45 protein-coding genes (1 of these 45 running past the window's edge) are annotated in these 57,671 nt (G+C 45.1%); 5 read left to right on the forward strand and 40 right to left on the reverse strand.

Translation table 11 applies throughout. The features are described from left to right. Nucleotides 1–71: 71 nt before the first annotated feature. From hisF to hisH, 3 genes are read right to left on the reverse strand one after another with little or no spacing between them, the layout of a single operon-like run. A complete protein-coding gene (gene hisF / locus ABS362_RS11335) occupies nt 72–830 on the reverse strand; it encodes an imidazole glycerol phosphate synthase subunit HisF (protein WP_350412596.1) in 759 nt (252 codons plus the stop codon). Beyond that, entirely contained in the window at nt 824–1,546 is a 723-nt protein-coding gene (gene hisA, locus ABS362_RS11340; protein WP_350412597.1) for a 1-(5-phosphoribosyl)-5-[(5-phosphoribosylamino)methylideneamino]imidazole-4-carboxamide isomerase, read from the reverse strand. Before hisA ends, hisF begins: the two co-directional genes overlap by 7 nt. Beyond that, nucleotides 1,543–2,124, reverse strand: a complete 582-nt coding sequence (gene hisH, locus ABS362_RS11345) for an imidazole glycerol phosphate synthase subunit HisH (protein WP_350412598.1) — start codon at nt 2,122–2,124, stop codon at nt 1,543–1,545. The genes hisA and hisH overlap by 4 nt, the downstream gene beginning before the upstream one ends. Before the next feature lie 572 nt (nt 2,125–2,696). On the opposite strand from hisH, the gene ABS362_RS11350 reads away from it, so the two are divergent. Further along, entirely contained in the window at nt 2,697–4,742 is a 2,046-nt protein-coding gene (locus ABS362_RS11350; RefSeq protein WP_350412599.1) for a S9 family peptidase, read from the forward strand. A gap of 334 nt (nt 4,743–5,076) precedes the next feature. Here ABS362_RS11350 and ABS362_RS11355 read toward each other — a convergent pair whose 3' ends face one another. From ABS362_RS11355 to ABS362_RS11415, 13 genes are all read right to left on the reverse strand, one after another. Beyond that, nucleotides 5,077–6,087 (reverse strand): bifunctional 3-deoxy-7-phosphoheptulonate synthase/chorismate mutase, encoded by a 1,011-nt coding sequence (locus ABS362_RS11355; protein WP_350412600.1) that lies wholly within the window; start codon nt 6,085–6,087, stop codon nt 5,077–5,079. Next, the gene (trpA, locus tag ABS362_RS11360) at nt 6,084–6,866 is read right to left on the reverse strand and encodes a tryptophan synthase subunit alpha (RefSeq protein WP_350412601.1); all 783 of its coding nucleotides are present in this window, start codon (nt 6,864–6,866) and stop codon (nt 6,084–6,086) included. Before trpA ends, ABS362_RS11355 begins: the two co-directional genes overlap by 4 nt. Beyond that, complete coding sequence (trpB, locus tag ABS362_RS11365) at nt 6,856–8,046, reverse strand: tryptophan synthase subunit beta (protein WP_350412602.1); 1,191 nt, start codon at nt 8,044–8,046, stop codon at nt 6,856–6,858. Before trpB ends, trpA begins: the two co-directional genes overlap by 11 nt. Before the next feature lie 142 nt (nt 8,047–8,188). Next, nucleotides 8,189–8,821 (reverse strand): phosphoribosylanthranilate isomerase, encoded by a 633-nt coding sequence (locus tag ABS362_RS11370; RefSeq protein ID WP_350412603.1) that lies wholly within the window; start codon nt 8,819–8,821, stop codon nt 8,189–8,191. After that, on the reverse strand, nt 8,818–9,633 hold the full coding sequence (gene trpC, locus ABS362_RS11375) for an indole-3-glycerol phosphate synthase TrpC (protein ID WP_350412604.1): 816 nt from the start codon (nt 9,631–9,633) through the stop codon (nt 8,818–8,820). The genes ABS362_RS11370 and trpC overlap by 4 nt, the downstream gene beginning before the upstream one ends. Nucleotides 9,634–9,674: 41 nt before the next feature. Then, complete coding sequence (gene trpD / locus ABS362_RS11380; RefSeq protein ID WP_350412605.1) at nt 9,675–10,685, reverse strand: anthranilate phosphoribosyltransferase; 1,011 nt, start codon at nt 10,683–10,685, stop codon at nt 9,675–9,677. A gap of 7 nt (nt 10,686–10,692) precedes the next feature. Next, nucleotides 10,693–11,256 carry an anthranilate synthase component II gene (locus tag ABS362_RS11385; protein WP_350412606.1) on the reverse strand — a complete coding sequence of 188 codons (564 nt, stop codon included), beginning with the start codon at nt 11,254–11,256 and terminating at the stop codon, nt 10,693–10,695. Nucleotide 11,257: 1 nt separating this feature from the next. Further along, nucleotides 11,258–12,667 (reverse strand): anthranilate synthase component I family protein, encoded by a 1,410-nt coding sequence (locus ABS362_RS11390; protein ID WP_350412607.1) that lies wholly within the window; start codon nt 12,665–12,667, stop codon nt 11,258–11,260. A gap of 321 nt (nt 12,668–12,988) precedes the next feature. Beyond that, on the reverse strand, nt 12,989–14,083 hold the full coding sequence (gene hisB, locus ABS362_RS11395; RefSeq protein ID WP_350412608.1) for a bifunctional histidinol-phosphatase/imidazoleglycerol-phosphate dehydratase HisB: 1,095 nt from the start codon (nt 14,081–14,083) through the stop codon (nt 12,989–12,991). Between the two features lie 240 nt (nt 14,084–14,323). After that, nucleotides 14,324–15,373, reverse strand: a complete 1,050-nt coding sequence (hisC, locus tag ABS362_RS11400; RefSeq protein WP_350412609.1) for a histidinol-phosphate transaminase — start codon at nt 15,371–15,373, stop codon at nt 14,324–14,326. Next, nucleotides 15,374–16,654 carry a histidinol dehydrogenase gene (gene hisD / locus ABS362_RS11405; RefSeq protein WP_350412610.1) on the reverse strand — a complete coding sequence of 427 codons (1,281 nt, stop codon included), beginning with the start codon at nt 16,652–16,654 and terminating at the stop codon, nt 15,374–15,376. Then, nucleotides 16,654–17,505 carry an ATP phosphoribosyltransferase gene (gene hisG / locus ABS362_RS11410; protein ID WP_350412611.1) on the reverse strand — a complete coding sequence of 284 codons (852 nt, stop codon included), beginning with the start codon at nt 17,503–17,505 and terminating at the stop codon, nt 16,654–16,656. Before hisG ends, hisD begins: the two co-directional genes overlap by 1 nt. A gap of 334 nt (nt 17,506–17,839) precedes the next feature. Continuing rightward, complete coding sequence (locus tag ABS362_RS11415) at nt 17,840–23,824, reverse strand: MBG domain-containing protein (protein WP_350412612.1); 5,985 nt, start codon at nt 23,822–23,824, stop codon at nt 17,840–17,842. A gap of 483 nt (nt 23,825–24,307) precedes the next feature. Between ABS362_RS11415 and ABS362_RS11420 the strand changes: the two genes are divergently transcribed. Continuing rightward, on the forward strand, nt 24,308–25,177 hold the full coding sequence (locus ABS362_RS11420) for a DUF2911 domain-containing protein (RefSeq protein WP_350412613.1): 870 nt from the start codon (nt 24,308–24,310) through the stop codon (nt 25,175–25,177). 55 nt (nt 25,178–25,232) lie between these two features. Here the strand turns inward: ABS362_RS11420 and ABS362_RS11425 are convergent, their stop codons facing one another. The 5 genes from ABS362_RS11425 to mnmA are packed head-to-tail and all read right to left on the reverse strand — an operon-like array spanning nt 25,233 to nt 31,891. Further along, on the reverse strand, nt 25,233–27,665 hold the full coding sequence (locus tag ABS362_RS11425; protein ID WP_434086523.1) for a TonB-dependent receptor: 2,433 nt from the start codon (nt 27,663–27,665) through the stop codon (nt 25,233–25,235). Between the two features lie 10 nt (nt 27,666–27,675). Next, entirely contained in the window at nt 27,676–28,332 is a 657-nt protein-coding gene (rpe, locus tag ABS362_RS11440) for a ribulose-phosphate 3-epimerase (RefSeq protein ID WP_350412614.1), read from the reverse strand. Between the two features lie 58 nt (nt 28,333–28,390). Next, nucleotides 28,391–30,040, reverse strand: coding sequence for a S8 family serine peptidase (locus ABS362_RS11445; protein ID WP_350412615.1), 1,650 nt, complete (start codon nt 30,038–30,040; stop codon nt 28,391–28,393). A gap of 4 nt (nt 30,041–30,044) precedes the next feature. Then, complete coding sequence (locus ABS362_RS11450) at nt 30,045–30,764, reverse strand: hypothetical protein (RefSeq protein WP_350412616.1); 720 nt, start codon at nt 30,762–30,764, stop codon at nt 30,045–30,047. Next, nucleotides 30,761–31,891, reverse strand: coding sequence for a tRNA 2-thiouridine(34) synthase MnmA (gene mnmA / locus ABS362_RS11455; RefSeq protein ID WP_350412617.1), 1,131 nt, complete (start codon nt 31,889–31,891; stop codon nt 30,761–30,763). Before mnmA ends, ABS362_RS11450 begins: the two co-directional genes overlap by 4 nt. A 219-nt stretch (nt 31,892–32,110) precedes the next feature. On the opposite strand from mnmA, the gene trpF reads away from it, so the two are divergent. Further along, the gene (trpF, locus tag ABS362_RS11460; protein ID WP_350412618.1) at nt 32,111–32,731 is read left to right on the forward strand and encodes a phosphoribosylanthranilate isomerase; all 621 of its coding nucleotides are present in this window, start codon (nt 32,111–32,113) and stop codon (nt 32,729–32,731) included. A 174-nt stretch (nt 32,732–32,905) separates the two neighbouring features. Here the strand turns inward: trpF and trmB are convergent, their stop codons facing one another. The 10 genes from trmB to ABS362_RS11510 form a co-directional block, all read right to left on the reverse strand. Next, nucleotides 32,906–33,571 carry a tRNA (guanosine(46)-N7)-methyltransferase TrmB gene (gene trmB, locus ABS362_RS11465; RefSeq protein ID WP_350412619.1) on the reverse strand — a complete coding sequence of 222 codons (666 nt, stop codon included), beginning with the start codon at nt 33,569–33,571 and terminating at the stop codon, nt 32,906–32,908. A 3-nt stretch (nt 33,572–33,574) separates the two neighbouring features. Then, nucleotides 33,575–34,867: a bifunctional folylpolyglutamate synthase/dihydrofolate synthase gene (locus ABS362_RS11470; protein WP_350412620.1), complete on the reverse strand. Its 1,293-nt coding sequence runs from the start codon at nt 34,865–34,867 to the stop codon at nt 33,575–33,577. Nucleotides 34,868–34,875: 8 nt separating this feature from the next. Continuing rightward, nucleotides 34,876–35,745, reverse strand: coding sequence for a hypothetical protein (locus ABS362_RS11475; protein WP_350412621.1), 870 nt, complete (start codon nt 35,743–35,745; stop codon nt 34,876–34,878). Nucleotides 35,746–35,760: 15 nt separating this feature from the next. After that, nucleotides 35,761–36,159: an ExbD/TolR family protein gene (locus tag ABS362_RS11480; protein ID WP_350412622.1), complete on the reverse strand. Its 399-nt coding sequence runs from the start codon at nt 36,157–36,159 to the stop codon at nt 35,761–35,763. 2 nt (nt 36,160–36,161) lie between these two features. Continuing rightward, entirely contained in the window at nt 36,162–36,869 is a 708-nt protein-coding gene (locus ABS362_RS11485; RefSeq protein WP_350412623.1) for a MotA/TolQ/ExbB proton channel family protein, read from the reverse strand. 1 nt (nt 36,870) lies between these two features. Then, nucleotides 36,871–38,001: an HU domain-containing protein gene (locus ABS362_RS11490; protein ID WP_350412624.1), complete on the reverse strand. Its 1,131-nt coding sequence runs from the start codon at nt 37,999–38,001 to the stop codon at nt 36,871–36,873. 7 nt (nt 38,002–38,008) lie between these two features. Continuing rightward, nucleotides 38,009–39,697, reverse strand: coding sequence for a TonB-dependent receptor (locus ABS362_RS11495; protein WP_350412625.1), 1,689 nt, complete (start codon nt 39,695–39,697; stop codon nt 38,009–38,011). Between the two features lie 29 nt (nt 39,698–39,726). Beyond that, the gene (locus ABS362_RS11500) at nt 39,727–42,783 is read right to left on the reverse strand and encodes a tetratricopeptide repeat protein (protein ID WP_350412626.1); all 3,057 of its coding nucleotides are present in this window, start codon (nt 42,781–42,783) and stop codon (nt 39,727–39,729) included. A gap of 218 nt (nt 42,784–43,001) precedes the next feature. Continuing rightward, complete coding sequence (gene holA / locus ABS362_RS11505) at nt 43,002–44,048, reverse strand: DNA polymerase III subunit delta (RefSeq protein ID WP_350412627.1); 1,047 nt, start codon at nt 44,046–44,048, stop codon at nt 43,002–43,004. A gap of 72 nt (nt 44,049–44,120) precedes the next feature. After that, nucleotides 44,121–44,810: a hypothetical protein gene (locus tag ABS362_RS11510; protein ID WP_350412628.1), complete on the reverse strand. Its 690-nt coding sequence runs from the start codon at nt 44,808–44,810 to the stop codon at nt 44,121–44,123. A 216-nt stretch (nt 44,811–45,026) separates the two neighbouring features. On the opposite strand from ABS362_RS11510, the gene tyrS reads away from it, so the two are divergent. After that, a complete protein-coding gene (gene tyrS, locus ABS362_RS11515) occupies nt 45,027–46,331 on the forward strand; it encodes a tyrosine--tRNA ligase (protein ID WP_350412629.1) in 1,305 nt (434 codons plus the stop codon). Between the two features lie 78 nt (nt 46,332–46,409). Here the strand turns inward: tyrS and ABS362_RS11520 are convergent, their stop codons facing one another. Then, the gene (locus ABS362_RS11520; RefSeq protein ID WP_162426269.1) at nt 46,410–46,601 is read right to left on the reverse strand and encodes a histone H1; all 192 of its coding nucleotides are present in this window, start codon (nt 46,599–46,601) and stop codon (nt 46,410–46,412) included. A gap of 106 nt (nt 46,602–46,707) precedes the next feature. After that, on the reverse strand, nt 46,708–47,946 hold the full coding sequence (locus tag ABS362_RS11525) for an aminotransferase class I/II-fold pyridoxal phosphate-dependent enzyme (protein WP_350412630.1): 1,239 nt from the start codon (nt 47,944–47,946) through the stop codon (nt 46,708–46,710). Between the two features lie 210 nt (nt 47,947–48,156). Here ABS362_RS11525 and accC point away from each other — a divergent pair, with 210 nt between their 5' ends. Further along, complete coding sequence (gene accC / locus ABS362_RS11530) at nt 48,157–49,656, forward strand: acetyl-CoA carboxylase biotin carboxylase subunit (RefSeq protein WP_350412631.1); 1,500 nt, start codon at nt 48,157–48,159, stop codon at nt 49,654–49,656. Between the two features lie 83 nt (nt 49,657–49,739). On the opposite strand, the gene bshB1 is transcribed toward accC, so the two are convergent. From bshB1 to ABS362_RS11565, 7 genes are all read right to left on the reverse strand, one after another. After that, a complete protein-coding gene (bshB1, locus tag ABS362_RS11535) occupies nt 49,740–50,459 on the reverse strand; it encodes a bacillithiol biosynthesis deacetylase BshB1 (RefSeq protein WP_350412632.1) in 720 nt (239 codons plus the stop codon). Between the two features lie 14 nt (nt 50,460–50,473). Next, nucleotides 50,474–51,523, reverse strand: a complete 1,050-nt coding sequence (locus tag ABS362_RS11540; protein ID WP_350412633.1) for a peptidoglycan DD-metalloendopeptidase family protein — start codon at nt 51,521–51,523, stop codon at nt 50,474–50,476. A 139-nt stretch (nt 51,524–51,662) separates the two neighbouring features. After that, a complete protein-coding gene (gene trxB / locus ABS362_RS11545) occupies nt 51,663–52,601 on the reverse strand; it encodes a thioredoxin-disulfide reductase (protein WP_350412634.1) in 939 nt (312 codons plus the stop codon). Between the two features lie 150 nt (nt 52,602–52,751). Then, complete coding sequence (locus ABS362_RS11550; RefSeq protein WP_025605096.1) at nt 52,752–53,615, reverse strand: sigma-70 family RNA polymerase sigma factor; 864 nt, start codon at nt 53,613–53,615, stop codon at nt 52,752–52,754. A gap of 185 nt (nt 53,616–53,800) precedes the next feature. Then, complete coding sequence (gene pnp, locus ABS362_RS11555; RefSeq protein ID WP_350412635.1) at nt 53,801–55,942, reverse strand: polyribonucleotide nucleotidyltransferase; 2,142 nt, start codon at nt 55,940–55,942, stop codon at nt 53,801–53,803. Between the two features lie 132 nt (nt 55,943–56,074). Continuing rightward, nucleotides 56,075–56,350, reverse strand: a complete 276-nt coding sequence (gene rpsO / locus ABS362_RS11560; RefSeq protein WP_350412636.1) for a 30S ribosomal protein S15 — start codon at nt 56,348–56,350, stop codon at nt 56,075–56,077. Nucleotides 56,351–56,459: 109 nt separating this feature from the next. Further along, nucleotides 56,460–57,671, reverse strand: the 3' portion of a protein-coding gene (locus tag ABS362_RS11565) for an LptF/LptG family permease (RefSeq protein ID WP_350412637.1). The gene runs 207 nt beyond the window's last position; only the last 1,212 of its 1,419 coding nucleotides appear in the window; its start codon lies off the right edge, out of view; the stop codon is at nt 56,460–56,462.

A 57,671-nucleotide genomic window follows, 5' to 3' on the forward strand; every position in this document is an offset into this window, starting at 1 on the left:
CTATAGTTTGCAACAGTGAGTCTGGAGACTCACGCACACGCTTAGGCACCGGAAAGATTCCGGCGCTAGAATTATATTCTTACGTCTACGCCCTGCTCTTTCAGGAAATTTTTCAGATCCGGAATCTCCAGTTCGCGGAAATGGAACAGGCTGGCAGCCAACGCAGCATCGGCATGCGCTTTTTCAAAGGCATCGGCAAAATGTTGCATCGTACCTGCTCCACCGGAAGCAATAACCGGAACCGTAACGGCTTCTGAAACTGCTTTCGTAATATCCAGCGCAAATCCTGCTTTGGTGCCGTCGTTGTTCATGCTGGTAAGTAAGATTTCTCCTGCGCCCAGTTCAACTACTTTTTTTGCCCAGTCTATAGTTGCATGTTCCGTTTCTATAGTTCCGGCGCGGGTATACACTTTCCAGCCGGTAGCTTCAGTATATTTCGTATCAATTGCCACCGTAACGCACTGACTCCCGAAACGGCTAGCCAGATCTTTTACAAGTTCCGGATTTTTGATGGCAGCTGAGTTGATGGATACTTTATCGGCTCCGGCCTGTAGTAAAACCTCTACATCAGACACAGCGCTAATACCGCCGCCAACTGTAAAAGGAATATCAATGTGGCGGGCTATATCTTTAACCAGTTCAGCAAAGGTTTTACGTTCTTCGTTAGTAGCGGTAATATCCAGGAAAACAAGTTCGTCGGCACCTTGGGCTGCATACCATTTGGCAAGTTCCACCGGGTCTCCGGCATCACGAATGTTTTCAAACTGTATGCCTTTTACACAGCGTCCGTCCTTTATATCGAGGCAGGGAATAATGCGTTTGGTTAACATATAAATCGCTCCAGGTCTTTTAATGAAATGGTACCTTCGTAAATAGCCTTGCCAATAATAGCACCTTTAACTCCGATTTCCTGCAATTGCTCCAGGTCATCTATAGTTGTAACGCCGCCGCTGGCAATAACCTGCGCATTTGGCAAGGTAAGCTTCAGGTGCTTGTATGTGTTGATTGATGGCCCCTGCAGTTTTCCGTCTTTGCTTACATCGGTGCAAATAAAAATACGGGCCCCGGTTTTAAGGTAACCCGACATGAAATCCTGCAGTGGGTATTTACTTTCTTCGGTCCAGGCAGAGATGGCAATGTTGGTCCCTTTAAAATCAGCCCCGATGATAATCTTTTCAGCGCCAAAGTTAAACAACCATTCTTTTACAGTTTCAGGCTCACGTACGGCGATGCTGCCAGCTGTTATCTGTGTAGCTCCTGCATCAAAAGCCTGTTTTAGCGCTTCATCAGATTGCAGCCCGCCACCGAAATCTATAGTTAAATTAGTATTGGCTGCTATAGTCTCGAGCACGGCCAGGTTCACCGGTTTTTTTGCTCTTGCGCCATCCAGGTCCACTAAATGCAGACGTTTTATACCTGCAGCTTCAAAGCGTTTGGCTACATCTAAAGGGTTGCTGTCGTAAGTGGTTTGGCGGGAAAAGTCGCCTTCGGTAAGGCGCACGCACTGTCCGCCAATTATGTCTATCGCTGGGATGATCTCCATCATAAGGCTAAAAAGTTTTTGAGGATTTGTGAGCCGGCAGGGCCACTCTTTTCCGGGTGAAACTGCGCTGCGTAAAAGTTTTTATAGTGTAAGGCTGCTGAAAAAGGCTCCGGGTAAGACGATTGCGCAATAGTATACTCGCTCACCGGCACATAATAACTGTGCACATAGTAAGCATAGTCGCCTTCATTTATACCTGCGAACAACGGTGAAGCAAGTTGCTCTAACTGGTTCCAGCCCATGTGCGGCACTTTCAAATCAATCTCAAACCGTTTTACCGGCAACGGAATGATGCCTAACAGATCGGTATTGCCTTCTTCGGAGTGCTGACAAAGCAACTGCATGCCCAGGCAAACACCAAAAAATGGCTGCTCCAGCGTTGGCAACAGTTTATCCAGGTTACGGGCCTTCAGCTGCGCCATCGCCGATGAAGCTTCGCCTACTCCCGGAAAGATCACCTTATCGGCTGCCTTTATAGTTTCGAAATCAGCGCTCAGCGTGGCCTGCACGCCCAACCGTTCCAGCGCAAACATCACCGACTGCACATTACCGGCCTTGTAATCAACTATAACTAAGTTCATTCTTTATAATTATGAATTAGAAATTACGAATTATGAATGTAACAGGGCTACAACCATAATCTATAGTTCTTGTTTACTGTTTATTTATCATTAAGCTATAGTTTAGCTGTTACGGATTTGTAACTCTGCTCTTCCGGATTTGCAATCCGGAAGTATTTACTATCAGGATTTGTAATCCGACTCTAAGAATGATCCGCTTTTTATCTGAACTATTAGCCTGTGCTTTTGCGGATTACAAATCCGCGAATACTATACTTTCGGATTGCAGATCCGAAAAAGCTATATTTTTGAGCTATAGTTTAAATCCTGTCTATCCTTTTTAATCCTGCAAATCCTGATCTAAAACAAAAAAGCCTGACTCGTTTCGGAGTCAGGCTTTTGAATATCTATAGTTATATACTATAAGCTAATCCATAGGCAGGCGGCTCCGAAACTGTTGCTTCGTGCATGATGATGGTGCATATGAGCCATTGTGCCTTTCATTGCTGCAAATATAGAATAACTATAGTTTACTACCTAAAAAATATTGAGATCTCTTCGTGTAACTATAGCATTTCGGCTACATTTGGATTATGAAAAAGATACTTCTACTTGCTGGAGTGTTTGCCGTGGGTATGGCGCAGGCACAACAGCGCATGACCCCGGAACTGCTCTGGAAACTGGGGCGTGTTTCAGCTGAGACCGTTACACCCGACGGCAGATCGGTGATATATGGCGTGAGCTATGTTAACATGGATGAGAACAGCAGCGAGCGCAATCTCTACCAGTTACCTGTAACTGGTGGCAAGCCTACGCAACTAACCTCCACCAAAGGTGGCGAAAGTATAGTGCACATCGACAAAGCCGGAACTATAGTTTATCTGCACAAAGGGCAACTATGGCAGCTTACCGGTGGCAAAGGCGAGCCAAAACAACTGACTAACTTTGAAGGCGGCCTGAGCAATGTGCGCTTCTCACCTGATGGAAAACACATCATGTTCTCCAGCGAAGTGGAAGTAAAGAAAATGCACAGCTCGGATCTTTATCCTGAACTAAAGAAAGCCAATGCCTATGTATACGACAACCTGAACTACCGCCACTGGGATACCTGGGAAGACGGCAAATTCAGTCACGTTTTCTTTGCTCCTTATAACGATGGTAAGATTGGTACGCCAACCGACATCATGAAAGGCGAGCCGCACGATGCACCGCAAATGCCTTTCGGTGGCAAGGAAGACATGATCTGGACATCGGATAGCAAAGCGATACTATATGTAACTAAAAAGAAGTTCGGAAAGGATTACGCTGTAAGCACCAATACCGACATTTACCGTTACGACCTGGCCTCTGGTAAAACCACCAACCTGACAGAAGGAAACCCGGGTTACGATACGCATCCTGAGTACAATGCTGATGGTTCTAAACTGGCCTGGCTGGCAATGGATGAAGACGGAAACGAAGCCGACCAAAATGAGCTTATAGTTACCGATACCAAAACCGGCCAGAAATATAACCTGACCAAAGACTGGGACGAAACTATAAACTCCTTTACCTGGAGCAAAGACGGCAGCAAGATCTGGTTTGTAGCGCCTACCAAAGGCACTATTCAACTATACGAAATAGCACTTCCGAAAAACTTAGGCAAGTTCTCTGCAAAAAACATTAAACAGGTAACCAAAGGCCAGTTTGACGTGAGTAGCATAGTTGGACAATCAGGAAACAACCTGATTGTGACACGCACCGACATGAACCATGCACCGGAACTATACAGAGTTGATCTGAAATCAGGTAACCTGACGCAGCTGACCACGGTGAACGAGCCGATCTATAGCAAATTAGAGAAAAGCAAAGTAGAGCCGCGCATCACAAAAGCCAGCGATGGCAAAGACCTGTTCTCGTGGGTAGTTTATCCGCCAGATTTTGACCCGAACAAGAAATATCCGACACTGCTTTACTGCCAGGGCGGTCCGCAGTCGGCACTGACGCAATTCTACTCTTACCGCTGGAACATGCAACTAATGGCAGCCAATGGCTACATCGTTATCGCGCCAAACAGACGCGGTATGCCGGGCCACGGCGACGAGTGGAACCGCCAGATCAGCGGTGACTGGGGTGGGCAGCCTATCCGCGATTACCTTACTGCCATTGATGACTTGGCTAAAGAAAAGTATGTAGACAAAGACAGACTTGGTGCTGTGGGTGCAAGCTACGGTGGTTACTCGGTGTTTATGCTGGCCGGTCTGCACGATGGTCGCTTCAAGACTTTTATTGCACACGACGGTTTGTTTGATATGCGCAGCTGGTATGGCACTACCGAAGAGCTTTTCTTTGCCAACAACGAACTGAAAGGTCCTTACTGGGAAAACAAAGCTCCTGCAACTTACAAAGAGTATAACCCGATCGAGCAAGCCAACAAATGGGATACACCGATTCTTATAGTTCAGGGTGGACAGGATTTCCGGGTTGGTATCGAGCAGGGCTTACAGGCATTCCAGTTAGCACAACTGAAAGGCATTAAGAGCCGCCTGTTGTACTTACCGGATGAAAACCACTGGGTACTGCAGCCGCAAAATGCCATCGTTTGGCAGCGTGAGTTCTTTAAATGGTTAGATGAAACATTGAAACCAGCGAGCAACTAAAACTAAAAGCCCGGTACTTAATTGCACCGGGCTTTTTTCTTTACAGACCTCGCGGCGTCTTTACGACCCGCGAGCGTCTAATACTACGAAGCAAAGGCCTATCCTAAGCCAGACGCTCGCAGGAGCTGCGCACGCTGCGAGGTCTTAAAAATAATTCTAGGCATGCGTATGTAATCCGACTTGTCCAGAGGCCCAACTATAGTTCGAGATACTGTCCCCTTGAGGACAAGTGAGAACGAGAGTTCGAAACTTGCGACCATTAGTCAATAGGGGTGTTTACTCGTGCATGATCAACATCCCCCTACCCCCTTCAAAGGGGGACTTTTGCTAGCGCTTAAAAACTCTCACGCAAACTATACGCCTGTCGCATTCTTTTTATCAGTCTCTCCGATTCTTTGAAGTTTACCGTTTGCTGTCCATCCGAGAAAGCTTCTTCCGGCTTCTGATGTGTTTCGTAGATAACGCCATCGGCTCCGGCCATTACTGCAGCCAACGACATTTCTTCTACATAATCGCGTAGGCCGATGCCATGCGATGGATCAACTATAACCGGCAGGTGGGTTTTGGCTTTAAGCACTGGTACAGCATTCAGGTCCAGCACGTTACGGTAAGCGTTTTCGTAAGATCTGATGCCGCGTTCACACAGCATGATCTTCTCATTTCCGTTCGAGAAGATGTATTCGGCAGCTTGCAAAAGTTCTTCTATAGTTCCGGAAATGCCACGTTTCAACAACACCGGTTTCTGCGCTTCGCCTAAAGAGTCCAGCAAATTAAAGTTCTGGCTGTTACGGGCTCCAACCTGGAACACATCCACAAAATCAACCATATCCTCAATTTGCGAAACCTGCATTACTTCTGTTATAATCTTGATGCCATTCTCGCGGCAAATGCGGTGAAACATCTGCAAGCCTTCCAGCCCCAATCCACGGAATGCATAAGGCGAGCTACGCGGTTTGAAAACACCACCGCGCATGATCTTCACGTTATTCTCTACCAGGTGCTGCACCACCAGCTCAATTTGCTTTTCGCTTTCGATGGAGCACGGACCAGCCATGATACTGAACTGACCTTCACCGATCACTACGCCATCACCCAAGTCAATTCGGGTTGGTTCTACTTTCCATTTGCGGGAGATCAGCTTATACTCATCCGACACGCGGTGAATGTCTGCCACGCCGGGTAATTGGCCAATAGTACGGATATCAAAATCCTTCTTGCCAATACCAACTATATAATGGCCTTCCTGGGTCAGCACTTCGTTGCCTTTAAAACCAACAGCCTTTATCTGCTGCAGGATGTTCTCTTTGAGTTCAGCAGGTATACCTTGCTGCAATTGTATGATCATACTTCTTGTTTAATGCTTTGGATAAATGTCTGGATGTTTTGCTGCAGGCTACCTTCCTGGGCTAGCGCCTTTATAAATGCACTGCCGATGATGGCGCCTCGCGCATGGTTGCAGGCCTGCGAAAACGTATCGCGGTTGTGAATTCCAAAGCCAATCATGCCCGGATTTCGGAGCCCCATCTGCCCTACCCGCTCAAAATAATCGGTGTTGACTACTGCATTACCATTGGTGCTACCCGTTACCGATGCCGACGAAACCATATACACAAAACCATTCGTATGGCTATCGATCTCGCGGATGCGCTGCTCCGGTGTCTGTGGCGTTATCAGGAATATCTTGCTCAGGTTATGCTGCTCAAACAAAGCCTTGTATTCCCGCACATAGTCCGATAAAGGCAGATCCGGAAGGATAATGCCGTCTACACCGATCTCTTTAGCTTTCAGTAAAAAGCGCTCCATACCGTACTGCATCACCGGATTCAGGTAACCCATCAGTACCAACGGAATCTGCGTGTGCTGACGGATATCTTTTAACTGCTCAAACAATTTCGGAATGGTCATGCCATTGCGAAGGGCAACTTCGCTGCTTTGCTGTATAGTTGGTCCGTCAGCTAAAGGGTCCGAAAAAGGCATTCCAACTTCTATCAGATCCACGCCATTTTTCTCCAACTCCAGGATGATCGGTACAGTATCTTCCAGGTTTGGGTAACCTGCCGTGAAGTAGACAGACAGCAGCCCCTGCGGCTTTTTTTCGAAAAGGTTCTTGATTCTATTTTCCATGCAGCTCAAATCTGTCTAGGTAGGTGGTTAAATCTTTATCGCCGCGACCAGACAGGTTCACAACTATAACTTCATCGGGCTTAGCTCCGATTCTGCCAAGTGCAGCCAGGGCGTGTGCACTTTCCAGGGCAGGAATAATGCCTTCCAGCCTTGTCAGTTCCAGCACGGCCTGTAGCGCTTCGTCGTCGGTTATACTTTCGAAAATAGCTCTGCCAGATTGGTGCAGGTGTGCGTGCAACGGCCCAACTCCCGGGTAATCCAGACCAGCAGAAATAGAATATGGCTCTGTTACCTGACCGTCTTCTGTCTGCATCAGTAAGGTGCGGCTGCCGTGTATGATTCCTTCACGACCTAATACTGAAGTAGCTGCCGACTCACCGGAATTTACACCTAAACCAGCTGCCTCTACGGCTACCAGTTTTACTTCCGGGGTGTCCAGGTAATGGTAAAAAGCACCCGCTGCATTGCTGCCACCGCCAACACAAGCCACCACATAATCCGGGTTCTCGCTGCCGGTTTTCTCCATCAGCTGCGCTTTAATCTCTTTTGATATCACGGATTGGAAACGGGCCACCATATCCGGGTACGGGTGGGGACCAACTACAGAACCAATGATATAGTAAGTATCTTCCGGGTTATTGATCCAGTCGCGGATGGCTTCGTTGGTAGCGTCTTTCAGGGTTTTACTGCCGCTGGTGGCAGGCACCACGGTGGCACCTAACATTTTCATTCTGGCAACATTAGGTGCCTGACGTTCAATATCTACTTCACCCATATACACGATGCACTTCAGGCCCATTAAAGCACAAACCGTAGCTGTAGCCACACCATGTTGCCCTGCACCGGTCTCAGCTATAATTCGTTTTTTTCCAAGTCGCTTTGCCATCAGTACCTGGCCAACCGTGTTGTTAATTTTGTGTGCGCCGGTATGGTTCAGGTCTTCGCGCTTGAGGTAAATGTTGGTATTATATTTCTCAGACAGGCGTTTGGCAAAATACAGCGGCGTAGGCCGGCCAACATAATCTTTTAGCAACAGTTGCATTTCTTCCTGAAACTCCGGCTCAGCCATGATCTTCAGGTAATTCTGGCGCAGCTCCTCCACATTCGGATACAGCATTTCTGGTACATAAGCACCACCGAATTTGCCGTAAAAGCCGTTTTCGTCAACGTTATAATTCATGTTTTAGACGTTAGATTTTAGACGTTAGACACAAGACTAATATGTGGCTGTTGTCATTTATACTTTAGCTGTCATTTCGACCGGCGGGAGAAATCTGATACTTTTTTGATTCAGATCTCTCCTATCGTCGAGATGACAGTTTTTAATTCTTCTCTTTAATAAAACTGATCAGCTCCTTTACTTGCTCCACATCCTTCACCCCCGGCTCCAACTCAAAGCCGCTGTTCACATCAAGGGCAAACGGTTTCGGCCGGATCCTTTCAAATTCCCTGCTCTTCAGGTTCTCCAGGTTTAGTCCGCCACTCAGGAAGTAGGATTTTGGTGACAAATAGCCTTTCAGGATCTCCCAGTCGAAAACAGTACCATTGCCGCCATAGTTGTTGCCCCGCGTATCGAACAGGAAATAATCACAGCTTCGCTCATAGAGTAGCGTATTTTCAAAAACAAAACTGTCGTCAACCGAGAAAGCCTTTATTACTTCAATTCCAGAGTCCTTAATCTCCTGGCATTGCCTGGGAGTTTCGCGGCCGTGCAGCTGTACCAAATCAAGATTATAATTGCGTACGGTATGCAGTATAGTTTCCGTAGTTTCATTCACAAATACACCTACCTTTTTTATAGTTGCCGGCAGTTCCGCCAGAAGATCAGGAGTAATAGAGTTCTGACAGTAGCGTTTGGAGCCTTCGTAAAAGATAAAGCCCATAAAGTCTGGCTCTAATGCTGCAACCTGCCTAATATTCTCCGGGTCGCGCATGCCGCAAACTTTTACCTTCATGCTACTTGTTGTTTTAACTCCTGTAATTGACGTAGTTCTTTTATAAAAGCTGCTGCAGCACGCTCAGGACGACTATCAGTCATAAAGGTCTCCCCGATCAGAAAACCATTGTAGCCTGCCTGCTGCAAATCCACCAGCGACTGCGCCTGGCTTAAGCCACTTTCAGAAACCTTGGTAATGCCCTGCGGAATGTACTGTGCCAACTCAAACGATAAGCCAATATCGGTCTTAAATGTTTTCAGGTTGCGGTTATTCACGCCAACTATAGTTACATGCTCATTCAACGACTCGTCAAGTTCTTCTTTATTATGAACTTCAAGCAGCACTTCTAAACCCAATGATCGAGCAAAAGCGGCTAACTCTTTCAACCGCGCAGATTCCAGTGCGGCAGCAATCAGCAGTATGGCATCCCCTCCGATAGATTTCGCTTCCACGATCTGGTACTCATCCACTGTAAAGTCCTTGCGCAGGATCGGGCAGTAATTGAATTTTCGGGCTATAGTCAGGTCTTCATTTTTCCCTCCAAAATAGTTAGAGTCAGTAAGGATTGATAAAGCAGAAGCACCTGCCTGCATATAACCAATTGAAGTGCGCTCTACCGACACGTAAGGGTTTATATCGCCTTTAGACGGAGACTTCCGCTTGATCTCAGCTATGATGCCGCTTTTATCCGGGCGCAACAGGTAACGCTCCAGCGAAAGGCACGGTGTTTCAAAATACAGGCTTTTTTCCAGCAACTTTACTGGGTATAGTTCTTTGCGTTCAGCTACTTCTTTGTATTTATGAGCAATAATTTCGTCTAGTATATTCATGACTTTTGAGTTGTAAGTTTGAGATGTAGGGATTAAAAAAATTAAACCGCTACCACATTTTTATCATTTACTAACTTGTTAAATAAACTATAAGCCCTTCCTGATTCAAGTGTTTCTTTAGCCAGCGCAACAGCATCAATAGTTTTAAATTCAGGCCGCGCACATTGGATGGCCATTCCTGCATTAGCGGCAACTACAGCATTTTGAGCAGCTGTTCCTTCTCCTTTCAGCACCTTCACAAATATTTCAGCTGATTCGGTTATACCTGCTCCGCCTTTTATCTGCTCATGTTGAAGCCTTTTTAAACCAAGTGCTTCTGCATCCAGCAGTGATTCTTCCTTATCGGAAATTACTTTAAAAGGACTGGTCAGGGAGATTTCGTCGTAGCCATCTAAACTATGGATGATGCTGTATTTAACTTCAGGCTGCTGCTGATACAGGTAACTATACATGCGGGCCAGCTCTAAACTATAAACGCCTACCATCTGCAGCTTCGGGAAAGCAGGATTTACCATCGGACCCAGCATGTTAAAGAAGGTTTTTACAGCCAGGTCTTTCCTGATCGGGCCAACACTTTTCATGGCTGGGTGGAACAGCGGCGCGTGCAAAAAGCAGATATTATAGTTGTCTATGCTTCGCTCCAGGGCATCTGTATCTGTGGTAAACTTTATTCCTAGCGCCTCGAGTACGTTGGATGATCCGCAGGAAGACGAAACCCCATAGTTACCGTGTTTCGCAACAGGTATGCCATTGGCTGCCACTACAAAAGATGAAAGCGTGGAGATATTAAAGGTATCCTTGCCATCGCCGCCTGTACCGCAAAGGTCAATCGGGTTATAAGCACTTAAGTTTACGCGGTGGCAAAGCTCCAGAAGTGCATTACGGAAGCCTTCCAACTCATCCACAGTAATGCTGCGCATCATATATACTGTCAGAAAGCTTGATATCTGGTTCTGATTATACTTACCAGCGGCAATATTAACCAGCACCTCACGCGCCTGCTCCTTGCTCAGTGTTTTATGTTCGAATAAATGGTTTAGTATCTCTTTCATGTTGCGTCTAGCTTTCTAACCAATTTTTAATCATTTCCTTGCCATGCTCCGTCAGCACCGATTCGGGGTGGAATTGTACGCCTCGTACATCATATTCTTTGTGTCGTAGCGCCATGATATTTCCTGTTATATCAACTGCAGTCGGTTCCAGGCAATCGGGTAAATTCTGCTCCACAAGCCACGAGTGATAGCGGCCGGTATTGAATTGCTTTGGCAGGTTATTAAAAAGCTTTTCCTGTTCACAGATAACTCTGACCGGGGTAGCTATGCCGTGCCATACTTCGTTGCTGTTAAACAACTTGCCGCCGTATACTTCGCCTATTGCCTGATGTCCCAGACATACACCGAACAGGCTTTTGGTAGGACCGAATGTTCTTATGATCTCTTTCAGCATACCGGCTTCATCTGGTATTCCTGGTCCTGGCGAAAGCATGATCTTGCTATAGTTGCCAACTTCTTCTAAAGTGGTTTTGTCGTTGCGTCGAACCGTTACGTCGGCTCCCAACTCCTGCAGCAGGTGCACCAGGTTATAAGTAAATGAGTCGTAGTTGTCGATTACCAGTACTTTCATCTTAGTTGATCTCCTGTGCTATAGTTAGTGCTTTGCGTAAAGCCATCAGTTTATTGTCTACTTCCTGCAACTCACTTTGTGAGTCGGAAGCAGCTACAATGCCCGCGCCTGCCTGGTAGTATAGTTTGTAATCTTTGCTCAGGAAAGAGCGAATCATGATGGCGCTGTTGAAGTTGCCGTTAAAGTCCATGAAGCCGATACAGCCGCCGTAAAAAGCACGGTTTGTAGTTTCGTATTTGTCTATCAGTTGCATGGCTTTGTGTTTGGGTGCACCGGAAAGCGTACCGGCCGGAAATGTACTGGCAACCATTTTAAGAGCGTCTTCCTGTTTATGCAGCGTGCCACTTACTTTAGACACCAGGTGAATGACGTGCGAGTAGAATTGTATCTCGCGGAAGGTCTCTACTTTTACACTATGGCCGTTGCGGCTCAGGTCGTTTCGGGCAAGGTCTACCAACATCACATGCTCGGCATTTTCTTTCGGGTCGGCTAATAATTTTTCAGCCAAAGCAGCATCTGCGGCATCATCACCGGTCCTCCTGAAAGTACCTGCAATCGGGAAAATACTTGCCTTCTGATCTTTAATAACCAACTGTGCTTCCGGTGAAGAACCGAAGATCTTGAAGCTGCCATAATCGAAGTAGAACAGGTAAGGCGACGGGTTGATTGAACGAAGTGCGCGGTAAACATTAAATTCATCACCCTTAAAAGCCTGCTCAAACCTGCGCGACAATACCAGCTGAAACACATCGCCACGGTAGCAGTGCTGTTTTGCCTTTTCAATATTTTCCAGGAAATCCTCAGCGCTGATGTTATAATTTTCTTCACCATCTGTCCGGAAACTATAGTTTGGGATGTTGCGGCTATTCAGCAGAGCTTCCAGTTGCGCAATACCATCATCATCGCCTTGGTTATAGTTGTGCGCAAAAATGTAAGCTTCGTTAGTGAAGTGATTGATAGCGATGATGTGGCGGTAAACGGCATAATAGATATCCGGAATGCCGGTACGATTTTCACGAAGGTTAAGATCGATGTCTTCATAATAGCGCACGGCATCATAGTTCATGTAGCCAAACAAGCCATTATTTATAAAGCTGAAACTGCTTTTTTCTACTTCAAAACTCTGGGCAAAAGCAGCCAGCTGGCCTGGCACATCTGTGTCTTTAGTTATCGTTTCCTGCACTACATTGCCATCCGGAAACTGCATTGTCAGCTGCTCATTTTCGGCTTTTATAGTTGCCATTGGGTTGCAGCAGATATAGGAAAAGCTGTTCTCGGCACCATGATAATCAGAGCTCTCGAGTAAAATACTGTTCGGGAATCTGTCGCGCAGTTTCAGGTACACACTTACCGGGGTCAGCGTATCGGCCAGCAGGCGTTTGTAGGTAGTAGTTAATTTATAGTTTCGCATGGTTCTGGTTTGGGCTAAAAATAAAAAAAGGCCTGCTGTTCAGGTGAACAGCAGGCCTTTGATACCTTTGGCTATAGACTTTGTTATCTCATCAATAACTGCATAGCCGGTCTGTTCACGATACTTTGAGTAACGTGCCACCACCATGCAGTAAGATGAAGATTCTGGATCATGTTCTTTTTAAAGTCGCAGCGCTTATAGTTGCGATGTCACAAATGTAAGCCCTGATTTTACAAAAGCAAACTATACTTCGTTTTTATTTTTAAACTATAGTTAGCCAGCTTACACAAAGGACAATCAAAAATACTGATTATTAAACTACTATAACACCCCTTTGGTTGACGGCAGTGTATTGTCGTTGGGGTTACGGTGCACGGCCATACGGATGGCTTTGGCAAAAGCTTTAAAGATAGCCTCTATCTTGTGATGCTCGTTCTGCCCTTCTGCTTTAATGTTCAGGTTTGATTTTGATGTATCAGAGAACGATTTGAAAAAGTGAAAGAACATTTCGGTTGGCATATCCCCTACTTTTTCACGTTTAAACTCTGCTTCCCATACTATCCACGGACGGCCGCCAAAATCAATGGCCACCTGGGCCAGCACATCATCCATCGGCAGTAAAAAACCATAGCGTGTAATGCCTTTTTTATCGCCTAAAGCAGCCAGAAAAGCTTCGCCAAGGGCGAGCCCGGTATCTTCAATGGTATGGTGCTCGTCAATATGCAGGTCACCTTTTACAGCTATAGTTAAGTCCACATTACCATGGCGGGCCAACTGCTCCAGCATATGGTCGAAAAAACCAAGCCCGGTCTTGATATCTGATTTTCCGGTGCCGTCAAGGTTCAGGTCTATCAGGATGTCGGTTTCGGAAGTTTGGCGGCGTATAGTTGCCTTGCGTGGCGGCAGTTTCAGGAAACTATAGATCTCATCCCAATCGTTGGTATTCAGGGCTGCTTCATCGCTTTCAAATTCAGCCAACAAAATAGCTTTTGAGCCAAGGTTTTTGGCCAGCTGCACATCAGTCAAACGGTCACCGATCACGTAACTGTTGGCCAGGTCGTACTCACCTTCCAGGAATTTTTTCATCATACCGATGCCCGGTTTGCGTGTTTCCAGTCCTTCGTGCTCAAAACTGCGGTCTATCAGGATATCCGAAAACTCAATGCCTTCACTTTTAAGGATGTCCAGCATCTTGTTTTGGTACGGCCAAAAGGTATCTTCCGGGTAAGAATCGGTGCCTAAGCCATCCTGGTTGGTAACCATCACAAACTCGTAGTCGAGCTCAGTAAATATTTTGTGCAGGTTGCGGATCACCTTAGGGATAAACTCAAACTTCTCAAAAGAGTCTACCTGGTAATCGGTCTTCGGCTCAACCAAAATGGTACCGTCACGGTCTATAAATAATGCTTTTTTCATTTTCTTTCTATGCCTTTGTGACAAAGGAATGTGTGACAAAAGAACAACTATAGCTGTTTCGGATTTGCAATCCGGAACCATTTAACTGCGGATTTGTAATCCGCTTTGTTGCTTTTAGCTACCGCCTATGCTAGTGCGGATTACAAATCCGCTGGTCATAAACTTTCGGATTGCAAATCCGAAAGAGCGTAAGGCGTATAGTCTTTTGTCCTTTGTCAAACGGTCCTTTGTCTAATATTTCTAAATTTCAAAATTTGACATTGCCTGATATAGTTGCTGGTTCTCGTCGGTGGTGCCAACGGATATGCGCAGGCAATTCTGGCACCCGGGCACGCTGGAGCGGTTGCGCGTTACAATTCCTTTATCTAACAGGTAACGATACAGAGCGTTGGCGTCCTTTACTTTTACAAGTATAAAATTGGCGTCAGATGGATACAATTTCTCAACGATAGGCAGGGTTGACAAAGCCGATTCCAGCATCTGCCGTTCCTGGATGATCTCTTCGATCATGTACTTCAGTTGCTCGTCCTGGTCTAATGCTTTCAGCGCCAGGTCCTGTGTAGCTTCGTTTATGTTGTACGGAGGCTTAATCTTGTCGAGCAGGGCGATGATCTCTTCGGATGCAAAGGCCATACCCAGGCGCAAGCCAGCCATTCCCCAGGCTTTGGAGAAAGTCTGCAGTACAACCAGGTTCGGAAAATCCTGCAGGCGCGTGGTCCAGCTTGGCTCATCCGAAAAATCAATGTACGCTTCGTCAACTATAACCAGCCCGTCAAAATTATCGAGAACTGCTTCGATGTCTTCCGATCTGATAGAATTACCAGTCGGGTTATTAGGCGAGCAGATAAATATCAGTTTTGTTTCGGGCTTCACATTTCGTAACACATCGGCCACCGGTATCTGGAAATCCGCAGTCAGCTGCACTGTATCAAGCTGCACGTCGTTCAGGTTAGCCGAAACTTCGTACATGCCATAGGTTGGCGGTAAAAACAGAGCGCGGTCCTGGCCCGGACGACAAACCATTCGGAACAGCAAGTCTATTGCTTCGTCGGAGCCATTGCCCAGGAAAATCTGCGATGGCTTCACTCCTTTTATAGTTGCTATTTTGCTTTTAAGGGCTTTCTGGTGAGGGTCCGGGTAGCGGTTATAGTTGTTGCCAGCAAGGCTACCAAGGTTATTTTCGTTGGCATCCAGGTACACGCTGGCAGTGCCTTTAAATTCGTCGCGGGCCGAGGCGTAAGGTTTCATGCGCCATACATTCGGCCTAACTATACTTTGTAAGTCAAACATCTATAGTTTCTTTAATCGGATACTTACTGCATTTTTGTGTGCCTGCAACCCTTCGGCTTCGGCCATAACTTCTATTGTTCTGCCAATGTTCTGCAAGCCTTCTGTTGTGATATGCTGGAACGTGATTTTCTTAACAAAACTATCCAGCGACACGCCGCTGTAAGCACGGGCATAGCCATTGGTCGGCAAGGTATGGTTTGTACCGGAAGCATAATCACCGGCCGCTTCGGGTGTATAGTTGCCCAGGAAAACCGACCCAGCATTCACCACGCCATTGGCTATAGTTTGCAGATCTTTAATGGCCAAGATCAGATGCTCGGGTGCATACAGGTTCGAGTAATCCAACATCTGCTGTGCGTCTTCTAAAACTATAGCCATGCTGTTATCCAGTGCCTGCGCCGCAACTGCTTCGCGTGGGAGTTCCTGTAGTTGCTTCTCAATTTCAGCTATCACCTGGTCAACTATAGTTTCGGATGTGCTCAGCAATACCACCTGCGAATCTGGACCGTGCTCGGCCTGCGAAAGCAGATCAGCAGCTACAAAAGCAGGATCAGCCGTTTCATCGGCCATCACCAGCACTTCCGACGGACCTGCCGGCATATCAATGGCCACACCCAGTTGCGTAACCATCTGCTTCGCCATAGTTACATACTGGTTTCCCGGACCAAATATCTTACTTACAGCCGGCACACTTTCCGTACCAAACGCCATAGCAGCTACGGCTTGTGCGCCACCTGCTTTTACTATAGTTTCTATGCCAAGTAAAGCAGCTGTGTACCGGATAGCCGGGTGAATAGTACCTTCTTTGGATGGCGGCGTGCAAAGTACAATCTGCTTACAACCAGCAATCTTAGCCGGAATCCCAAGCATCAACAGCGTAGAAAAAAGCGGGGCCGTGCCACCCGGAATGTAAAGTCCAACCTTCTCGATGGCGACACTTTTGCGCCAGCAATTAACGCCGGGCATCGTTTCAACAACAGGCATCTGCTCGGCCTGCTGCAAATGGAAAAGTTGTATGTTGCTGTAAGCCTGCAAAATGGCAGCTTTCAGCTCCGCACTTACTTCATTTTCAGCAGCAGCCAGTTCTTCGGGAGTAGCCAGTAAAGCATCAGGTCGCTTGCCATCATATTTTTCGGCCAGTTGATACAAGGCTTCGTCACCCTGCTCCTGCACCAACTTGAAAATGCTGCGTATAGTAGGCTCCAGTTCCTGCAGGTCTTTTACAGGGCGCTTTGCCAGCTCGGACCAAACTATAGTTTCCGGGTAAAGTAGCTTTTTCATCAGATGATCATTTTCTCGATTGGAACAACCAATATGCCCTGTGCGCCGGTAGCTTTTAGTTTCTCGATGATATCCCAGAAATCGTCTTCATTTACAACCGAGTGCAGCGAGCTCCAGCCTTCTTCCAACAACGGCAATACAGTTGGCGATTTTACACCAGGCAACAGTTTCGATATCTCGGCTACTTTATCGTTAGGGGCATTCAAGAGGATATATTTGGAGCGCTGAGAACGCTGTACGGCGTTTATCCGGAACAACAGTTTCTCCAGTATCTCACGCTTTTCATCACTCAGCTCTTTATTAGCTATTAATACGGCCTGCGATTTAAATACACGCTCCACTTCCTTCAGGCCATTGCTGATAAGGGTGCTACCGGAGCTAACTATATCACAGATCGCATCTGCCAGGCCTATACTTGGGGCTATTTCTACTGACCCGCTTATAGTATGAATGTTGGCCTGCACGCCTCGCTCTGTCAGGTAAGACTGTAAAAGATTCGGGTAAGAGGTAGCGATGTTTTTCCCGTTCAGGTCTTCGATAGAACTATAGTTGTCGGCTTTCGGAACGGCCAGCGACAGGCGGCATTTAGAAAAACCGAGTTCTTCAACGGTCAGGTCCTGCATGCCTTCTTCTACCAGCACGTTCTGGCCAACTATACCAATGTCAGCCACACCGTCGGCTACATAACCTGGTATATCATCGTCGCGAAGAAAGAGTATCTCCAGCGGAAAATTGGTTGATTCTGTTTTAAGTTTCAGGCTGCTGCTGATGAAAGAAATTCCGCACTCACGGATAAGTTTAAGCGAATCGTCACTGAGTCTGCCTGATTTTTGGATAGCTATACGAAGCATATAATTTGTTCTGAAAATGAAAATAAAGGCGATCTATACCCTGCTTCCTGCAACGTATAAAATGGGTGTACACCCAACGGGGGCTATATGTTTATATGATTCCTCTTACGAGGAATGATGGAAATGATGTACGTGCGCAGCAGTACCACAGGCAACAGAAGTTGCCGGAGTAGAAAGGATGCTATGTAACGTGGTGTTGCGCATTGTATGCTGCAAAAGTAAGCAGGATTTTGGTTTAAACTATAAAGTGCTGGAAAAGTTTTGGATCTGAATAAAAATAAAGTGCCGGCCTCCATAAGAAACCGGCACTTTATAGTTTGGGAGTTAAACTAACTTATTTACTCAGCAACATCTTAATCGATCTGGCTCCGGATGGTGTTACAAGCCGGGCTATGTAGATACCTTTTGATAAATTGTTGCCATCAAACTCGTACTCATAAACCTTACCGGCTTTGGCTACACCCATGTCTATTTTTTTAATGAGGGAACCTCGCATATCATAAACTTCCAAAATATAGCTTTCTTCTTTTTCAAGGCTGAAAGCGATCGTTGTTCTGTCGGTGAATGTGTTCGGATAATTGTAGAACTCGGTTGTTTCCACGGCTTTGGCCACTTCCAGCTTAGTACCTTTCGAAGTAGATTTAACTTCATGGATTACGATAGAGCCCCCGACGAGTTTTGTGTCATCGCCGAGCTCTGCGTTCTCTGCTGCGCCTTTTCCGTTATCATAGATCACATTTCCGCCACTCCAGATCTTGATCCTGAACTTGTCGTATCCTCCACCGCCATATACCTGGCCATCGGTAGCTGCAACCATAAAGTTAAATGTTCCGGAAAGGCCGGCTATAGTACCAGTACCTTTGTATGTTGCTTTGGCACCTGATATTACCAGCGTTCCGGCATCGTGAGCAGAACTCTTAAAGTTGATGTTACCTGACTGGAACTGGAACTCGGTATTGCCTTCAACCTGGCTACTACCTTTCTTGTATTTGGCCACAAATCCGAAGTTTGCTTTACCGGTAGCTTCAGAGCCAACCAGCGATCCTGCTGTAGAATTGATCCAGCCTCCGCCGGTTACAAACCCGCCATCCGGGTCGTAAACTGGCAGATAAACCACAGGAGATACAGAGCAGCTTCCCCCTCCTGCCGATACCGTAACTGCATACACATTAACTGCAAGCTTACCCAGGTTAAAGGTGGCCACACCTGATGCATTACTTACAGCAGTGGCTTTAACTACACCTTCAAACATGAGATCAACAGTTACACCTGCAATATCGGTAGCGCCATCTTTTACAGTAACATTAATGATGACATCTTCATGGATACTGCGCGGGATACTGGCGTCGCTGGCATCAAGACTAAGGCCGTTGATGGTAAGTACTCCGTCTACATAAGTAGGCGTATAGTTGCTGAGTTTAGGGTCGTTACTGGCCGGAACTACGCTTGTGCCACTGATAGTATAGGTTGCTGAAATTACTTCCCCAGGAACTGCTCCCGAAACATTGCAATTATAATCAGTCAACGGATCGGCCTGACCGCAGTATTTGCTCATGCTTGGTGCCGTTATAGTGAGCGGTGCCGGCGTAATATCGGCGGTTGTGGCTACTGATAAAGTACTTAGTTTATAGTTTGCATTGTTGATAGCTACATTAGCGGTAACCGGCTTGTTTGTGCCAACATCTTTGTTATTAAACCTTGCATTGCTTACCGTTACCTCCACTATATCATTACCAATTACATCAGCAGCAGGTACGTTACCAGTTGCACTGGCCTCATCATTACCGTTGTACATTTTGTTACCGGCTGTAATCTGTGCAGTTATCCCTTTAGGCGCTATAGTTGCGTTTGCGATGCTAACATTTCCTAAACTATAGTTGTCTTTATCGGCACCACTAAGCGAAACCGTAGCGCTTACTGTTCTGTCGCCTGCATTAGCCGAACTGAACGCAGCATTTGTTATAACTGTCGTTACTTCGTCACCGGAAATCATACCATTTAAGGTAGCTGTTGTACCAGGTGCATTTGTGTTGCCATCGTAAACTTTACCCGGGTTAGCTAATGTTGCTGTCAGTTCTTTTGGCGCGATAACCAGTGTGCCTGTAGCACTTTCTGCCGCATAGTTACTGTTATTCAGCGCAGCTGTAACTGCATAAGATCTGGCTGCTTTCGGCAGTGCTGCTGCACCATTGTAAGTAACTGTTACGGCAATATTTTCCGGAGAAGTCGTAACTACAGCACCTTGCTCAAGACCGTTATAAACCTTGCTCAGACCGGTTAAAGCTATAGTGGCAGGAGCCTGTGTAATGGTCAGTACCGCATCATTTTTAGTTACAGTATAGTTACCCAGCTTATTGTCAGGGTCATTTAAGCTAACTGTAATCGGGTATGGACCAACGTCAGAGCCTTGTTGTGCAGTGGTGCTATAGTTTGCCGTTATGTTGTCGTTATTTTTAACACCGGTCAGTACACCATCAAGCACAGGGTTAGCAATTCCGTAAATTCGGGTTTTAATGTTTGCTGTGGCTGTAAGTGTAGCTTTGGTTATTTCGAAGCTGGCCGGGTTGTAGGTAATATCGTAGTTGGTTAGCGCTGTAGCTGGATTTAAAGTTGCGCTGATCGCGTAATTTCCTACATTTTCACCTGCTGCGCGATTGTAGTTAGCTGTTATGCCATCAGCAGCGATAAAGCCATTTAAAGTGCCCTGCAAATCCGGATCATCTTCACCATAAACTTTTGAGTTAGCCGAAGGGCTTACCGATGCAGGTTTTCGGGAGATGCTGGCTGTAGTCGTGGATACTGAGGTCAGGTTATAGTTGTCTTTATCGGCGCCGCTCAGCGATGCACCTGTTAAGGTTACTGTTTTGCCTGTGCCAGCATTTTTATCCGCAAATGTAGCTGTTCCGTCCGTCAGCCCTACTTCATCAGGACTGATAACACCTGCCAGACTTAAACCATTTATATTAGCAGTTTCGTTGCCATCATACTCCTTATTAGCAGCCGTGAACGAGCCTGTTATGTCTTTTGCTGTGATGTTAGCCGTAGTTGATGCCGAGGTATTGCTCAAACTATAGTTAGTATTGCTGATAGTTACATTTGCCGTAACAGTTTTACCCTGCCCGGCATTCTTAGTATCAAATTTGGCATTGCTTACAGTTACTTCCACATTATCATTGCCAACTACATCAGCAGCAGGAACGCTACCGTTTGCGCTTGCCACATCGTTACCGTCATATACCTTATCAGAAGCCGAGATAGAAGCTACCAGAGATTTTGGTGTGATGGTGAATAGCGCACCTGGAGCGAGGCTCAGTGTATAGTTGCTGCCCAGGCTTAACGAGCCCAAAGTAACAGTATATGTGTTCACATTTTCACCCGGTGCGCGTTGCAGTTCACCGTCAAAGTTATCGCCGGTAATTACTGAGCCGGAGCTTACAGTATAGGTCAGTTCCGGATCAACGGAGCCATAGACTTTACTTTTTGCATCAGCAGCTACGGTAACAGCACGTGGCGTAACAGTAAAATAAGCGCCGACATAGGTTAGCGTATAGTTTGCTGTAGCTGCTAACGTGTTTTGTGTAATGGTATAGGCTGCTACATCATTTCCGGGATCTCTTGCTAATACGCCGGACAACTGGTCATTATTAACCAGGTTGCCTGCGGTTATCTGATAGGTAAATGTAGCCGGGTCGTTCTCTCCGTAAACTTTGGTCTGGCCGGCATCTGCAGTTATGGTTATTGGCCGTTCAGTTATAGTTAACGTGCCATTGTTTTTCACAACCGTATAGTTAGCCAGTGTGGCACCTGTTACTTCCGGAACTATAGGATATGTTCCTACTCCAGAAGCTGCGTCAGCAGCAGAACCAGCTGTTACAGCAAAACTCTCGCCCTGAACATTGCCGCTAACTATAGAACCCGCAAATGCAGGGTTCTGGTCTCCGTAAATTCTGGTAGCATTAGAAGCAGCTATAGTTAATGTAGCTTTGCCTATAGTAAAAGTTTTGCTGTCATATGATGGTTCGTGGTTGGCGCCGCCGGCAAAACTATAACTGGCCGTAGCATCACCTGCATTAGTGTTGTTGCTGTAAGTAGCCCCAGGCGAAAGGTTAAGACCGCCTGCGCCTGTAACGCTAACCGTGGCAGGCTCAATTGGTGCACCTGTATAAGTGAACGAACTGCCATTTATGGTAATAACTGTCTGAGATGGAGCTTTAGCAATAGTGAAAGAATTGCTGACCGGTGCGGCTGCATAGTTCGGGTTATCAAGCGACACCTCATAAGTATAGTCTCCTGCATTAACCACTGCTGAGGCCTGTACTTCGTTGCTATGCTGGAGATACTTAACCGACACACCAGCTAAACCGGAAGGTACAGTTGAAACGGTTATTGGTTGCGCTGCGCCATTATAAACTTTACCGGTAACATCAGAAACAGCAAAACTTGCTTCTGCTTTATTGATGATGAGTGTGCCGGTAGCCTGAGCTGCGTTATAGTTTGTGTTTTCTGCAAAAGTGGCCAGCACCTCGTAAGATCCTGCATTGGTTGGCGCTGCTACAATTGTTTCGCCTTGTTTGTAAGTTACGGTTGCAGAGCCCAGGTTAGTACTGTTTACTCCTGTTACTTCAGCACTGGTTATAGTTTTCGCATTACCATCATATGTATAAGGTCCACCAACTGTAAGGTTTACAACCGGACTAGCTTTTAATACATTTATAGTTACAGATGCCTGCGCCTGGTTATAGTTTGTAGTTGCAGCAGCGGTAACGGTAAGTGTTTGCCCATTGCCAGCGTCAAGTACTGTGTTCAAAGCCGTTAAATAAGTAAGAGCGCCATCGCCTGCTGATAATATGGCATTAAGCTGAGTTGCAGAAAGTGCTGTTCCGTAGGTTATGTTGGCTGGATTATTCCAGGCTATAGTTTGGTTGGCTTTATTAATGATGAGTGTGCCGGTAACAGGTGCTGCGGTATAGTTTGCATTAGTTAGTACAGCTTTTACATCATAGGTACCTGCGTTTACAGGCGCATTTGTGGTAAAACTGCTCTCATCGGCATTTTCTGGTTTGTAGCTTATAGTTACTCCGGTTAATCCAGCAGGGTTTGTGGTGGCAGTAGCGGTTTTAGGACTGCTATTATAGGTGTGTTCTAAATCTGATAAAGTTATAATAGCTTCAGCCTTAATAATAGTCAACTGAGCACTTCCATTACTACTTAAATAACTTCCATCCTCTGCAAAACTTGCTGAAATCTTATTAGCATGTACTCCTACATTAATTCCATTAACTGAAATATCAGCCAGTGTAGCAACTCCATCAACTCCTGTAAATGCTGATCCGACAGAGTTCCCGTCTAAAAGGAAAAATATTTCTCTATTCGCAATAGGTAAGGAGTTGGATTGTAAAACTGCTGAAAGTGATGTAGTACCCGCAAACTGACTTGTAGCTGAATTAACAGTTAACGAAGTTGTTAACTTATTAATACTAACTAGAGGTTGTGAAGCACCTGTAGCTAGGGTGCCTAATGCATTGCTAAAGTCCATACCGATATTGCCAGTTGCTTCAGTCGTGAATTCATAGTTCCCTGCAGTATTGGGATTATTCGATTTGAACTCAAGTGTTAAGGTATTTTGTCTTGTTAACCTGTCAGAGTTTTTGTCAGCTGTGATACCAATATATCTATCTGTAGAATTGTAACCATTAATATAACCATTAGTACCTGCCAGGTTCCATGTTCCAGAAGCAGTAATATTTATATCAGACGGTGTTCCAAAACTTGCAGGGAGCTTAATTCTAAATGAACCTAACTGAGGATTACCAGAAGTAGCTTCATTCTTAATTGTTATTCTATAAGTTTGATTACTAGCCGAGACATTCCCTGTGCTTGGGCTAATAGTAGCCGAGAAAGGGCCATTATCCGTAAAATAAGCCAACCCCTGATAGCCAGTTTGCTTACCATCAACTATAACCGTAAACTTAGTACCCAGATGCCGCTCTTCAATAGGATACTCGATCCGCCAGGTACCATCGGCATTAACTTTAGTATCATGGTAACTATGATGGTGATCATGGGCAGGGTCTTCTTCCAGGTGAATATCAACTAAGCTATCCAGTTTCCAGCCTGTGCCTGTTATGATGGCAATCTCTCCTGGAGCATAGTCATCCTTATCTGAGGTTACGGTTGGAACAGCCAGGCCAGCATTGGTATAGACATTTTGTGCCTGAACACCAACCAGGGCGAACAACATAAAAATCAGGATCAGCAACAATCGCTGATAAGCCTGATTTAAATATGAGTTTTGAATGAGTAAACTTCTTACATACATAGTGTAAAGGGTTATTTATAACTGTAAAACTGAACTTCATTTAACTCACCATAGCTATACTATAGCGCACAGAAGGATATACTTTACCCGCTAAAGCTTTTGAGATAAAAGCCAACACGAATAAGATTCCACTCTTTAATTTAAAATCTTGATTAAAGAGTCAATAAATATAATTATGATTTGATTTAAGTGTAATTTGTAAGGTTTATACAAATTAAATAAGAAAAAGTTGTATTAAGTTCATGCTGTTTTGTAAATAATGTAGATCAACAGCACTGGCAGGTGAATAGCACATAATGAAGGGTGAACTGATTTATAACAATAGTCGAAGAAGTATAAAGTTTAATTTGAATGATAAACTTGTTAATATGGTTTAGGTTAATGTTTTATACCTTTGCAAATGTTTGTGCTGATCTAATAATTGGCAAGGTTTTTACGGGTAGTTAAGAACCTGTATCTATAATAAAAAACTGTTTTTTACCCATGAAAAAGTACCTGCTAAGTCTACTGTTTCTCGTTTTACTACTCTCCATTGCCTCTGTAAGCAAAGCACAGGTCAAATTGCCGCAACCAAGTCCTGAATCTTTTATCAAACAAACTATAGGGCTAACAGATATTTCTGTTAGCTACCATGCGCCCGGTGTTAAAGGACGTAAGGTGTTTGGCGGCCTGGTTCCTTATGGCAAACTATGGAGGGCCGGCGCCAACGAAGCAACTCTCATTACTTTTACTGATGAGCTGTTCCTAAACCAGGAGCGTGTTCCTGCCGGTACATATTCTTTCTTCATACTTCCGGAAAGCGACAGTGTGTGGAACATTGTACTGAACCGCGATACGACGTTGTGGGGCTTGGAAGGATATGATGAGTTACAGGATGTGGCCTACCTGCGCGTAACGCCTAAACCTGTACAGTTCCACGAAACAATGCAGTTCAGTTTTTCAGATATCGGAACAAACACGGGTTTTATGCATCTAACCTGGGAAAACTCTCAGATCTCGTTGCGCATAGAAACTGAAATAGAGAAAAAGGCGCTTGCCAATATAGAAGAAGCCTTAAAGAAAGCAGAACCGGACGATTGGTACATCTGGGCACAATGCGCGGATTACATGGTTTCCCGGAAAGAGCTACATCAGCGGGCACTGGAACTGGTAAATAAATCTATCGCTATTAAAGAGACATTTTTCAATAACTGGGTAAAAGCCAAACTATACGCTTTAAACAAAGAATACGAAATGGCAGCCAACCTCTCGGCAAAGGCTATACGATTAGGTAAAGAAGAGCCGGAATCGTACCAGACCTATGCCCGCGATATTGAAAATGCGTATAGTTCCTGGAAAAAACGGAAGATATAGAACGAAATTATAGTTGAAGAGCCTCAGAAATGCAGGCTCTTTTTTTGTCTAAACCTTAAAATTTAGCAACAAACCGAAGGTTTAACCGACGGCCGGTCAGGTAATTAGGCACAGCATAGGTAATGCCGTTCATGTCGTTTACATACGTGTAAGACACCCGGTTATTGGCATCTATTATGTTCAGTACTTCCAGCCCTATCCATAAACTCTCCAGCGAGAACCGATTTTGCTCCACAAGGTCGTTTTCCAGAACAAGTACTTTAGAGAAACCAATATCTACGCGCTTGTACGACTTGCCTGTGAATGAATTCCGGAACTCCGGCTGACGTGGCGGCCCGAATGGCAAGCCGCTCCCATACACAAGGTTCAGGTACATTCTTATAGTTGGGTTATCAGGCAGATGGTCCTGGAAAAAAACACCGATATTTACTAACTGATCGGATGGTCTGCGGATATAGCCCTGCTCTTGTCTGCCTGTTACTTTTCCTTCCGGCCCATACACATTCACAGAATCACCTGCTACATCTTCCCTTGTCCGCATCAAACCTAAACTCAGCCACGACTCCGCTCCTTTTATAAACTCCCCGTTCACGCGTACATCAAAACCAGCAGCGTAAGCCTTTGCATTGTTTTTGGCATAATAGCGCAGGCGCACGTTGTCAATATCATAGGGTACTACATTGGTCAGGTGTTTATAGTAGATTTCGGAGGTTAATTTAAAGTCGCGGTCCCAGGCTTTGAAAAGATAATCGCTGCCAACTATAGCATGAATAGATCGCTGTGCTTTCAGGTCCGGATTCAAAATGCCATCAAAATCGCGAAGTTCGCGGTAGAACGGTGGTTGGTAATACACACCCAAAGCAGCTTTAAAGGATAGGTCAGGATTACGACGCGTAATAAAAGAATACTGTACCCTTGGCGATAGAAGCCACTCGTTGGTATAGTTCCAGTAGCTAGCCCGTAACCCGTAGGTCAGGGTTTTTAACGAATCAAGATCTATAGTGTGCTGCAGGTAGGCATTGTAGCGCTGCGTATTCAGATCTAGATCGGATTGCAGGGCGTATGTTTGGGTAACGTAGTCTGAGGAGTCAGCAAAACCGTACTCGTCCAACTCGTCTTCAATTTTCTCCAGGCCTGCTTTAAAACCGAACTGTAGGTTATTTCGCTGATTTAGTTGCCATGAGTTTTTTAATTCGGCAGTCAGTACGCGGGCGAGCAGTGCATTACGGGCATGGTTAAATTCGCTGCCAATCCCAAGTACCATCTGGCACTCCTCAAAGTTGCCGCTGTTATCCATTTCACATATGCGATAGCCGGCCTCAATGTCTCGAAATTCACGCTCCCTAGACTCCACACCAGTAATTATAAGCTCCGAACTATAGTTGGCAGTAAACTGATGTGCCAGGTTCACGCCCGCCTGGTAAGTGTTATAGTCCATCTTCTCGCGGCCATCGAAGCCAACAAAAAGCCTGAGCGGCACCTGGCGTGTGCCAAATGTAGTTACTCTCGACTCCGGGATAACCAGGAAATTATTGGTAGCATAGCTTGTAAGGATGCCCAGTGTAGTTTTCCCGGTCGGCTCAACTCCTTTGCTCAGATCTATCGTTACATACGCCTGCGCATCCGAGAACTTAGGTTGATAATCACCATCAGTTTGAAGCCCTTGCAGCATGTATTGCGCATTTTTATGGCGTACGCCGAGCAAATATGTTATTTTCTTGTTTCTCGATGCATTCTCGAGGTGCACGGAGCCGCCGGTTAAACCGCCGGTTATAGTTGCAGCAAGTGAGGTGGGCTTTTTATAGTCGATGTTCAGCACCGACGACAATTTATCGCCAAACTTGGGTTGCCAGCCACCAGAAGAGAATTCGATATTGCCGACAAGGTCGGGGTTTACAAAGCTGAGGCCTTCCTGCTGCGCATTACTTATCAGGAACGGACGATAGATCTCGATACCATTCACATACACCAGGTTCTCGTCGTAGTTACCGCCCCGTACCGAGTATGTGCTTGATAGTTCGTTGTTGCTGCTTACGCCGGGCAAGGTAACCAGTATCTTGTTAAAATCGCCGTAGGCTGATGGCAGGTTCCTGGTAAGGCGCGGATCCAGTTTGGTAGTGCTGGCCTGTTCGCGGGTGTCGCCATCGCGCTTGCCACGTACCTCCACAGTACCCAGCTGCTTCGGATCTGGCTGAATCACAAGAATTATAGTTATAGTTTCACCAGCAGCAACTTTGGCTTTATGAATCAATTCCTTATAACCCAGGCAACGCACTACAACTTCTAACTGTTCTTCAGCAGGAACGGTTAACGTAAACGCACTGTTTGCATCTGTCTGAGTACCTATGGTTGTGCCTTTAATACCTACCGTTGCCAGTTCCAGCGGCGCATTATCCGGTGTGCGAACGGTGCCTTTAATTGTTGCCTGTTGTGCCAAAACACCCAGCGGCAAAAGCAACATACACCACACCGAAAGGTATTTCAGCATCAGGCAAAAATTAGTTAGATGATTGCTTCAGGTTAGCTATAGTTGCGATAGGGTCTTCGGCAGTAAATACGAAGCTGCCGGCCACCAGTACATCTGCTCCGCTCTGTAAAAGCTTAGGTGCATTCTGCTGATTTACGCCTCCATCAATTTCGATAAGCGACTGAGAATTACGCTGTATGATCAGGTTCTTTAAAGCTTCTGTCTTACGATAAGTGTTCTCTATAAACTTCTGTCCGCCAAACCCAGGGTTTACCGACATAATACAAACAAGGTCCAGGTCAGCAATGATATCGTCCAGCAGGTTTACGGAAGTATGCGGATTTACAGCAACGCCAGCCTTTGCTCCGGTAGCTTTTATCTGCTGAATGGTGCGGTGCAAATGGTTGCAGGCTTCTATGTGCACCGAGATAACATCGGCACCGGCTGCGCGAAACTGCTCAATGTATAGTTCCGGCTCCACAATCATCAGGTGTACATCCATTGGCTTTTGGGCGTGCTTTTTAATGGCCTGCATCACCGGGAAACCGAAAGAAATATTAGGCACAAAACGGCCGTCCATGATATCAATATGCAGCCAGTCGGCCTGGCTTTTGTTCAGCATTTCAACTTCGGATTGCAGGTTGGCAAAATCGGAAGCAAGTACAGATGGTGCGATTAGTGGTCTCATGCCGGCAAAGGTATCAATTTTATTGCTATAGGTTTATAGTCAGGGCAAAACCCGTAAACTATAGTTTTACAAAACGAATGGTAGCGATCTGGTTTCCGGATATAAACCGGCATAGGTAAACGCCTTTTTGCAGCGCCAGTGCTTGCAGATCTATTGTTTGCCGCTCCTGGTCAGGCTGCAGCATCTTTTTAAGAATAAGTTTGCCGGTAGCATCTATAATTTGTAGCTCAGTAAGCTGTATTCGCCAGTTATCAGCTAACAGTATTATCAAATCATTACCAGTAACCGGATTTACAAGAGCTACTCCTTCTTCAGCACCCAGCGTAGGCAAGCCTGTAACAATGCGGCTATAGTTCGGAATACCATAGCCCAATGTATTATCAGGAGCACTGGCTTTACTGCCTAACCTATGGATTAGCTGAATGATCTCGTAATTGGTTTTAGAGAGATTAGCCTGCCATAGAGTTGTTGCAAAGCCAGCCATTATTGGTCCCGAAAAAGAGGTGCCATTGCTCTTAACCAGATTCCCCGCCGAATTCAGAACGTACGCATTCGCGCCAAGCGCTACTACATCCGGCTTAATGCGTCCGTCTGCGGTTGGCCCTCGCGAACTGAACGACGCTACTACACCCAGCGAATCAACTGCCCCAACTGTCAGCACAGAATCCGCATCAGCTGGTGAAGAAATGTATTTCCAGGTTTTATTTCCATCGTTTCCAGCGCTGGTAACTACTAATATACCGGTTGCAGCAGCAAAATCAGCGGCTCTGGCTACTATAGTAGTATTGCCATCCATCTGCTCATAACTATAGCTTACCGAGGGTGCATCAAAAACAGTATATCCTAAAGATGAATTGATAACATCGGCCCCGGCACTATCAGCATATTCAGCAGCTATCAGCCAGTTCACTTCTTCAATATTATGTTCCGTAGGCGCGTCTTCGGTGCGCAATAACAAGTAATTAGCTTTATAGGCAGTCCCGATCATTTTGCCTGGCAAATAAGCCGCCATCGTTGACAGCACTGATGTACCGTGAGCATTAGCGCCATATACATTTTCAGTTCTGGTCACAAAGTCAAAGGTACCAATGACCTGGTTGTTTTGGTAGAGATGCGCGAAGGCAGGAATGGTGTTTACACCCGGGAAGCCAGCATCCAGTACAGCAATGGTCATACCCTCCCCATGAAAGCCGGCATCGTGCAGTTCAGTTGCACCCAGCATATTTGCCTGATGATAAGCCAACCCATAATCGCCAGGCGCAAGCATAGTATTCAGAGCTTCCGAAGATGTACCAGAGCTATTTTTGACGGCCAAAGTCCCGTTGGTAGCTGAAGGGCTTGAAATTCTATTCAGAGAGCGGGAGTTCTTTACAAATGATAAGGCATTTACCTGGGCAAGCTGTTCTGCTGTTCCTCTCACCACAACTGCATTAAACCACCGGGACGTGTACCACACCTCAACCCCGGTGCCTTTTATAGTTTGCACGTAAGCCGGGTTAACAGGCAGGTCGCGGGTTGTAACAGAAATTTGCTGGCGTTGCCGACGTGCAATGGCTTTTTCGCTCAGAAACTGCGCCGGCTGTTGTATAGTATAAGGGGTGTTATTTTTATCAGAAAGGTAAACAAGATACTTCTTTGGCTCCGTCTGTTGGGCATGCAAGCTGCCAAAACAAAACAGGAATAGCATCAGAAGTACAAGTCTTTGCATATAACTATAGTTTACCGTGCTCTATTAATACTTCGTGACGTTCGTGGCCGTCAAGGATGTATGGTTCTGTTTCATCTGGACAATCAGAACACGGCTCATATTTCTGCCGATTGAATAACCTGTAGATAAGACCTACATTTCTGGCATATACTTCCTTTCTTTCATCCTTTCCAAGACTGGGACTAACAAATATACCTTGTTGCAATACAGTTAAAGTCTGATCAAATTGGAGGTCAGCGTGTGAAAAAGGCTGGTCTAAGTCAACATAAGTAGAAAGTTCTTTATCTGTCAAATCAGAATCATAACGATCATTAAAAGCATCGTGGTGCCATGTCTTTCCTTCTTCCACCGGGAAAACCATTTTCACATACTTTGTATTGTCTTTGGTAAGCGTAACCATGTTATGATTCTTGGTTACGGTCATCACAGAATCATCTTCCCATTCACTTTCAGCATTTGCTCTGATTGATCGGATGATCTTATAAGTAAGGGTATTGGTCTGGTCCATGAACGAATCAGCTACCCACTCGCGCATCTGGAAGTTAAGTTCGGTAGGTACGTTATGCTGGTATTTTATGTCGGTAACATCATAGATCCGGTAATCGCCAACTTCTAGGGGGTAAAAGTTAAGGCCACGGGCTACAGGATCGGGTGTTACATAGCTTTTGTCGCAGCTAACCACAACAAAAGCCAGTAGTATCCAGCACAACAAATTTTTTATCATGATGGCAGAACGTCTAATGTATAGTCGAGGTTATAGTTTGTTTCAATCCAGCCACCACCAACTACATCATTCCCTTCATAAAAAACGGCAGCCTGACCTGGTGCAATGGCATGAACTCCGTGCAGGAAATGCACTTTCATTTTATCGCCTTCCTGTTCCACTATAGCTTCGGTGCCAGAATCGTTGTAACGCACTTTGGTTATAGTTGGTATAGGTCTGTCTATCAGGTTATCATATTTCACCATGTTCAGCTTGCCAACCGTCATCGCGTTTTTAGCCAGGTCTTCGAAGTTACCTAAAATTACGCGGTTATTCTCTTTCTCGATGCGGGTAACATAGGCTGGGAAACCAAGCGCAACGCCAAGGCCTTTACGCTGACCAATAGTATAGAATGGGTAACCTTCGTGGGTACCAACTATAGTTCCGTCTTCCAACACAAACTCGCCACCGGCAACCTGCTCTTCCAGTCCTTCGATGCGTCGCTTCAGGAAACCACGGTAATCATTATCAGGGATAAAGCATATCTCGTAAGACTCCGGTTTGTTAACCAATTCCGTAAAGCCACGGTCAAGGGCCATCTGGCGGATCTCAGACTTACGCAGATTTCCGAGCGGGAATATAGTTCGCGCCAGGCTCTTCTGCGAAATTCCCCACAGGGCATACGACTGGTCTTTGTTTTCATCCAATCCTTTAGAGATCACATAACGGCCATTTTCTTCACGGATATTGGCATAATGACCTGTAGCAATAAAATCGCATCCCAGTTGGTCGGCACGGCGCAACAATGCATCCCATTTAATGTGGGTATTACAAAGTACACAAGGGTTTGGCGTGCGGCCGGCCATGTATTCGTCGGTAAAGTGGTTGATCACAAAATCACCGAACTCTTCACGGATATCTATAATATAATGCGGGAAACCAAGTTGAACGGCTATGTTACGGGCATCGTTAATAGAGTCGAGGGAGCAGCAGCCTGTTTCTTTTTTGCTACCGCCACTGGAGGCATAATCCCAGGTTTTCATGGTCATACCAACCACTTCGTAGCCCTGCTCGTGCAACATAACTGCCGCCACAGAACTATCTATTCCGCCGCTCATGGCAACTAAAACCCTTCCTAATTTACTCATGTATATAAGGTACTAAAAAATTCGTCAATTAAAATCTGGTACAAATATAGCAACAACCCGGCAGTAATAAAGATTTCAGTAAAGCTAATATTGGAGCTGTGCAACGCCGTAAACTATAGTTAAAGATGAAAATTGTTGCTTTAAAAAGGTAATCGGGCTTACTTTGGCACTTGAAAGTATAACAGAAGAGCAAACTTATAGTTTAAGTAAAAAGATATTATGGGCTTACGTACCTCAGTAATAGTAAATGGAGTGAATAACCTGAGCGATGCACGCTATTGTGCCGGCATGGGTGTTGATGTGATCGGATTTAACCTAAAACTGGATGACCCAAATCGTGTGCAGCCGCAAACACTGAAAGAAATTACAGGTTGGGTGTCGGGCGTAAAACTGGCTGGTGAGTTTGAAAGAGCAAAGCCTGAGATCATAAATGAGTTGGCTGATGAATTTAACCTCGACCTGATCCAACTCGACACGCCTTACCTGATCGACGAAATTGAAGAAATCAGCCGGCCGGTAATTCAGAAGGTCTTCATCAATAAAGACACCGTAGTTAGCGAACTGCTGGAAATGATGGACCTTTACAGCCCGGTTGTAGACAGCTTCATCATTTACTCTACCGACTTTAACAACATTGATGAGACCAATGAAAAGCTTCTGCGCGAAGTTTCTAAAAAGCACAAGGTTTACATCGGTTTCGGACTGAACAAAGAGAATGTTATGCCTATCGTAAACAATGTAAAACCAACTGGCATAGGCTTACAAGGAGGCGAAGAAATACGTCCGGGCTACAAAAACTTCGACGAATTCCAGGACATTTTTGAAGAGCTGGAAGACTAGTTTATAGTTAGAAAGTTTGGAAGTTAGAAGGTTAAAAGTTAATAGACCTTGTAATACGCTTTGCTTCTACAAGAGTAAGAAAATAAAACGCCCGTCGAATTTATAGTTCAGCGGGCGTTTCTTATTTTATTCAAAGTATAAATCAACTTTCTAACCTTCTAACTTCCAAACTTTCTAACTTTCCTTCACCGGCTTGTACTGCAGATACTTAATTGCGATGCCTTCAGCGAGGTAGCGTTTTTCGTAGGTAGTGTAGATGCCCATGGTGTGCTCCTGCAGGTCTGAACTATAGAGGTCGGTGGTAGATACCAGATGCTTTATTTTTCTATCCTGCAATACTTCTAAGGTATAATCGAACAGCGGCTGGTTATCTGTTTTCAAGTGAATGATGCCATCGCGCTTCAGCATAAACTTATACATCTCCTGAAAACGCGGCGACGTCAAACGGCGCTTGATATCCCGGTCTTTCGGGCGCGGGTCCGGGAATGTTATCCAGATCTCATCAACTTCGCCTTCAGCAAAATGATCCGAAACGGTTTCAATAAAAGTGCGCAGGAACGCTACATTGTCTAGGCCTTCTTCAACTGCCATCGAGCTTCCTTTCCAGATGCGGTTACCTTTAATATCGATGCCTATAAAATTTTTTTCAGGATGCAGACGAGCCATGCCAACCGTATATTCACCACGGCCACAGCCAATTTCTAATACTATCGGGTTATCATTACCAAAATGCTCTGAACGCCACTTGCCGGCAAGCTTACCATATTTTTCATCACCATCCTGCACCACATTATCGCGCTCGGCTATAGTTGCGAATTTCGCTAATTTCGATCTGCTCATTATTTATAGTTCTTCAATCTCTGCAACCACAAAGGTACTGCCGCCAATAAAAATAACCTCATCCGAAGCAGCATTTTCCTTTGCAGCCATAATTGCTTCTGCCACCGTAGCATAGCTTTTACCCTTTAAACCAACCAGATCGGCCTTCTGCTGTAACTCTGAAACCGGTAAAGCGCGAGGTATAGTTGCCTGGCAAAAATAGTAACCATAGTTTTTAGGCAGCATTGCCAGGATCGTGGTAATATCTTTATCATTTACTGCCCCAAATACAAAGTGCACCTGCTTCGGTTGCAGGTTATGTAACTGTGCAAGTATCTGATTAACTCCATCCACGTTATGGCCAGTATCACAAATAGTTAACGGACTATAGCTCAACACCTGCCATCTCCCCTTCAGTCCGGTTAATTGTTTTGTATTTGCAAGTCCGTTTCTAATCGCTTCTTCAGTAATTTTAAAGCCGCGCTCTGTTAATAGATCTATAGTTTGTAGTACGCCCGGAAGGTTATAACGCTGGTAAATTCCGGTAAGATCTAGTTGTAGTTCAGGTAAGTATAGTTTGCCCTGTCTGTACACATCAAACAACTGCTGTTCCAGTGTGTGGCTTTTTAGTTCTACACTATAGTTGTCAGTAGCGAAATATAAAGGGGCAACTACAGCAGCAGATCTCTCCAGAAATACACTTTCTATCTCAGGTTGCTTCAGGCTTATAGTTGCCGGAATACCAGGCTTAATGATACCAGCTTTTTCTCCCGCTATTTCCTGTAAAGTATCTCCTAATAAATTCTGATGATCAAAACCAATGTTGGTTATAAGCGACGCCTCAGGGGTAATGATGTTTGTAGAATCAAGTCTGCCGCCCAATCCAACTTCAATAACAGCTACATCTACATTTTCATCTGCAAAATATTTAAAGGCAAGCGCAACTGTCATTTCAAAAAACGAAGGCTGCACTTCTTCAAAAAGTTGTTTATAGTTCTCTACAAAATCTATCAGGTATTGCTCCGAAATCTCAAAGCCATTAACGCGAACGCGCTCTGTAAAAGATTTTAGGTGCGGAGACGTATAAAGCCCTGTCTTGTAACCAGACTCCTGCAACACCGCTGCCAGCATATGCGAGCTGCTGCCTTTTCCGTTGGTGCCGGCTACATGTATGGTTTTATAATTGTTCTGCGGATTTCCGAGCGCATCGCAGAGCGCGATAATGTTGTCGAGGGACTTCTTAAAAGCAGCATTGCCGATGCGTTGAAACATCGGCAATTGCTGGTATAGATAATCCAATACTTCTTGATAGGTCATTAAAGTAGCTATCTTGTTCTTAGCGTATAGGTTATAAGCCCGGAGGCACCACCTGTTCCGCTTGATGTTCTTACAAAGGTTGCTTTACTGAAAACTTCTTTGCGGTATAGTTCTGCCACTTGCGGAGATACTGTTGATTCAACTACAATAGCTCTTTCAACTATACCGTCTTCGTTTACAAAGATCTTGATAACGATTTTGCCGCTTTCGCTGGATGTATCACGAGGTTTAGGAATATCTCCCCATCCCCATCCGGCCATACTAAGTGCACCACCAGCTCCACCACCTGATTTACCATAAAGCGCTTTCGCATCCAACTTTCCATCCGGATCGCCTTTGTCGCCTACAGTTCCCGGGTTATCGCCGTTGTTATTACCGGTAGCTTCATCAGAAGTGCCGCTCTTGCCGGTTCCTGTGCTTGTAGTTGGTTTGCCCGGGTAAAGTGCTTTTGGCTTCTCAGGCTCCTTTTTAACTACTTCTTCTTTTGGTTGTGGCTTAGGTTGTGGTTTCACCTCCTCTTTTACCGAAACCGGAGCATCTGCTGTCGTGGTCTGTACTTTTGGTGTCTCAACAGGCTGTGGCGGCGTTGGGGTAACTACTGGTTCAGGTTCCGGGCGTGCATCGGGCTGTGTTGGTGCAGGCTTGCTGTCCTCTACGTTTTTCGACTCATTTGGCGTTGCCATAGTTTGTACATCGCCACTTCCCACCTGGTCCATGCCAAAGTTCAGCTCAATGCCAAGCTCGGCTGCAGGCGGATCTGGTGCGCGCCAGGCCATTATATAGATCAGAAGTAAAAGCAGGATAATATGAACTGCCACGCTTATGCCAGCGGCAATCTTCCTATCCTTTTCTTCTTCTCTTGTTAAGGCTAATGACATAGTTTATTTTAAAACTTATTCCGGCAACGTGGCCAATGTAACTTTCGCATTCATGTTAGCAGCTATTCCTGCAACGCGGGCAAGGTGCTCAACCGGCACTGTCTTGTCTACATGTAATACAACGACTCCTTCCCCTTCCTGAGTTCCCTGCAAAAGTGCTGCCAGTTGTGGCTCGATGTCTTCCAGGGCAACAGGTTTTTCGTTCAAGTAATACTTTAAGTCCTCGGTTATAGTTATCCCGATCTTCTGCATTACAATGTTAGATGTTTTGCTGGATGGCAAACTTACAGGCAAACCTGAAGGCGTAACAAAGTTTGAGGTAAGCATAAAGAATATCAGCAACAGGAAGATGATGTCTGTCATCGACGACATGCTGAAATCGGGGCTTATCCTGTTTTTAGAGCGTAAATTCATGCTTATAGTTGTGGTTCTTGTAACAGATCGAGGAATTCGATAGACGAATATTCCATATTGTGTACAATGTTGTCGATTTTGGTAACCAGGTAGTTATACCCTACATAAGCCGGCAGACCAATGATAAGACCAGCAGCAGTCGTTACCATTGCCTGGTAAATACCACCAGATAATAGCTGCGGGCTAACAGAACCTTCAGCCTGTGCAATAGCAATAAACGCCTGGATCATACCGGTTACAGTACCCAGGAAACCAAGCATCGGGGCAGCACCAGCTATAGTTGCCAGAGATGCCAGGTTACGCTCCAGTCTGCTGATCTCGATTTTACCAACGTTCTCGATAGAAGTTTCGATGTTCTTAAGCGGGTTACCGATACGGCTAACACCTTTTGACAGCATTCTGGAAACAGGTGTGTTTGTCTGCGCACAAAGCATTTTTGCACCATTAATATCGCCGGCCAATACCATGCTCTTTATGCGGTCGTTAAAACCTTCAGGGTTCTTGGCAGCTTTCTTAAGAGTTAAATAGCGCTCCACAAAAATATAAACTGCAGCCAGCGATAATACAGCCAAAGGGATCATAGCCCAGCCTCCGGCAAGCGCCAGATCTATCAATGAAACAGAAGAATCAGCAGCAGCAGTTGCACCTTCTGCAAGCGCAGTCGTATCGGCAGGTGCTCCGGTAGTAATTTGTAATAAGAGTGATGTCATGTTAGTTATTGAGTACCCAGATGGAATTTCCGTAAGTTTTTCTGTATTCGTTCATGGCGGCCTGTGCTTCTTCGGCTGTAGCAAAATCAGCGGCAGATACACGGAAAAGGCGGCTACCTTTTAAAGGTGTAAGCACTTTGCCATCGTGGCCATTTTCACGGATAGCTTCGCGGCCTGTTTCAGCATTCTTTAAACGAGAATAGCCACCCGTAATTATATAAAAGCGACCGGTTCTTTCACTTACAGTAAGTACCGGCTCAACTACAGGCTCTTCTACAACCACCTCATTTACTGCAGTTTCTGCGACTTCTGCTAATGTATCGCTTTCAGCCTGAAGATTAATTTCGCTATTATCTGTTTCAGAAATTGCAAAAGCAACATCATCCGAAGTTGCTGCATTGGCATTAAGTAAAAGATTCTGGTAAATGGCCAAGCGCTCCTCTTCCGAAACCGGTACATAATCTGAGGTATAGTCAGAAGCAGCAGCCTGGTTATTTATTGTTGCATTTGTAAACAGCGCGATCGGGTTAAGGCTGCTCAAGTTGTATTCAGTTTGAATAGATAGCATGTACAGGGCAGAACCGGTTAAGCCGGCAATTACCAACCCGGCCGCTGTACTATAAACCCTACGAAGGCGGCGCTTAAATTTATTGCCTTGTTGTGGCACATCCTGTTCACGGTTTTTCTGCAGCGTACGGAGTACTACAGATTCTTCTGCACGCACTGGCCTTGCCGAAATTTCCGGTAAGCCAAAGCTGGCCTCCAACAGGTTATCCCCTTCTTTGTATTCAAACTCTAAACGATGCGCCGCATTATACCTGAAAACACCAATATCGCTCAGCTCGAAGCGATTATCGGTTTTAAGCTGGTTATTGGCTTGTGTAACGAAAGCTGCCACCATTTGCTGTGCCTCACCTGTCGAGATGCCATTATGGTAGGCAATTGTATTGATGAGCAACCCATCTGTTAAGATCAGTTTTTCGTTAAAAGCCACCCGCTTGGATGGTGGTGCAATGGTGTGTTTCACCGGATGTACCATGGCAGGTACATAACGGGTTATCAGCCCGCCAAATCCCGGGATGATGACACAGTCGTGTTCATAGAGCAAGGACTTTATGTGCTTTGCTACCATAGGTTTACTAGAATGAATAGGTTACGCCTCCTATCACGTTTATACTCTTCACGGGGTAATTTACAAACCTTTCGTATTTGTTGCCAAGTATATTATTGGCCATCATAAACACGGTAAAGGTATTTGTGAATTTATAGTCCGCTTTTAAATTCAGATCGATGATATTGCTTGTCTCTTGGGTCACGAACGAACCATCCGGTCTGTACACACGCCCGAAAGAACTCCCAATATAGTAAAGTTCTGAATTAAAGAGAATCTTATCGTAGAAGTTATAGGTCGCAAAAACACTCGCCATCAGCTCCGGACGGTGGAAGGGTTGGTCTAAAGATGCTGTGTTATATTTGTTATAATCAAGCTTTAAACCAAGACGAACTTCATCAATATAATCGAAAACGGCTTCCGAATAAATATTTAAAACATTTGTTACACCGTCGTCATACACCAGGTCAAACTTGGTAGAATCGGCTCTGGAGTTGTTATAGAAGTAAAGGTTACGGTAATTCTGGTAAGCTACACGCCCGGTCAGGTGCACATAGTTCGATAAATTAGCCGAGAACCCGCCATATACTTCTAGTCCTTTATTGATATCGGCCACCTCTACATTAGGTGCGATCCATGGGTTCTCTTTTGTCAGCTCATATAAAGTAACTCTTTGCAAGTCACCACCTAAACCAGCGTATAACAACAGGTTATCTTTAATAGGCTCTACTCCTATTCTGAACTGCGGATAGATATTGAACTGACGCGCATCATTTACATTATCGCCGGTGTAAGCTACGTTTGCTCCTATAGTTACACGGGCTGCACCAAACTGGCGCTCGTAGCTCGGGTTAAGCTTAAAGAATGTACGCGACACACTGCTAGAATCTTTGTGCTGGACAAACGACAGGTCAGCATCTACCTTAAAGCCTGATGTCTCGTCAATGGTATATTCAGAGTTCAGGTTTAAGCCGATGTTGGCTTCGCTCATGTCGTAGCGGTCGTTCAGGTAATTCAGTTTTACACCCGCCTTATATAAAAAAGGTGATTCTGATGTCTGGTTATGTATGTACCCTTTGGCGTTAATACGGTTGAAGATCTGCTTTGTAGTGTCTTTGTCCACTTCATCCTGCAGGCTTGGCGCGTAACCGTAAAAATGATTCTTATCGCGCTCATAGCCTAAGCGGCCGCCAATTGTAAAACCAGGCAGATAACGTTCGCCATGTACGCCTACGCTACTGTTCGAAACTGCAGACTGGTCTTTTACCTCCGGGCCGCGTGCAGAACCAACGTGGCTGAAGTTTGCTCCGAAGGATGAAGTTTCAGAACGCTTGTTATGGAAATAACCTTTCAGGTACAACGTGGCATAGTTGCCAAAACCAGCCTTCAGATAGTTGCCGTATAGTTTGGTCAGTTCATCCTGCTTTATAGTTAGCACGCGCATCTGCAATTCAATGTCCTGCTCTGGCAAACGGTAATCTTCAAAACGGTAACGCACATTCCGGTCAGCTACTGCCGGCGGATCTACTTTAAACTTCTCGAAGTTACGGGCTGCATTTGGCAGTTCAATAACGCGGTTCTTCTCTACAACAACTTCTGCATCTTCCAGCTTTGCTCCTTCGCCCCAGCCGTTGTTCTGGGCCTGAACACCGTTCATAAATGCGTAGCCAACACACAACACAATGGCCAGCGATGCTTTTCTTATCTTATTTTTCATTTTGATGCTTCTCTGTCTTATACTGTATGTTACTTCTGCTCTCCGCCGTTACCTACGTTTGTCGTATCAGCGCCTCTGTTGCCTCCATTAAGCTTCTCCAGTTTCAGTTTGGCCTCTGCCACAACTTCTTCAACCGGCGAGCCTTCAATAATTGAGTTCAGCGTTGCTTTCGCCTGGAACAGTTCATTCTGCGCTACATAGTTATCAGCAATCAGAAGGAATGTTTTACCTAACCAGTAATCATGGCCCGAGAACTTGTTGTTAAAGGCAAAGGCCTCATCCAGCGACTCCTTATACTTTTTCTGTTTGTACAGGATCTCGGCAACCAGGTACTGCGCTTCCGCGCCATGCACGTCCGAAGCAGCGGCTGCAGCTTCTTTCAGTTCTGTTAAGGCCTGTGGCATGTTGCCCTGCGCGTACGTCGACTTAGCTTTGAATAACAGCGCGGTATTGTAAGCATTGAGTGCCGCGTTGCCCTGGCTAATCAGTTCACTGGCAATGCGCTTGCTGTTGGCAAAATCATTCGTGTTATAGTAGCTCATCATCAAGCCGGTCAGGGCATTTTGCTGTTCCTTACGGTTTGAGGCTACATCGCGCAGGCGGCTATAGTATTTAATGGCTTCAGTATAGTTCTTAGCCGCATACTCAAGGTCAGCCACTTTCAGGATTGCACGGTTCACGTATTCCGATTTGTTTTCAGCAATTACTTCCTTCATGCGCTGCAGTCCGCGCTGGCCTTCGTTCTTACGCAGGTAAGAGTCAGCCAGAAAATAACGGGCATCAAACACAAACGGGCTCTTCGGGTAAGCAGTTAAGTAAGCTTCCAGTTTAGCTACGGCCTGATCGTATTTCTCATTGAAGTAAAGGGTTTTAGCTGCTTCAAACTCAATGCTTTCCAGAGCAGTGCTTTCCGGGTTATTAGCTTTATATTTTGCCAGGTAAGCGTCAAATTCTTCGCTTCGGTTCTGTGCTGCCAACGACTCCTGTAAACTATATAGTGCACCACTGGCTATTTTTGATGTTGGGAAATCATCCAGTACGCGTTTGTAATCTTGTATGGCTTCGTTGTGCTTGCCCTGGTTGGCGTAAGCCTGCCCTCGCTTGTGCAGGGCATTTGGTATAAGCTTACTTGTTGAGCCCGAGTTGATCAGCGTGCTGAATCCAGTAACAGCCTGGCTATAGTTGCCGGCTTCAAAATCAAGCACAGCTGACTGGTATTGGGCGTCATCCGCGTAACGCGATTTCGGGAATTCGTTCAATACCTGTTTCAGGCTTTGTTCTGCTTTAGATTTATTACCTGTAATGCCCGCCAGCACACCACGCTGGAAATAAGCATAGTCTTTGTCCGGAGAGTTCGAGGCAATTACTTTATCATAAAGGTCTTCGGCTTGCTTATAGTTCTTGCTTACATAATACAGGTCAGCTAAACGCAGCATCGCATCGAAGTGATTCGGGTTGCTAGGCTTGGTACCATCTACAAATGCGCGGAAGTGTGGTAGCGCCTTGTCGTATTGCTTAGTGTTATAGTAGGCATACCCAATTCCGTAACGCGATTTCAGGTAATAATCCGACTGACCGGCAGAAGTGTTACGGAACACAGCCGCATAACTATTTATAGCATCCTGGTAACGCTGGCCAACCGAGTAAGCTTCGCCTTTCACGAAATGAGTAGCTGCAGTAACTTCTTTGTCGTACGGGTACTGCAACGACTTGTCGAGTATGGTAACTGCAGCAGGGAATTTCGCTTCATTAAAAAGGTTAACGCCATGCAGATAAGTTACACGCTGATAGGTCTGTAAGATCTTCCAGCTCTTCTTCGGCATGCTCTCTATGTGACGGATCGCTTCCGGATAGTTATTGGAACTGAAGTAAGCTTCGCTCAACAGGTTATCTGCTTCAGCTGCCTGGTCTGAGTCAGGATAATCCTTCCCAAACGTAGTCAGCGAATTGATCACTTCACGAAAATTGCCAACCTCATAGTTTACCTGGGCATACTTTAGGGTAGCTGCTTCCGTAACATCTTTGTCCTGATCGTTTTTGCGGGCCTGATCGAAAGCAGTTAATGCAAACTGTTTGTTATTTTCGCGCAGGTAACTTAAACCCAGGTAGTAAGCCGCATTCTGGCCAAGGGCATCTTTAGTAAGTGCGACAGCTTTAAAGTGCGTAATAGCATCCTTATAGTTGTTGTTCTTATAGTCTGTAAAACCGATCTTATACTGAATAACAGAATCCAGTTTTTTCTTACCCTGGGCGTATTGGTCGAAATACTTGTCTGCAGTCTTATAGTCTGCGCGCTGGTAATAAGCATCACCAACCAGTAACGCTATCTCATCAGACTGCTGTACTTTAGGCGTGCGTGCCAGGGCTGCTTCACCATACCGGATCACTTCATACACATCGTTTTCCTTGTACAGAATTTCAGTGATCATGTAAGGCACAATCTGGGCATAAGCATCGTTCTTCTCCGCTATTTTAAGGTCCTCCTTGGCAGCAGCGTAATCGCCGTTTCGGTAAGAGATGTAACCCGAATAGTAATTGGATGCATATGCAAAGCGGTGCACATCCTCCCGGAAGCCAGTGGTTTTGTTTTTATCGAAGTAGATCTTAGCATTAGCAAAATCCTTTGTAGCGAAATACGAATAGCCAAGCTTAAACTCGAGCTCTTTGTTCTGCTTTATGCTTAGTAAATGCGTTGGTGCCTGCTTCAACAGATCCACTACTTTTTTATAGTCCTTCTGTTCGAAGTAATACAGACCCAGCTCATAGTTGGCAAGTGCTGTTTTTGGGTGGGCCGGGTAGTTTTTGGCAAAATTCAGGATAAGCTGTTCAGCATCGGGGTGCAACAGGTACAAACCGCTAAGCGCGTAATAATACTGGGCATCGGCCGTTTTGGCATCGTCGCCTATCAGCTCAATATATTTACGGAAAGCTTCCTGGGCAGCACCATACTTCTCCCTATCAAATAGTTCTAACCCCTCATGGAAGTATTTATCCTGCGAAGTAAACACCTGCGTGTTTTGGGCAACTACCACATGTGAACCACCCGCCAGCACAGATGCCAGTGCAATTTTGTACGCTATCTTCATAGTATGTTCATAAAACGGCCCGGCAGTGCCAGGCTTATTCGTTTTTTATTCTGGTAAAGTATAAATGGCAAAATTTACGTGCCACTTCTTTCAAAGTTAACAAATTTTAACGAGCTGCCCTGTTACAAGTTTGTATACATTATTGCAGCATCCACAAAATATAGGTTTACACATATACAATGCTCGTATGGCTGAAATATTGTGCAAACCCTCTAATATTAAACTGCCAGTACTTTTGGAACCGGGTGAAGCACTTTAAACATCAGCTCCCGCAAAATATCTGCTTCAGACATGTCGCCACCCGTAATACCTTTTGACTGAAGATCTGCCACTTTTATGTAATGGATAATGTCAACTACACGAGCAATGGGGTAAACCCGCATAGCATGCTGATACTCCTTTAATTTCCAGGCTTGCTGACCCAACAGTTTTTTTAGCCCGGCATCCGATTTATCGGCAGCAGCGTGCAGGCTTAACAATTTCGTGAAGAATGAAAACAGCATACCAATGTTAGGGATGACCGGGTTATTTTTAGGGTTAGCCTCAAAGTAGTTTACAATGCGGTTGGCTTTTAAAACATCCAGGGCAATAATGGCGGCCTGCAACTCAAAAATGTTGTACTCCTTGCTGATGCCGACATTCTCCAGCACCACCTTCTCATCTATAGTCTGGCCGGGCTTCAGGTTCAGCAATAATTTATCTATTTCGTTTGCCAGGCGGCTCAGATCTGCCCCTATAAACTCGCTTAGCTGCTGCACTGCCTGTGGCGTAGCTTTAATACTTTTCGATTTCAGGTAGTTGTTAACCCACGCCGGCACCTGGTTATCGTACAGCTTTTTGGTGGTGAGCATTACCGCATGCTGCGCGAACGTTTTGGAAAGCGACTTGCGGCCATCCAGTGTTTTGTGCTTATAGGCAAATACCAGTATAGTTGATGGCAAAGGATTATTCAGATAAGCTTCGAGTTGCTTGGCTCCTTCTTCTTTATCTATATCCAGAATGCTTTGCGCTTCCTTAACTATAACCACCGAACGGTCCGCCATCATCGGGAAACGCTTGGCCTGCAACAGTATAGTAGCTACATCCACATCTTTACCATAAATCACCACCTGATTAAAGCCCTTTTCGTGTTCCTGAAGGGCATTTGCCTCAATGTAATCCGATATCAGGTCAATGTAGTAAGGTTCTTCGCCTTGCAGGAAATAAACAGGAGCAAAGTTGCGTTTCTGGAGTTGTTCTAAAATACTTTCAGCTGTGTGGGCCATGCGTGCGGAGTAAGAGATTGCCTACACAAAATTAAGGTATCAGCATTAAAATGAAAGGATAAATCGTGATTATTAGCCTGCCAAACTATAGTTCGCTTTTCGCCGGGCAACGATCTCATCAAACTTTGGATTCTGCTGATAGAAAACAGAGGATAACAGGAAAATAGCGAATGTGAACTCCTGCAACTCCCAGGCTTTGCCAGTTGGAATCATCAAAATAATTAAAAAGCTGAAAAGGTAAAGCAAGCCCCACTCCTGTTTGGGTATGGATATAAACGTAAGTTTCCAGTTGCGAAAGGCCGAACTATAGTTATAAAGCAAAGGCAACCCCAGAAAGTAAAAGAATAACCCCGAATACATACCTGTACTAAAGATCAACTTATTCAGCTTCACGCCTTCCACTTTCATGTTATGTAAATTGAATTCACCCTGGGTATTTACGTCTTTCAGTTCGTCTGGAGTCTGATACCCAAATATCCGTTGGCCCCACGATATCTCTTCGCCGCTGCCAAAAATAAACACAAGCGCTATAAACCAAAGTGCCACCCGTATAAACCCGGTGTTCTTAGAGGCCGCCACCCCAAAGAACACGGCAACAAGAAGTAACGAAAATGCGGTGATGTTCTCTATGTAGCCGTCTTCGCTGGTGTAAGATTCAAAAAAGGGTATGTTATAGTTAAAGCTATACACCCCAACTATACTATGAATCACAACTATAAAGAAGATGAAGTACTCTACCCCGGATAAACTAGTTCTTCTCATTCATGACACCAACTAGAGATACATTGCCTTTATTTATTGTAAACTATACCCTGAAATAATAATACGTATTCCAAGCAACTATGGAATGCTGTTACACCATTAAGCTGCACACCTTCACAAACTATAGTTTAGCCCGCTAGTGTTCTATCTGAATTTACTCTGACATACTGCCAACTCTTTTTTATATTTGCCCTTTATAGAAAGACCCAAGTATAAATGAATCTGATAGAAGAATTAAGATGGAGAGGCATGCTCCACGATTTCATGCCTGGTACGGAAGAACAGCTGGCATCCGGTATGACAACCGGTTACATTGGCTTCGACCCGACAGCAAGCTCTTTACACATTGGTAACCTGGCCACTATTATGTTGCTGGTACACCTGCAGCGTGCCGGTCATAAGCCTGTTGCCCTGGTTGGTGGTGCCACCGGTATGATCGGTGACCCATCAGGCAAATCGGCAGAACGTAACCTTCTGGATGAAACTACACTGCGCGCCAACCAGGAAGGCATAAAGGCACAGTTGGAGAAATTCCTGGAGTTTAATGCCGGTGCCAATTCAGCTGAAATTGTAAATAACTATGATTGGTTCAAAGAGTTCAGCTTCCTGGGCTTCCTGCGCGAAGTAGGCAAGCACCTGACGGTAAACTACATGATGGCCAAAGATTCGGTAAAGAAACGAATCAGTGCTGATGAGGAAGGTGACCGTGCCGAAGGCTTATCATTTACGGAGTTCTCTTACCAGCTTATTCAGGGCTACGACTTCTATCATTTGTATAAGAACAAAGGTGTAAAGCTACAGATGGGAGCTTCTGACCAGTGGGGTAACATCACAACGGGTACAGAACTTATTCGTCGTATGGATGGCGGCAAAGCCTTTGCGCTGGTAGGCAAACTGGTTACAAAATCGGACGGTACAAAGTTTGGCAAATCTGAGGGCGGAAATATCTGGTTGGATGCTACGCTTACATCACCTTATAAGTTTTACCAGTTCTGGCTTAACCTTTCAGATGAGGAAGCTGAAAAGCTGATAAAAATTTATACGTTGCTACCCCAAGATGAAATTGAACGATTGACAGAAGAGCACAAACAAGCTCCCCACCTGCGCGTTTTACAGAAAGCATTAGCTAAAGATGTTACAATTCGGGTGCACTCCGAAGAGGACTATATTGCTGCTATAGATGCCTCAGAAATTTTATTTGGTAAAGGTGATCTGGAGACATTAAAAGGCCTGAAAGAAGATATTTTGCTAAGTGTGTTTGAAGGTGTGCCGCAGATAGAAGTGGCTAAAAGTGCTTATACCGAAACGCAAACTATAAGTGACCTGCTTTCAGAAGTTACAGGCAACCTGGTTTTCGAATCGAAGGGTGAAGCCAAGCGTATGATCAAGAATGGTGGCGTTAGCGTTAACCGCCAGAAGATACAGAGCCCGGATGAAACTATAGACTATGAATTGCTTCAGGGCAAATACCTGGTAGTACAGAAAGGAAAGAAAAACTACTACCTTATCACAGTTAACTAGTTAATTTATAGTTAGTTAAAAATAAAAAAGGTGAACTTTTCAGTTCACCTTTTTTATTTTCAGTAGTCTGTCTGATTACTATTTCTGATCAGCAGTGCTGTTTTTCATGTCCTGAACTTCCTTACGGATGTCCTGAGCCATGTTTTTCAGATCCTGCATGCCTTTACGTACACGAGTACCTGCAGCTGCGTTGTTTTTGTCGTAGAACTTTTCGAAATCAGATTCTAGCGACATAACTAGGTCTCTCAGTTTGCTAAAGTTGTTGTTCATTAGAGCTATTTGTTATAGTGAAACATTTGGTTTAATAGCTCTAATATACACATTTAGTAATAAGAAGCAAAAATTAAGGAAATTTAATATATGCCCTTACAGCTAACTAGGCGGTAACCGGAGACTTAGAGTACAAGCCTTTGTCCAATTTTTGTGCAATTTTTTCAAAAGCATCGATCGTTTCTTTCACATCGTCCAGGGTATGTGCAGCAGTCGGGATAAGACGCAGCATGATCACATCTTTAGGTACTACAGGATACACTACGATTGAGCAGAAAATATTGAAGTTCTCGCGCAGATCAAGCGTTAACTGTGTCGCATCAGGTATCTGGCCATTCAGGAATACAGGCGTTACCGGCGATGTAGTTGTACCAATGTTAAAGCCTTTTTCGCGTAACCCTGACTGAAGCGCATCTACCACTGTCCATAGTTGATCTTTCAGTTCAGGCTTGGTGCGCAGTAACTCTAAACGCTTAAGCGCGCCTATTACCAGTGGCATCGGAAGTGACTTAGCAAAGATCTGCGAACGCATGTTATAACGAAGATATTCTACTACCTGCTCATCAGCTGCAACAAAGGCACCGATGCTTGCCATAGACTTGGCAAACGTAGAGAAGTAAACATCAATACCGTCCTGGCAATTTAAATGCTCACCTGTTCCGGCACCTGTTTTACCCATTGTTCCGAAGCCGTGTGCATCATCTACAAATAAACGGAAATTGAATTTTTCTTTTAACGCTACCACTTTATCCAGGCTGCCCAGGTTACCAGACATACCGAAAACACCTTCTGTTATTACCAGTATGGCACCGCCTGTGTTTTCAGCCCAACGTGTAGCACGCTCTAACTGTTTCTCAAGGCTGGCCATATCATTGTGTGCATAAACAAAGCGCTTGCCCTGGTGCAGACGAAGGCCATCTATAATACACGCATGAGATTCCGCATCATATACAATCACATCATGACGGTCAACCAACGCATCTATAATAGATACCACACCCTGATAACCAAAATTAAGAAGGAGCGCATCCGGCTTCTGAACAAACTCAGCCAGTTCAGCCTCCAGTTTCTCGTGGTAGTTCGTGTTGCCAGACATAATACGGGCTCCCATCGGATACGCCATACCCCACTCAGCTGCTGCTTCGGCATCCGCTTTGCGAACTTCCGGGTGGTTAGCAAGGCCCAGGTAATTGTTCAGGCTCCAGGTAAGTACCTCTTTGCCTCTGAACTTCATACGTGGTGCGATCTCACCTTCCAGCTTTGGAAATGTAAAGTAACCATGCGCATAATGAGAGTGGCTACCTAATGGACCTCTATTGGTCAACAGTTTTTCAAATAAATCCACTTGAGTAATAATTAAGTTATCGGGATATTTTCTGTCTTAAAGCGCTTTATATGCAATCATTCAATTTTTTGCATAGAGCAGCGCAAATTTAAGTTTTTGTGTCATCAAATACAATGTAATACTTTATAGTTAAGGCCTTTTTTAAATATATGATTTTTAAGTTTGGCCGCAAAGCCGTTTCTTTGAACTATAGAATAAAATAGCCCCGGCATGAGAAAAATAAATAAGCTTTTAATTGCAAACAGAGGTGAAATTGCTTTGCGTGTAATGCGCACTGCTAAAGAAATGGGTATTAAAACGGTAGCCATCTATAGCGAAGCCGACCGAAATGCCCTGCATGTGCGCTTTGCCGACGAAGCGGTCTGCGTTGGCGGACCAAAATCAAATGAATCTTACCTGCGTGGTGATGTAATTATAGACGTTTGTAAAAAACTGCAGGTTGATGCGATACACCCGGGCTATGGTTTCCTTTCCGAGAATGCCGGATTTGCAAAAGCTGTAGAAGAAGCCGGAATTATATTTGTTGGTCCGTCGCCGGATGCAATTGAGCTAATGGGTAGCAAACTGGCCGCAAAAGCTGCTGTCGCCAAGTATAACATCCCGATGGTGCCTGGTACCGAATACGCCATTACCGATGTAGAAGAAGCCAAACTGATCGCTCAGAAGATCGGTTTCCCGATACTGATTAAAGCCAGCGCCGGTGGTGGCGGTAAAGGCATGCGTGTAGTGAATAGCGTGGAAGTTTTTGAAGAGCAGATGAAGCTAGCCGTGAGCGAAGCAACTTCCGCTTTCGGTGATGGTTCTGTTTTTATCGAGAAATACATTGGATCGCCACGCCACATTGAGATACAGGTGTTAGGTGATATGCACGGAAATATAGTTCACTTGTTTGAACGCGAGTGCTCTATTCAGCGTCGCCACCAGAAAGTGATTGAAGAGGCGCCGTCTGCGGTACTTACCCCGGGCCTGCGCGATGAAATGGGCCGTTGTGCTGTAGATGTAGCCAAAGCCTGTAACTATGTAGGGGCCGGTACGGTGGAGTTCCTGGTTGATGAAAACCTGAATTTCTACTTCCTGGAAATGAACACCCGCCTGCAGGTAGAGCACCCTGTAACCGAGCAAATAACCGGCCTGGACCTTGTACGCGAACAGATACAGATTGCAGAAGGCAAAGCACTAAGTTTCCGACAGGAAGAACTAACTATAAACGGTCATGCGTTGGAACTGCGCGTTTACGCCGAAGACCCGGCCAACAACTTCCTGCCTGATATCGGCAGACTGGAAACGTATAAGCGCCCGCAAGGCCTGGGTGTGCGTGTGGATGATGGCTTTGAACAAGGCATGGATATCCCGATCTATTACGACCCGATGATCGCGAAGCTGGTAACGTTTGGCAAAGACCGACAGGAAGCAATCGAAAAAATGTTGCGTGCTATTGATGAGTACCAGATAACCGGAATTGAAACGACTCTCCCGTTTGGGAAATTTGTTTTAACACATGAGGCTTTTGTGAGCGGAAACTTTGATACTAAATTTATAGAGCGTTACTTCTCAGCAGATGACCTGACACCGAAGCCGACGGAAGAGGAAGAAACTATAGCAGTTGCGTTGGCAGCTATGCTGATGCAAAAACAAAAGCCATCTATAGTAGATAACGGCACTATAGCTGCAACTACAAATGCATCGAACTGGAGAAAGAACAGAACCTAACAACTGTAGATTATCTTATAACAGTAAGGGCGCTACCATGAAGTAGCGCCCTTACTGTTTATAGTTAAACGAAAATCTTAGTCTTAAATCAAATCAAATAAGCTCTTTACACCAATGTGGCGCTCTACAGTAAAACCTTCGCCGTACGTTACGCCAATAGCATGACCGTACTCTTTAGCTCTTGCTTCCAGGAATTCCATAAACTCAGGAGATGAGATGTACGTGTTTTCAGAAGCATCATCGGGGTTATAGAACTGGGTTTTAAAAGCGCGAATACTTTCCAGTTTTTGATCCCAGTAAGGCGTGATATCAACTATAACATCGGGTTTAATATAGCGGTCCTGGATGTAATGATAAACTACCTTTGGTCTCCAGGCCTCCTGCTTCTCTCCTCCAGGTCCGGTGGTTTCTATCATTTTAAGGCCGGCCAGGAAACAAGCCTGCGATACAACCTCAGAACCTTTGCCATGATCCGGATGACGGTCGTGGATGGCGTTCATGATCACTAACTCAGGTCTGTACTGTCTAATCTTTTCAACGATCTTTAACTGGTGTGCTTTATCATTCACAAAAAAACCATCAGCAAAACCAAGATTCTCACGAACCGACAGCCCCATTACTTTAGACGCTGCTTCTGCTTCATTGGCGCGTGTTTCAGGTGTTCCGCGCGTACCAAGCTCTCCTCTTGTCAGATCAATTATACCTACTTTTTTGCCGGCAGCAATGTGTGCTATTATAGTTCCGGAACAGCCAAGCTCTGCATCATCAGGGTGCGAAGCGAATGTAAGTATGTCTAGTTTCATGTTGGATGTTGTTATTATCTGACACGTAAGCGTTTACCTACACGCAGCGTTGAACGTGTGCTCATGCCATTCAGTTTAGCGATCTGGGAGGCCGTTACACCATATTTTTTAGCTATACCGGATAATGTATCTCCTTTACGGATGGTATGATAATATGACCTGCGACCACTATTGGAAGAAGTCTTTTTACTTTTATTGTAATAGTTAAATAGTGCTGAAGTTATCTGGAAACTCTGCCCTTTCAGCAGGTAATCCGGGAAATCGTAGATATGCTCTGGGTCTATTGGGTTACCCTGGTAACGTACTTCGTAGTGCAAATGAGGACCGGAACTACGACCTGTACTACCGCCTAAACCGATCATCTCTCCTGCTTTAACAAACTGGCCTGGCTTGGCAATTGCCTTGCTCATGTGGCCATAAAGTGTTTCCAGGCCGTTGTAATGGCGTACTACTATATAGTTTCCATAACCGCTACCATCCCACTTGTTAATTCGTATCACACCATCAAAAGCAGCATAAATACTATCACCTGTGTCCAGGTCAATATCAGTACCATAATGCCAGCGGTAACCCCTGTGCCCGAAATGGCTGGTTACAGGAGTTTTCTCTAAAGGCATTTTATAGTTACGATTTGAACGCGGGTCGTATAGTTGCACATCTACTGTATCTTTCAGCTGGCGTGCATCCATGCGGTAAGGATTAATGTTACGCGTATCCCAGATGGCATAATAACCGGCAATCCTGATCCAGGTAGAGTCTATCAGTACTTCATCCGACACTTCAACTATGTGCTGCTCTCCCAGGTCAAGCTCAGTGGTATCTTCGCTAACTATAGAAAGCTCCTTTTTAGGACTGAAGTTAATAGATTTTCCGGCATCAGAGTTCTCGTCATCAAACTCTTCATACTCAATCAGTATAGTCGTATCCGGACGAACGTACTGTATTTTAGGCGACTTAACCTTAAACAGGTCTTTGGCTTTTTTTTGTGCAGTAGCGCCTTGTGCCAGGCAAAGCATACACAATAAAAAGAGTACAACTGATAAGGGACTTTTAAACTTTGGCATTGGTCTTTAATTAGGCATTCGGGGAGTTATAATTCTGCTGTACGCATACATAAACTACATCAAAGCCAATTTATTGTAACCTCTCCAACAGACTGAACTAAAATAAAGTGCAAATCAGAGAAGTACTTACTGTTAAATTTTAGTGCAAATCATTCGCTGCCAGGTAACGCTCCGCATCAAGGGCAGCCATACAACCCGAACCTGCAGCAGTTACCGCCTGTCGGTAGGTAAAGTCCTGCACATCGCCGCAAGCAAAAACACCGTCAATATTGGTTTTAGAAGTACCCGGTATAGTTCGGATATAACCGTTCTCGTCAAGGTTAAGGAAATCAGCAAATATATCGGAATTTGGCTTATGACCTATCGCTACAAAGAAGCCATTAACAGGTATCTCCCTGGTTTCGTTGGTAAGGGCATTTTTAACACGCACACCTGTTACTACATCATCACCCAAAATTTCATCTGTAACCGAGTTCCATAGTATCTCAATGTTCGGAGTTTTCTTTACACGCTCCTGCATAATAATAGAAGCACGCATCTCATCACGACGAACGATCATGTATACTTTTTTGCACAGGTTTGCCAGATAAGTAGCTTCTTCAGCTGCTGTATCGCCGGCGCCAACTATAGCCACATCCTGACCACGGTAAAAGAAACCATCGCAAACCGCACAAGCCGATACACCATTGCCGTTAAGCTTTGCCTCTGACTCCAGACCCAGCCACTTAGCAGATGCGCCTGTCGAAATGATTACGGTATCTGCTTCAATAACCTTCTGATCATCTATAGTTACTTTATGAGGCTGACCTGAAAAGTCTACTGCAGTGGCAATACCATAACGTACATCCGTACCGAAGCGCTCGGCCTGCTTCTTAAAGTCCTCCATCATTTCCGGGCCTTTTACACCATCCGGGTAGCCAGGGTAATTCTCAACATCATTGGTAATGGTAAGCTGACCACCTGGCTGTAAACCCTGGTATAATACAGGCTTAAGACCTGCTCTGGATGCATATATAGCTGCAGTATAACCGGCAGGGCCCGAACCGATAATAAGGCATTTTACTTTTTCTATTTCCATGGAAAATCAGTGCAATTAATTTTGGATGCAAGTATACTAAAAAATCTGCTCCTTTGCCCGAATTGCTTCTACTGAAATAGACAGACAACCGCTATAAACGACAGAAGCCCCGGCTTTATGGCCGGGGCTTCTGCTGCTTAAACTATAAGCTTAGCCTAAATATGGCTTCAATGCTTTACTTCTAGATGTATGACGAAGTCTTCTGATCGCTTTTTCTTTGATCTGGCGAACACGCTCGCGGGTCAGGTTAAATTTCTCACCTATCTCCTCCAGCGTCAGGGAATGCTCCCCATTCAAACCAAAGTATAGCGTAATTACGTCAGCTTCGCGCTTTGTAAGTGTTGAAAGTGCACGTTGTACTTCTTTGCGAAGCGAGTCATTCATCAGACCCATGTCCGGCGATTCTTCGTCTTCGTTTTCAAGTACATCAAGCAAACGGTTTTCTTCGCCTTGCACAAACGGGGCATCCACGGATACGTGGCGGCCTGAAATCTTTAAGGTATCAACTACCTCAGCGGTTGTCAGTTCCAGTACTTCTGCAATTTCTTCCGGAGATGGCTCGCGTTCGAATTTCTGCTCCAGTTCTGAAAATGACTTAGAGATCTTGTTAAGTGAACCAACCCGGTTCAATGGTAAACGCACAATACGCGACTGCTCGGCCAACGCCTGCAGAATAGACTGACGGATCCACCAAACAGCGTAAGAGATAAATTTAAAACCTCTTGTTTCATCAAAACGCTTTGCAGCTTTTATAAGACCAAGGTTACCTTCGTTAATAAGGTCGCCTAAAGACAAGCCCTGGTTCTGGTACTGCTTTGCTACAGACACCACGAAACGCAAGTTGGCTTTGGTCAATTTCTCAAGTGCAAACTGATCCCCCTCTTTGATTCTCTGTGCTAACGACACTTCCTCATCCGGTGTAAGCAAATCGACTTTACCAATCTCTTGTAAATACTTATCAAGCGACTGGCTTTCGCGGTTAGTGATCTGTTTGCTTATCTTGAGTTGTCTCATCAGAGTATATTATTAATGCAAAAATGTTGAATGTTTATTTTGGGCTCGGTTTGGTAACACCAGAAAATCGCGCAAAGTTCTTACATATTACGAATAAAATCAAGAACCTGTACGCGAAACCCAAAAAATAAAAAACTCCTGGTGCAAAAACAGCTATGCTGCATAGCACCAGGAGAAAAAAATGACTATTGATTTTGCTGTGGAGCTTCCGGTCTTGGAAGGATCGCTTTGCGAGACAGTTTGAATTTACCTGTCTTCTTATCTACGTCGATCAGTTTTACTTTCACTTCCTCTCCTACTTCCAGCACACCATCCATCGTTTCAACACGCTCGTGCTTGATTTCAGAGATGTGAAGCAAACCATCTTTACCTGCCATAAACTCTACAAAAGCACCATATGGCTGGATTGATTTAACTTTACCGATATATACCTCGCCGATCTCAGGCTGTGCAACTATAGCACGGATCTTAGATACAGCGCTGTTCATAGAATCCTGATCGCTGGCGAAGATATTAACGTGACCTTTCTCGTTCTTCTCTTCGATGATGATCGTAGCACCTGTGTCTTTCTGGATCTGCTGGATAACTTTACCGCCTGGTCCGATAACTGCACCGATAAATTCTTTATCGATGATCATGTTGAATGAACGTGGTGTATGTGGCTTGTAATCCGCGTTAGGCGAAGAAAGCGTCTTGCTCATCTCGTTCAGGATGTGTAAACGACCAGCTTTAGCCTGCTCAAGAGCCTGAGAAAGTACATCGTAAGACAAACCGTGAACTTTAATATCCATCTGGCAGGCAGTGATACCATCTTTTGTACCAGCTACTTTAAAGTCCATATCACCCAGGTGATCTTCATCACCCAGGATATCAGAAAGAACGGCAAACTTACCAGTCTTTTCGTCTGTGATAAGCCCCATGGCTATACCAGAAACACCGCCTTTAACAGGTACACCGGCATCCATCAGTGCAAGCGAACCCGCACATACAGTTGCCATAGAAGATGAACCGTTAGATTCCAGGATATCAGAAACGATACGGATCGTATATGGATTCTCTGAATCTGAAGGCAATACTTTCTTAAGAGCACGAAGCGCCAGGTTACCATGTCCGATCTCACGACGGCCAGGACCTCTGTTTGGCTTCACCTCGCCAGTAGAGAACGCAGGGAAGTTATAATGTAATAAGAATTTATTGTAACCCGATACCATCGCGCTGTCGATCATCTGCTCGTCCAGTTTGGTACCTAAGGTTACAGTTGTTAATGACTGCGTTTCGCCGCGTGTAAATACTGCAGAACCGTGTGTAGCTGGCAGGTAGTTAACCTCAGACCAGATCGGACGAATCTCATCCAGTTGACGGCCATCCAGACGAACACGTTCATCCAGGATCATGTTACGAACAGCTTCCTTCTCAACATCATGGTAATATGTTTTGATAAGGCCCATGTCGTATCCATGGTCTTCGCCAAGCGACTCAACAAACTCGTTCAGAACAGCTGCGAAGCCTTCTTTACGCTCAGACTTGTTTGCTCTGCCACGCATAGCAACTTCATAAGCTTTGTTGTAAGTAGCAGAACGTACTTTCTCGCGTAGCTCTTCATCATGAGTTTCATGCGAGTAGTCGCGCTTCTGTAGTTTGCCAACCATCTCAGCAAGCTCAAGCTGTGCCTGGCACTGTACTTTAATGGCTTCGTGTGCAAATTTGATAGCTTCCAGCATTTCAGCTTCAGAAACTTCATTCATCTCACCTTCTACCATCACAACGCTGTCCATAGAGGCACCAACCATCATATCGATGTCGGCACGCTGCAGGTCAGAAACAGTAGGGTTAATTACTAACTGGCCATCGATACGCGCTACACGCACTTCAGAGATCGGGCCGTTGAATGGAATATCAGATACAGCTAGTGCAGCAGATGCAGCCAAAGCGGCAAGGGCATCCGGCATAATCTCCGTATCAGCAGAGATCATGTGTATCGTCATTTGGGTTTCTGCATGGTAATCATCCGGGAACAGCGGGCGCAGTACACGGTCAACCAAGCGCGAAACCAGGATTTCGTAATCAGAAAGGCGAGCTTCTCTTTTCAGGAAACCACCAGGGATCTTACCAGACGAAGCAAATTTCTCCTGATAGTCAACAGAAAGTGGCAGAAAATCTACACCTTCTCTAGCTTCTTTGTTAGAAACAATAGCTGCAAGCAGCATCGTGTTTCCCATTTTTACCACAACAGAACCATCGGCCTGCTTGGCTAATTTACCAGTTTCAATAGTTATCTCCCGGCCATCCGGAAGAAAGATTGTTTTTGTGATCGCGTTTTGTGACATCTTCAATTATTTTTTTTCATCAAAAACAGGGCTGCCCATTGCGGCCGCTGTCGGGGGTACTGGCAAAAAGAAAGGGAGGTATTATAAAAAAGATTAGGGAATCCCTTTTGTGAATTCCCTAACCCAAATAAATTATTTTCTGATACCTAACTCAGCAATGATAGCTCTGTATCTTTCGATATCGTTTTTCTGAAGGTAGTTAAGCAATCTTCTTCTTTTACCTACCAGTTTCAGAAGACCCAGACGGGTGCTGAAATCTTTTTTATGAATCTTCAGGTGCTCTGTAAGATCAGTAATGCGTGTAGTGAAAAGCGCGATCTGAGACTCAGCTGAACCAGTATCTGTTTTGGTTTTGCTTATGCCGTGCTTTTCGAAAATTTCTTGTTTCGCTTCAGTAGTTAATTTCATTTCGTATAAATATCAATCTGTTTTTATCAATGAGATTGCCGTATAAGCCGCAAAGATATAAAAAATTAAATTAATCAAAAACTATTTACGGACTCTATTTTTAACCTAACTATAATTTATTACGTTTCAGGCGGGTAAGTGTTTTTCTCCAGAAGTCAGTTTCCAGCAGACTCGAATCGTTGCGGGCCTGGTACAGGAAAAACAAACCAATGGGTATTAAAATAGCATTGGATGCCCACATGCCAACCGGTACCGGCAGCAAGCCCTCTCTCGCCCACTTTTCACCGAGTATAGACAGCACATACATCACAATAAAGAAAATGATCGAGATGATAACCGGTACGCCAAGCCCACCCTTTTTAATGATGGCACCAAGTGGAGCCCCTATAAGAAACATAACTATGATACTGGCCGACTGTGTGTATTTTTTCCATATCTCGATCTCGAAGTTGTTGGCTTCGCGAACGGTACTGTTTACACGCTCGATATAACTGGTTGTAAAGGTCTTAATGTTTCGGGCCTTATTCTTGGCCATCATCAGGGTACTGGCTTTTACATCCGGCAACTCTTTATCCAGTTCTTTACTTATAATTGCCTGCCCTCCTATTTTTGTTCTTGTAGTATCCACTTTCATGTACATGTAAAACGGATCTACATTCGTTATAAACTTTGATCTATCCTTCTGCGAAAGGTTGGTAAGGGAATCGGTCACCAGGTCCAATTCTGCAATATTCTTCATCATTTTGTTATCCGAAAAATACTCCTCGCGGGTACGGCTCAGGTCAAAAGACGAAAGGCTGAACATGATCTTGCTTTCTTCAAAGCGCTGGCGAACAAACTGGTCTTCAGAAGAGCTTCGCAAGGTATTGTTGCTCTGGTTTACATAGATATTGCCGTCGAAAAGCTCCAGTACCAAGTAATTATCGTTGTGCTCGGTAAACATTCTCCCCGAGTCAGCCAAGATTATCCTGCTGTTGTTACCGCCCTGCGTATGGTCATAGATCATTACATCACGAACGGCGCCACCATCTCCCAGCTTTTCATTTATCTTGATACTATAGCCGGGTAAACCATTATAGAATGCACCTTCCTTAAAGTTCATGGTTGGTTTGGTCTGCCTGATGTCCCAGAGTAAACTATAGGCTTTAAGGTTAGCTTTAGGAACTATGTTGTTGTTAAAGAAAAAGGCAGCAATACCCAGCACGGTGGTAAAAATAAAAACAGGACGCAGAATACGGGGAAGGGCTACGCCGGATGTTTTAATGGCCGTTAGTTCGTGGTGTTCGCCAAGGGTACCATAAGTCATCAGGGACGAAAGAAG

The organism is Pontibacter populi (genome assembly GCF_040278685.1).
Classification (GTDB): Bacteria; Bacteroidota; Bacteroidia; order Cytophagales; family Hymenobacteraceae; genus Pontibacter; species Pontibacter populi.

What these genes read in the sequence shown, in the direction of transcription:
- hisF (WP_350412596.1), bottom strand. Translation starts at nt 830, where the DNA reads ATGTTAACCAAACGCATTATTCCCTGCCTCGATATAAAGGACGGACGC.
- hisA (WP_350412597.1), bottom strand. Translation starts at nt 1,546, where the DNA reads ATGATGGAGATCATCCCAGCGATAGACATAATTGGCGGACAGTGCGTG.
- hisH (WP_350412598.1), bottom strand. Translation starts at nt 2,124, where the DNA reads ATGAACTTAGTTATAGTTGATTACAAGGCCGGTAATGTGCAGTCGGTG.
- ABS362_RS11350 (WP_350412599.1), top strand. Translation starts at nt 2,697, where the DNA reads ATGAAAAAGATACTTCTACTTGCTGGAGTGTTTGCCGTGGGTATGGCG.
- ABS362_RS11355 (WP_350412600.1), bottom strand. Translation starts at nt 6,087, where the DNA reads ATGATCATACAATTGCAGCAAGGTATACCTGCTGAACTCAAAGAGAAC.
- trpA (WP_350412601.1), bottom strand. Translation starts at nt 6,866, where the DNA reads ATGGAAAATAGAATCAAGAACCTTTTCGAAAAAAAGCCGCAGGGGCTG.
- trpB (WP_350412602.1), bottom strand. Translation starts at nt 8,046, where the DNA reads ATGAATTATAACGTTGACGAAAACGGCTTTTACGGCAAATTCGGTGGT.
- ABS362_RS11370 (WP_350412603.1), bottom strand. Translation starts at nt 8,821, where the DNA reads ATGAAGGTAAAAGTTTGCGGCATGCGCGACCCGGAGAATATTAGGCAG.
- trpC (WP_350412604.1), bottom strand. Translation starts at nt 9,633, where the DNA reads ATGAATATACTAGACGAAATTATTGCTCATAAATACAAAGAAGTAGCT.
- trpD (WP_350412605.1), bottom strand. Translation starts at nt 10,685, where the DNA reads ATGAAAGAGATACTAAACCATTTATTCGAACATAAAACACTGAGCAAG.
- ABS362_RS11385 (WP_350412606.1), bottom strand. Translation starts at nt 11,256, where the DNA reads ATGAAAGTACTGGTAATCGACAACTACGACTCATTTACTTATAACCTG.
- ABS362_RS11390 (WP_350412607.1), bottom strand. Translation starts at nt 12,667, where the DNA reads ATGCGAAACTATAAATTAACTACTACCTACAAACGCCTGCTGGCCGAT.
- hisB (WP_350412608.1), bottom strand. Translation starts at nt 14,083, where the DNA reads ATGAAAAAAGCATTATTTATAGACCGTGACGGTACCATTTTGGTTGAG.
- hisC (WP_350412609.1), bottom strand. Translation starts at nt 15,373, where the DNA reads ATGTTTGACTTACAAAGTATAGTTAGGCCGAATGTATGGCGCATGAAA.
- hisD (WP_350412610.1), bottom strand. Translation starts at nt 16,654, where the DNA reads ATGAAAAAGCTACTTTACCCGGAAACTATAGTTTGGTCCGAGCTGGCA.
- hisG (WP_350412611.1), bottom strand. Translation starts at nt 17,505, where the DNA reads ATGCTTCGTATAGCTATCCAAAAATCAGGCAGACTCAGTGACGATTCG.
- ABS362_RS11415 (WP_350412612.1), bottom strand. Translation starts at nt 23,824, where the DNA reads ATGTATGTAAGAAGTTTACTCATTCAAAACTCATATTTAAATCAGGCT.
- ABS362_RS11420 (WP_350412613.1), top strand. Translation starts at nt 24,308, where the DNA reads ATGAAAAAGTACCTGCTAAGTCTACTGTTTCTCGTTTTACTACTCTCC.
- ABS362_RS11425 (WP_434086523.1), bottom strand. Translation starts at nt 27,665, where the DNA reads ATGCTGAAATACCTTTCGGTGTGGTGTATGTTGCTTTTGCCGCTGGGT.
- rpe (WP_350412614.1), bottom strand. Translation starts at nt 28,332, where the DNA reads ATGAGACCACTAATCGCACCATCTGTACTTGCTTCCGATTTTGCCAAC.
- ABS362_RS11445 (WP_350412615.1), bottom strand. Translation starts at nt 30,040, where the DNA reads ATGCAAAGACTTGTACTTCTGATGCTATTCCTGTTTTGTTTTGGCAGC.
- ABS362_RS11450 (WP_350412616.1), bottom strand. Translation starts at nt 30,764, where the DNA reads ATGATAAAAAATTTGTTGTGCTGGATACTACTGGCTTTTGTTGTGGTT.
- mnmA (WP_350412617.1), bottom strand. Translation starts at nt 31,891, where the DNA reads ATGAGTAAATTAGGAAGGGTTTTAGTTGCCATGAGCGGCGGAATAGAT.
- trpF (WP_350412618.1), top strand. Translation starts at nt 32,111, where the DNA reads ATGGGCTTACGTACCTCAGTAATAGTAAATGGAGTGAATAACCTGAGC.
- trmB (WP_350412619.1), bottom strand. Translation starts at nt 33,571, where the DNA reads ATGAGCAGATCGAAATTAGCGAAATTCGCAACTATAGCCGAGCGCGAT.
- ABS362_RS11470 (WP_350412620.1), bottom strand. Translation starts at nt 34,867, where the DNA reads ATGACCTATCAAGAAGTATTGGATTATCTATACCAGCAATTGCCGATG.
- ABS362_RS11475 (WP_350412621.1), bottom strand. Translation starts at nt 35,745, where the DNA reads ATGTCATTAGCCTTAACAAGAGAAGAAGAAAAGGATAGGAAGATTGCC.
- ABS362_RS11480 (WP_350412622.1), bottom strand. Translation starts at nt 36,159, where the DNA reads ATGAATTTACGCTCTAAAAACAGGATAAGCCCCGATTTCAGCATGTCG.
- ABS362_RS11485 (WP_350412623.1), bottom strand. Translation starts at nt 36,869, where the DNA reads ATGACATCACTCTTATTACAAATTACTACCGGAGCACCTGCCGATACG.
- ABS362_RS11490 (WP_350412624.1), bottom strand. Translation starts at nt 38,001, where the DNA reads ATGGTAGCAAAGCACATAAAGTCCTTGCTCTATGAACACGACTGTGTC.
- ABS362_RS11495 (WP_350412625.1), bottom strand. Translation starts at nt 39,697, where the DNA reads ATGAAAAATAAGATAAGAAAAGCATCGCTGGCCATTGTGTTGTGTGTT.
- ABS362_RS11500 (WP_350412626.1), bottom strand. Translation starts at nt 42,783, where the DNA reads ATGAAGATAGCGTACAAAATTGCACTGGCATCTGTGCTGGCGGGTGGT.
- holA (WP_350412627.1), bottom strand. Translation starts at nt 44,048, where the DNA reads ATGGCCCACACAGCTGAAAGTATTTTAGAACAACTCCAGAAACGCAAC.
- ABS362_RS11510 (WP_350412628.1), bottom strand. Translation starts at nt 44,810, where the DNA reads ATGAGAAGAACTAGTTTATCCGGGGTAGAGTACTTCATCTTCTTTATA.
- tyrS (WP_350412629.1), top strand. Translation starts at nt 45,027, where the DNA reads ATGAATCTGATAGAAGAATTAAGATGGAGAGGCATGCTCCACGATTTC.
- ABS362_RS11520 (WP_162426269.1), bottom strand. Translation starts at nt 46,601, where the DNA reads ATGAACAACAACTTTAGCAAACTGAGAGACCTAGTTATGTCGCTAGAA.
- accC (WP_350412631.1), top strand. Translation starts at nt 48,157, where the DNA reads ATGAGAAAAATAAATAAGCTTTTAATTGCAAACAGAGGTGAAATTGCT.
- bshB1 (WP_350412632.1), bottom strand. Translation starts at nt 50,459, where the DNA reads ATGAAACTAGACATACTTACATTCGCTTCGCACCCTGATGATGCAGAG.
- ABS362_RS11540 (WP_350412633.1), bottom strand. Translation starts at nt 51,523, where the DNA reads ATGCCAAAGTTTAAAAGTCCCTTATCAGTTGTACTCTTTTTATTGTGT.
- trxB (WP_350412634.1), bottom strand. Translation starts at nt 52,601, where the DNA reads ATGGAAATAGAAAAAGTAAAATGCCTTATTATCGGTTCGGGCCCTGCC.
- ABS362_RS11550 (WP_025605096.1), bottom strand. Translation starts at nt 53,615, where the DNA reads ATGAGACAACTCAAGATAAGCAAACAGATCACTAACCGCGAAAGCCAG.
- pnp (WP_350412635.1), bottom strand. Translation starts at nt 55,942, where the DNA reads ATGTCACAAAACGCGATCACAAAAACAATCTTTCTTCCGGATGGCCGG.
- rpsO (WP_350412636.1), bottom strand. Translation starts at nt 56,350, where the DNA reads ATGAAATTAACTACTGAAGCGAAACAAGAAATTTTCGAAAAGCACGGC.